Origin of the sequence: Halomonas sp. PR-M31 (genome assembly GCF_001039575.1) — a bacterium.
Taxonomy (GTDB): domain Bacteria; phylum Pseudomonadota; class Gammaproteobacteria; order Pseudomonadales; family Halomonadaceae; genus Modicisalibacter.
Map to the genome: position 1 here is coordinate 1 of NZ_JIBT01000031.1, position 43228 is coordinate 43228.

Genomic DNA, 43228 nt, shown 5'->3' on the forward strand with positions numbered 1-43228 from the left:
AGAGGTACGTAGGTCGTTCCGTCTTTCTGGTTGTGAATTACCGCGTGACGGTGAGAGAAGGTGCCACGTCCGGAATCCTGGCCGGTCAGACGTACCGGATGCCCTTGATCGAGCAGCGTCGCATAGGCCAGGGTTTCGGCAAATCCCCAGTTCAGTGACATTCCGCCGGCCTGCATCTTGCGTCGATCTTCATAAATCTTGGCGACCTGACGCTGGACCTGGATACCATCCGGAATCTCGCACATGCGTGCCGCCAGGCTCTGCATGCGCTTCATATCAATAGTGGTATCCGCATCTCCGGTCCATTCGTGACCAATGTACGGGCCCCAATCGACGAAAAGTTCCGTATTGGGCTTTTTGACCAACGCATCCGCCACGTGATTACCCGCTTGAAGATCGTCCCGATACTTCTCGACCATGGCCTTGATGGTCTCTTCATCGATTACGCCTTCGTCGATCAAGCGAGACGCATAAATTTCCCGGGCACTTTGATGCTTCTTGATCTTGCTATACATCATCGGCTGGGTGCCGGAAGGTTCATCGGCTTCGTTGTGGCCGCGTCGGCGGTAGCACACCATGTCGATGACCACATCCTTGTGAAACTGTTGCCGATAGTCGACCGCTACCTGGGTGGCATGCAGCACCGCGTCTGCATCATCGCCGTTTACGTGAAAGATCGGCGCCTGAACCATCTTGGCAATGTCGGTGCAGTACTCCGTAGAACGGGTGTCTTCCGGATGTGATGTGGTAAAGCCAACCTGATTGTTGATGACGATATGGATAGTACCGCCAGTACGATAGCCCCGGGTTTGGGACATCTGGAAGGTTTCCATGACTACGCCCTGACCGGCGAAGGCCGCGTCACCGTGGACGTTGATCGGCAACACCTTGTCGCCTTCGGTATCTTCACGCCGATCCTGACGCGCCCGAACGGACCCTTCGACTACCGGAGCAGAGATTTCCAGATGTGATGGGTTGAAGGCCAGTGCCAGGTGCACCTCGCCTCCTGGCGTCATCACGTTGGAACTGAAGCCTGGTGATATTTTACGTCCCCCGAGCCCTTTTCGAGGATCTTCTTACCATCGAATTCCTCGATCAGCTCAGAGGGGCTCTTGCCGAGAATATTGACCAGCAGATTGAGGCGACCGCGGTGAGCCATACCGATGACTATTTCCTTGGTCCCGTACCCGCCTGTACGCTGAATAATCTCATCCATCATCGGGATGAAATTTTCACCGCCCTCAAGGCCAAAGCGTTTGGTTCCAGGGTATTTGGAGGCCAGATAATTCTCCAAACCTTCCGCCGCGGTCAATCGCTCCATGGTGTGCTTGCGCACATCGTCGCTGAACTTGGGCTGAGAACGCACCGACTCAAAACGTTGCTGTAACCAGCGCTTTTCCTCGGTATCGACGATATGCATGAACTCACAGCCGATACTGCGGCAATAGGTCTGGTTCAGCGCATCATAAATTTCCTTGAGCGGCGCCTTGTCCTTGCCCAAGAAAAAAGAGCCTGTCTGGAATTCGGCATCCATGTCAGCCTGAGACAGCTGATGGAAGGAAAGATCAAGATCGGGTACGGGAGCCGGATTGCGTAGATCCAAGGGATCGATATCGGCTTTTTGATGCCCCCGGAACCGGTAGGCGTTGATCAGCTGTAGAACCTTGACCTGCTTGCGACCTTCACCACTCTCGTCGCTATCCGCGGCATGTCCATTGCGGCGATTGCGCGCCAATTGATAGAACTGCTCACGAATCGGACTCAAGGGTATGTCGTGGGAAGTACTTCCCTCGGGACGTGGCAATTTATCGAAATAATTGCGCCACTCGTCCGGAATCTCGTTGGGATCAGTCAGATACTGCTCGTAAAGTGCCTCTACGTAGTGGGCGTTGCCACCACTCATGTGGGAGGTACGCCACATCAACTCCATTATGCCTTCTTGCATCACTCGATCACCTGCACTGATGAGGCATTGTCGTCGCCCGGTACGAGCACGCATCGGCGACACCCTTGCCCTGCCGTTAAAACCTGGCCTCGACGACGGTATCACGGCAGTAATGGCTAAAAGCCGGTGCACCCGGGCACCGGCTCTTGGCACTTAGGCCTGTTCCTTGGCGATTCATCGCTAAAAAGGAAACTGGCATCATGATAGCAAGCTACGGGCCACGATTTAAGTGGCATTCTCCATCAGCAGCTCGCGAATCTTGCCTATTGCGCGAGTCGGGTTCAGCCCTTTAGGGCATACGGCTACGCAATTCATGATGCCGCGGCAGCGAAAGACGCTAAACGGGTCTTCGAGTTCAGCCAGCCTCTCCCGAGCTGCGGTATCACGACTATCCGCCAGGAAGCGATACGCCTGCAACAATCCGGCAGGACCTACAAACTTGTCCGGATTCCACCAGAATGACGGGCAAGACGTAGAACAGCAGGCGCATAGAATGCACTCGTATAGCCCATCAAGCTTATCGCGCTCCTCAGGTGATTGTAGTCGCTCAATCGCTGGTGGCGTCGTGTCATTTTGCAAATAGGGTTGAATGCGCTCGTATTGCTTGTAGAAAATGCCCATATCGACCACCAGATCGCGCACGACCGGCAGACCCGGCAAGGGACGCAGTGTCAGCTTGTTGTCCTTTACCACGGACGACAGCGGCGTAATACACGCCAGACCATTGGTGCCGTTGATGTTCATGCCATCGGAGCCGCAGACACCTTCACGACAGCTGCGTCGATAAGCCGTCGAGCTATCCTGCTGTTTGATGAGCTCGAGGACGTTCAGGACCATCATGTCACGGCCTTGAGTGTCCACTTGGAACTCTTGCATGTAGGGGGCGGAGTCGGTTTCCGGATTGTAGCGATATATAGATACTTGAAGCATGACAGCCTTCCTCAGTAGGTCCGGATTTTAGGCTCGAAGGTATCGACGGTCTTGGGGGAGAAGTTCACATCGCGCTTGCCCAACTTTTTCTCGGTCGGGAAGTAAACGGAATGCTTCAGCCAGTTTTCGTCGTCACGATCCGGGTAATCATAGCGTGAGTGTGCACCGCGGCTTTCCTTACGCTCGAATGCGGAGATGGCGGTGGCCTCGGCAACTTCGAGCAGATTATCGAGCTCGAGAGCCTCGATACGTGCGGTATTGAACGTATCGGACTTGTCACCCAGCTGAGCATTCGCGATTCGCTCACGCAGTTCAGCGAGCTTTTTGACGCCCTCTTGCATGTTTTCCTCTTTGCGGAAAACACCAAAGTCATTTTGCATGACCGCTTGCAGATCCGTCTTCAGGGTCGCTACCGCTTCCCCATCGTTCGACTCGTTCCAGCGATTCATGCGTGCCATGGAGGAATCGATATCGGACTGAGAAGCTGCCATATAATCGACACCTTCGTTAAGCGCGCTCTCGATGAACATGCCTGCCGCACGGCCGAACACCACCAGATCCAGCAGCGAATTGCCACCCAGGCGGTTGGCGCCATGCACGGAAACACAGGCAACTTCACCGCAGGCGAATAGCCCGTTGACGATATGATCGTTGCCTTTGCCGTCTGGCATGATGGCCTGACCGTGTACATTGGTCGGGATACCACCCATCATGTAATGACAAGTCGGTACCACCGGGATCGGATCCTGGGCCGGGTTGACGTGAGCAAAGGTCTTGGCCAGCTCGACGATACCCGGTAGACGCTTATGCAGCACCTCTTCGCCCAGATGATCGAGCTTGAGCATGACGTGATCACCGTCTTCACCGCAGCCACGCCCTTCGAGCATTTCCATGACCATTGAACGCGCCACCACGTCACGGCTGGCTAGATCCTTTGCGTTGGGCGCATAGCGCTCCATGAAGCGCTCACCATCCTTGTTGATCAGATAGCCGCCTTCACCGCGACACCCCTCGGTGACCAGGGTTCCCGCACCGTAGATACCGGTCGGATGGAACTGCCACATCTCCATGTCCTGCATGGGGAAGCCGGCGCGCAATGCCATGCCGATACCGTCACCGGTGTTGATCAAGGCGTTGGTCGTAGAGGCAAAGATGCGACCTGCACCACCGGTCGCAAGGACCGTTGCCTTGGATTCCACGTGGACGACTTCGCCGGTCTCGATACACAAGGCGATACAGCCGACCACATCACCCTTGGTATTCTTGACCAGATCGACCGCATACCACTCGTTGAGGAAGACGGTATTGTTCTTGAGGTTATTCTGATAGAGCGTGTGCAGTAGCGCGTGCCCGGTACGATCCGCCGCAGCGCAAGTACGCGCGGCCTGCCCGCCTTCGCCAAAATTCTTGGACTGTCCGCCAAAGGGACGCTGGTAGATACGTCCGTTATCGAAACGCGAAAATGGCAGCCCCATGTGCTCGAGTTCGAATACCGCCTTGGGGCCCTCGGTGCACATATACTCGCAGGCTGCCTGGTCAGCGATGTAGTCGCTGCCCTTGACCGTGTCGTACATGTGCCAACGCCAATCATCGTTCGGATCGGCGGAACCGATGGCACAGGTGATGCCGCCTTGGGCGGATACCGTATGAGACCGAGTAGGAAACACCTTGGATAGTACAGCGGTTTTCTTGCCGGATTTGGCCAGCTCGAGCGCAGCTCGTAAGCCGGAACCACCACCACCGATGATAATGGCATCAAAGGATAAATTACGCATAGCGGACATCGATCAGGCTCCCCAGAGGATTTGTATGGCCCATACCAGGAACACAAAGATGGCAACGATCAACACCACTTGCGCACCAAAGCGTATTCTAATGGGCTTTATGTAATCGGTGATGACGGTCCACAGGCCGACCCAGGCATGCGCCGACAGTGCAATGAAAGCCAGCAACGAGAAGATGCGCATCCAGGTTTGAGAAAAGAACCCGTGCCAGGTTACATAATCCAACTGCGGATGAAGTAAAAAATACCCCACCATGAAAAGCGCATAGAGCGCCAGAATGGCCGCCGACACCTGCTGGATCAGCCAATCAGACAGCCCGCTACGACTAAAGTTCGTTACATTGGTTACCATACCCAGACTCCTGCCAGAATCACCAGCACAGCAGCGGCGATAAAAGTGATCTTTGATGTTTGCACGCCACCTTCCAGATCGATACCGATATCAAAATCCATCAGTAGGTGCCGCACACCTGCCACGAAATGGAAGGACAACGCCGACAACAACCCCCAGGCAATGAGCTTTGCAAGGAAGTTATATTCCAGCGCCTCGCGCACCGTCTCGAACCCTTGCGGTGAAGAGAGCGATGTATCAAGTGCCCAGAAGGCAAAAATCAAACCGACAAACAGAATGACGCCGGTGACACGATGGGTGATGGAAGTCAGGGCAGGGAGAGGAAACTTTATGGTGGAGAGATCGAGGTTTACGGGTCTTTTACTATTCACGGCTCGTCGCACACCCTATTGGCCCACTTAATTAATCACGCTTGTTCAATCACGCTTGACTAGAGTGGGTAGTGATTTTGAGGAAGGTTTTCAGTACTACGCCAGATGGCGCGACCGATTTCCGTTTGTACGTCGGCCGCGTAACTTCGATTATAGGGGATGAGAGCGAAGTATGACAAATCGTTACCGCCCTAACTCGACCATGGTGTTACTCTGGGTAACACCGCTACAAGCGGCCGCCAAAGGGTTGCAAAAGGCTCCAAGGCAACAACTATTTTGCTATCAAGATCAAATTGATAACATTCAAATACCTGCCTCGAATTCTTTGATCACTATAGATGAATTGACAAAATCAGAGACACTTTTATAGTGAGAGGGACATTTGCTGCTTCGCAGCAAATTCGAGCTAGTATTTCAGAACCTGTTCATGACCCCGCCTATCAAGACGGATCAGGATGAAACCTGCAGAAAAGCGCGGTTCATAGGCGCGAATCAGCACAACCTGAACCAGACTCATAGACGAGCGTGGCTTCAACGCTTTCCAGTCGACACGTACAGAATCGTGAACACGTTCTTACCAGCAATCGAAACGTAGGAGACCTAGCATGGCGGACAAGAAAGCGCATTTGACCATTGACGGCGTAGATGAAGCCATCGAATTTCCGATCTACTCAGGGACGCTCGGCCCGGACGCATTGATGTACGCGAACTGACTGAAAAAGGTCACTTCACTTTTGATCCTGGTTTCGTGGCTACCGCGGCCTGTGAGTCTGGTATCACTTATATCGACGGTGCCGAAGGCGTGCTGTTGCATCGCGGCTATCCTATCGACCAGCTGGCGCAGAATTCCAATTTCATCGAGCTGTGCTATCTGTTGTTGTTTGGGGATCTACCCAATGACGAACAGTATGAGAAATTTGAAACCACCATCAGCAAGCACACGATGGTGCACGAACAGATCGTCAATTTCTTCAAGGGTTTCCGCCGCGACGCTCACCCAATGGCTATCGTATGCGGCGTAGTAGGCGGCCTGGCGGCTTTCTACCATGACAATCTCGACATCTCCGACGAGAAACAGCGTCGGGTGAGCGCCATCCGATTGATTGCCAAGATGCCGACCATCGCGACCATGAGCTACAAGTACAACATCGGGCAGCCCTTCAACTATCCTCGCAATGACCTGAACTATGCCGAGAACTTCCTCTACATGATGTTCAGCAACCCCTGTGAGGAGTTCAAGATCAACCCGGTCTACGCCAAGGCCATGGATCGTATCTTCATGCTCCATGCGGATCATGAGCAGAACGCATCGACTTCGACGGTACGCCTGGCTGGCTCCACTGGCGCCAATCCGTTCGCTTGTATCAGTGCTGGCATTGCTGCCTTGTGGGGCCCAGCTCATGGTGGCGCCAACGAAGCAGTCCTCAATATGCTGGATGAGATCGGCGATGAGTCCGAAGAGAACATTCAGCGCTTTGTCGACAAGGCCAAGGACAAGGATGATCCGTTCAAGCTTATGGGCTTTGGCCACCGGGTTTATAAGAATTTCGATCCTCGTGCCAAGGTCATGAAAGAGACCTGCGACGAAGTTCTCGAAGAGCTGGGTCGGGCAGACGATCCCAAATTGAAGATAGCCAAGCGCCTCGAGCAGATCGCGCTGGAGGACGACTACTTCATCGAACGCAAGCTCTACCCCAACGTGGACTTCTATTCCGGCATCATCCTCAACGCGATTGGCATTCCCACCAACATGTTCACGGTCATCTTCGCTGTGGCACGCACCATTGGCTGGATTTCCCATTGGAACGAGATGCTCAGCAACGAGTATCGCATCGGACGTCCGCGTCAGCTTTATGTAGGCCATACCAAGCGCGACTATCCAACCAAATAACCCCTGACCCGTCGAACTGCCAGGCCGCCTAAGGGCGGCCTTTCATTTAGTGTGGCTCTACCCTCTCCAAACTTCTTGTTCCTCTCCTTTGATCGCCGCCCCCAAAGGTCGAAAAGAGCATCTTTTTGGCTTCTTCACCGCCTGCACGCGCTTGCGAATAACGTAATACTCATACTCAATGGCGCTTTTTGGACCCTTGATCACCTTTTCCACACTTTCTGTGGATAAAGCTGTTCACAACCTTTAGAGAACGTCACATAATCGCCATGAACAGCGGCCTGGCAACAAATTGGCTAATTTTTAACCATAAATAAGATGTTGATTTCAAAGGAATTTTTTAAGAAGCCAGTAACCGCGGGGCTTTCGGGCGTTCTATGCACAAGGCGCTAATGAATGAAGCAAAGGTGGGGAAAAAAGTTGCCCGTTGTCAACCGGAACTAAGAAAAATAAAGCACTTATTGACTAATTCGCCATTGCCAACAGCATTAGATTTATAGCACGCACAAGAACAGGCCCAAAAATATATTATTGGGCTAACTGAACGAACGATGAGGGAATAGATTACATCTAAAAAAGGTGGCGTCCCATAGGGGGTTCGAACCCCTGTTACCGCCGTGAAAGGGCGGTGTCCTGGACCACTAGACGAATGGGACATTGCAGCATCATGGTGGAGCCTACCGGGATCGAACCGGTGACCTCGACGCTGCCAGCGTCGCGCTCTCCCAGCTGAGCTAAGGCCCCTTTCCAAAAAAGTTCTGTCCTGCTAGAACGGGGCATATGCTACTCATACACCCCTGATCGGTCAACGGTTTTTTATTTATTCAACCTGTTCAGCTTACTCAAGTTCGCGAAACGCTTTCTCGAATGCCTTGGTCTGCTTCTTGGAAATTCCGCCTAGCACCATAATGGCATGTCGTAGTCGTGCCCGGGTCATATCCGACCCCAGAATGACCATTGCATCCATCACCGATGTTGATGTCGTCGATCCTGTGATAGCGATGAACACTGGCGCCAGAAACGCCTTCATCTTGAGTTCGAAGTAGTCGCCCAGTTGCTTCACCTCTGGTAGTAGGCTGTCTTTATCCCAGGGCGATACTCGTTCCAGACGCCAAACCAGAAACTGCAACAGCTTGAGCAGCTTCTCTCGCTCAAGGGACACGGAATCGAAACTATGCTCATCGATGGTTGGCATGCCCGAAAAGAAATGTCCTGCCAGGGGCGCCACGTCAGACAGTGTCTCAATACGAGGGCGCACCTGGGGCAGTATTTGACTGACATACTCTTCATTGAACGCCCATTCCCGCAGGGCATGCAGCAGCCCCTTATCGTCCAGGTCTTCGCGGATGTAAAGACCGTTCAACCAGGTCAGCTTTTCCAGATCGAACACTGGTCCGCCTAACGATACCCGCTGAATGTCGAAGTGCGTCATCATCTCTTCGAGGCTAAATTTCTCGCGTTCGTCCGGCATCGACCAGCCCATACGGCCCAGGTAGTTGGTCAATGCCTGAGGCAGAAAGCCCATGCGCCGGTAGTAATTGATCGACGTGGGATTCTTGCGCTTGGAGAGCTTGGTCTTGTCCGGATTGCGCAGCAGCGGCAGATGACACAGCGCCGGCATCTGCCAATCAAAGTACTCATAGAGCAGCCGGTGCTTGGGCGCGGAGTTGATCCATTCCTCCCCTCTCAAGACATGGGTAATGCCCATCAAATGATCGTCGACCACATTGGCCATATGATAGGTAGGCATGCCATCGGACTTGAGCAGAATCTGCGCGTCCACCTGGGTCCAGTCGACTTCGATGCTACCGCGCAGCATGTCTTCAATGACACAGACGCCCTCCTCCGGCACCTTCATGCGTATTACATAGGGCCAGCCTTCGGTTTCTCGTCGTTCGATCTCTTCCTGGGGCAATACCAGGTCTTTCGGTTTGAGCGCCCCATGCACCCCTTCAGCCTTGCGGCTTTCACGTAATTCGTTCAGTTCCTCGCTGGTGCGATAGCATTTGAAGGCGTGCCCTGCGTCGAGCAGTTGCTGAGCGTGGCGCGCATAGATATCGCCCCGCTCGCTTTGACGATAAGGGCCATGAGGCCCGCCGACATCCGGCCCTTCATCCCACTCAAGCCCCAGCCAGCGCAACGAATCGAGGATCATGTGCTCGGATTCAGCAGTCGAGCGCTGACGATCCGTGTCCTCGATACGCAAAATGAACTGACCGCCATGCTGACGGGCAAAACAAAGATTGAACAAGGCGACATAGGCAGTGCCTACATGAGGATCCCCGGTAGGGGACGGCGCGATTCGGGTACGTACGGTAGTCATGGCATCCGTTCCGTTGGCTTGAAGGATGGCCGCATTATACGCACCTGACGCCTACTCGACAGTCTGCGTCAGCCGCTTGGATCGACTGCCTGGTGCAACAGGCGGATGCACAGTAGCGGCAATCGTCTATATTTGTTTTCTTTGATATCAATTAAGGAGTCGCCATGCTCGCGCAACTGCCCGATGATTTCAGCGCTCTGGTACTGGGTGCTTCCGGTGGAATCGGCCATGCGGTACTTGAAGCGCTGCTGGCCAGTCAAAAACCAGGGCGCATCATTGCAGTCAGTCGTCACGCCCTGAAACTGGAAGATCCGCGCCTGGAATGCCTGGCCCTGGATATCACGACTCAAGAAGGACAGGGCGCTCTCGCCGCGCACTTAGAAGACACCCCGCTTCATCTGGTCTTCAACGCCATTGGTATGCTCCATGACGACGACGCAGGCATTGCTCCGGAAAAGCGCTTTGAGGATCTGGAATTCGACGCGCTGGCGCATCTATTTCATGTCAACGCCGCTGCTCCTGTGATGCTGTTCAAGACACTCAAGGGATCTTTGCAGGGTCAGCACCCCGTTATCTTTGCCAGTCTTTCCGCCCGAGTGGGCTCCATCGAAGACAATGGTTTGGGCGGCTGGTATGCCTACCGCGCCAGTAAAGCGGCTCACAACATGTTGTTGAAGAACGCCGCCATTGAGCTCAAGCGTCTCAATCGACAAGCCATCGTTTTATGTTTGCATCCAGGCACCACTGATACAGGCCTGTCACAACCTTTTCAGGCCCGAGTACCCGAGGGAAAATTGTTCACTCCAGACTTCGTGGCAAAGCATCTGCTGGAGGTCATGGATCAGCGCAGACCAGAGGATAGCGGCAGTTTTTGGGATTGGGCCGGTGAACCCATTCCCTGGTAAATTCACGAGAGTTTGCTTTACTAGTAGATAATCTACGTTATGTCGAGACTGGCGATCAATTGTGTTTTCAACTCTTGAGAAATCTAGGAATTATCCATAGCATCCTGATAATCCTAAACAAACTTCGACTCGTTTTCTCTATGCTGGGACCGAATGGAATCGTGAGATATCTTGATGGAAGCCCTAGGTGCTCGAATAAAACAACTACGCCAACAGGCCAAGCTCAGCAAGGCGGGTTTGGCACGCAAGGTGGGCGTATCGGACGTGTCGATCTCCTATTGGGAGTCCGGTACCATTCGTCAGATCGGTCATGAGCGCCTTTTGGCGCTGGCTGAGGCACTAGGATGCAGCCTTGATGACTTACTCAAGACGCCCATCCCTCAACCTAAATCTCAGCGCGTACTCTATATTCAGGTTCATCAATCGCCCCCTGGTTTCAACAGGCTGCCCCAGTCACGATTCTGGGCGACATCCCCGTGCCCAATTTGAGCGGAGACTGCCATCTGGTTACCCCTGCATCTGGGGAGAAATTCGATTTCATCGAAACCGGGGATCTGGCCGCAGTATTACCGACCAATACGTTTCTACAAGATGGGCTATATATCCTCGAGCGCTTTGGACAATTGATCGTGCGCTATCTTTCTCGTACGGATAACGGCGACATCGATATCAGCGACGAATCCAAGCATATGGAGCAAGCTCCGGCGAGCGATTTACCCTATAAATTGCTTGGTCAGGTACGTGCTCTATGGCAGCTCACCGATATAGACAAGGAATCGTTTTACGATTAGGAAAACACCCTTGGAATGCATTGATAAAGCCACACAAAAGTAGGCCCGGCCATTACTGGCCGGGCCTTGCAGAGCAACGCACTCCGCTAACGAAGAGTCCTCGGGTTTCCCTGGCGTCAAGGGCGTACTGCCTGAATCGCCTCCTTCCCCACTATGATCGTCCTGATCACGCACTTCCTGTGCTTGCAGCCTTTCATTGGCTACTGCTCTTCGCTTGAATACTCCAATCGCCTTGATGATTTGCGAATCCGTGCAACGCCACTATCCAACGATAGTGCATACCCTTCCTGGTATATCTTGATGCGATTTGAAGTGAAGTCAGCATCTTGCTGTCTTCTAATGCCATGCATCCTGCTGGCAAATCGAACCACTCCTTGCTCGATGAAAGGCATTATGAGGTACTTGAACCGAATTTGACTTAACCTGGATTAATCAAAGGCGAGTGATGGTGTAAGTAAATAACGGCATATTTTGTAAGACATTTCTTACAAAATATGCACACAGACTAATACCATTTCCGTGTTTGGCTAACCCTATTTAAACCGACGAATTTGACAACTTATCTGCATACTCTACGACCTCGCACAGATCATGTTTCCGTGACTATGGCAGGAATGCCAGACAGGAAGCGAAAATTAGCCCAACAATGCTTCATTTTTCATGGCCCTTTTATATGGGTATGGCATGCGGATACAGCACATGTGTGAGAAAATGTTAACTTTTCAACGCCATTTTTCCTATGCACCTTGAAACGAATCGCCTCCCATTAGACAGAACCTTCTCCGTGGCGCCGATGATGGATTGGACGACCCGCGACTACCGGGCTTTCGCTCGTACGTTGACGCGTCATGCGCTGCTCTATACGGAGATGGTCACCACTGGTGCCATTTTGCACGGGCATCCACGCGAGCGCTTTCTCGGGCACGACGATGTGGAGCACCCCTTGGCATTACAGCTGGGGGGTAGCGATGCCAGTGAACTGGCAGAGTGTGCCGCCATTGCACAAGCCTGGGGTTATGATGAGGTCAATCTCAATGTAGGCTGCCCTAGTGATCGGGTGCAGAACAACCTGATCGGCGCTTGTCTCATGGCGTATCCGGATAAAGTAGCCGCCGCCGTCAAGGCAATGACTGCGGCGGTGAGCATTCCCGTGACGGTGAAATGTCGTATTGGTATCGACGCCCAGGATGAAGATGAAGATCTCGAGCGTTTTATCGGTACAGTCGCCGGCGCTGGTTGCAACACTTTCATCGTTCATGCCCGCAAGGCCTGGCTGGAAGGGTTGTCACCCAAGGAAAACCGCGACATACCGCCGCTGAACTATGCCCGGGTCCACCGTCTCAAGACAGCCCACCCTGACCTGCATATCGGCATCAATGGCGGCCTGAAAACCCTGACCGACTGCCAAGCCCAGCTCGAGCATGTGGATAGCATCATGGTGGGTCGTGAAGCCTATCAGAACCCCTGGCTGCTTGCGGCGGTGGATGAGACTTTCTATGGAGAGCCCGGGCCGGCGCACAGCCGACATCAGGCCGCGATGGCGTTGCGCCCCTATATTGCAAAGCGCTTGAGCGAAGGTGCCAAACTCAACCATGTGACCCGTCATCTGCTGGGGCTGTTCCAGGGCTGCCCCGGAGGCCGGCGATTCCGCCGCCATCTGTCCGAAAACGCGCATCGTGAAGGAGCCGGCCTGCAGGTCTTCGACGATGCGCTGGGCCTGGTTGACATGGGTGTCGGAAAGACCGAAAACAGCCCCGTCATGGTGTAATGTCGATACGCCAGTCAACATCTTGGAAAACAGTACTATATCGTCTCGAGAGCAGGCTCAAAATCTTGCTGGAAAGACTCCACGGCGTTTTCCGCTTCTTCGATGGCATCGAAGCGGGCCACGTGAAACAGCGCCTCCCCTTCGTTGACCAAGGGTAGATTGCTCATGCCGATAACAATCCCATCCGCATTGGCAATGACCTCCCCTTCGGCGTTGCCAAACGGGTCCGCGACCAGCCCCAACAGCTGCCCCTTGGCTACTCGAGCACCAAGTCTCACCCGAGGGCGCAGGATGCCATCCCCGGTTGCTCTCGCCCAGCTCGAACCGTTGGCGATCTCCGTAGGCCTTGATATTGCACGCTGGCGACTGGTTGCCAACATGCCCAACGTGCGCATCACCCGCAGAATGCCGCGAACACCGGGTGCAATCGACCATTCATCGAAACGCAGCGCCTCCCCTGCTTCGTAGGTCAAAACCGGCACGCCACGACTCTGGGCATAGGCACGCAGACTGCCTTCACGGAGCTCCGCATTGAGAATCACCGGTGCCCCGAAGGCATCCGCCATGCGTGCGGTCTCGCTGCTGGAGCCCAGCTGGGCGCGAATCTGAGGCAGGTTGGTGCGATGAATGGCACCGGTGTGTAGGTCAATGATGTGGGTGGCTAGATCGACGATCTGCTCACGAAAGAGTGCCGCCACCCGAGAACCCAGCGAGCCTGCTTCAGCCCCGGGGAAGCAGCGATTGAGATCGCGCCGATCCGGTAGATACCGAGTGTGCTGAACGAATCCAAAGACATTGACGACGGGTACCGCAATCAGCGTGCCACGCAAACGGCGCAGCGCAGATGAGCGCAACAGACGCCGCACGATCTCGACGCCGTTGATTTCGTCTCCATGAATGGCACTGCACACAAGCAACACCGGGCCGGGCTGGCGCCCATGCACGACCTCCACGGGTATATGCAGAGGTGCATGGGTATAGAGCTTGGCAATGGGGACATCGATTTGAGTACGAGTACCAGGAGCAACATGCACACCGGCGAGTTCGAAAGAGCTTCGGGCCATCATGGCTTCCCTTGAGAAAACAGCGTTTTCTTTATACGCCGTGATGGACGCGATGACGACCCTTTATCTTACTTTCATGCCAAATTCGAATGAAGCCATTGAATGGTCACTGTCGAATACCCTCGAACTCGAAAATCAACTCCACCTCGTCACCGACCATGCCGTTGTCGACGCCGTAGGTCATGCCCCATTCGCTGCGGTTCAAGGTCGTACGAGCCGACAACCCAAAGGTGTACTGCTTGTGGCCGAAAGGATATTTTTCCGCCTTGTTGAGCGTGACATCAAGGGTCACCGGATGCGTCTCTCCCAGCATGGTGAGATCCCCGGTCAGCGTTCCTTGCGTATCGCTGTCGGCGTTGAAATCCGTGGCTTCGAAAACGATGGCTGGATACTCTTCTGCATCCAGGAAATCGTCACTCAATACATGCCCATCGCGCTTTTCATGGTTGGTGAAAAGACTGGCAGCAGGTATTTCCACTCGAGCCGAGGAAAGCGTCTGGGCCTGCTCGTCGTAAACGAACTCCCCCTCTCCTTCCAAAAACATGCCCAGCTGCTTTTGATAGCCAATATGATCTATCAAAAAGCCAATGGAAAAATGCTCCGGATCAATGCGATAGGTTTGCGGCTCTGCCTGGGCCGTTGACGCTCCCAACAGAAGCCCGCCTGTCACTGCCACTATGGATACAGAACTGCGTAGTGCGGTCAACATGTCGAAATCTCCTGATGAGTCGTTAGAAATCGTTTGATAGCAATCCTTTCTTCTTGGCCGATAGCAACGTATGTCCACCAAGAACGACAAGGACAGCAACAACAGCGATAACGCGGCCATACCCGACGCCATGGCATTCGAGATCAATGGGAGTAATCCACATAATAGCGTCAGCGCCTGCCACACGCAGATGATTTTGCGGCGGCGACTTTCGGGTAGTGTCCGGTTGAGCCAGGGCCAGATTTGCCCGGCCAGAATGAAGCCGTATCGCATCAAACCGATCAGCAACACCCAGGCGCCCACCTTATCGAGCACGACAAGTGCCAGACACAGCACCAGAATGAAAAAGGCGTCCAGTTCCATGTCAAAACGAGCCCCGAAGGCCGTCGCAGAGCGTGTCAGCCGCGCAATCCAGCCATCTAACCCATCGAGAATCAAGGCGCCCAACGCCAGAACCGCCATGACGACAGCGTGCTCTGCCATGAAATCCGGAAACAGGATTGCGCCGGCCAGAATCGCAACGAGCATGCCGCGCAGCAGCGTGACACGATTGGCCCAGCCCAACCAGCGCCGCGTGGCGGGCCAGGACTTGAGCACCATCACGATCATGACCAGATAAACTGCACCCGCGCTCAAGCGAAGCCCCACCGGCGCGGCCAACCACAGCAACAGCCCTTCCAGCAATCCCACGAATAAAATCAAGGCGATGATGCACTCGACCAGAGTCAATGCACTCAACCGACTATCCTGTGGGGCATTCGCTACCGACTGTCGATTACCATGCTGCATGCGACACCTATGAGTGATCGTGCTGAATGGCGACTTCACTACATACAACTTTTGTACAATAATTGAACAACATGCTCACAAGCGAGTCGATACTTGTAGAACATTGTTCTACTCTACTGCTTTATTAGCGTGTTAAGAAGGAAAACGCCATGTCCTCCATCACTGCTCAATCCTTTTGGACGCTGGCCCCGGGGCATGGTGCCTTGCGCAATGAAACATTACCGCCTCCTGGCCCCGATGAGGTATTGATCCATACTCGCTACAGTGCAATCAGTCGCGGCACTGAACGCCTCGTCTTCAATGGACAGGTGCCGGCGAGCGAACGTTCACGCATGCGTGCTCCTTTTCAACAGGGCGAATTCCCCGGGCCTGTCAAATACGGCTACGCAAGCGTCGGCATCGTTGAACAGGGCCCAGAACATTTGCTGAACCGCGCCGTCTTTTGTCTGTACCCCCATCAGGATCGCTATGTGGTGCCTCAGGACGCAGTGCTAGTACTTCCACCCGGCTTACCTTTCGAGCGCGCTGTGCTGGCCGCCAATATGGAAACTGCCATCAACGGCCTGTGGGATGCAGGCCCCCGGGTGGGGGACCGTATCAGCGTCATCGGCGCTGGGGTCGTCGGTGCGCTGATCGCCTATTTGTGCACGCGGATTGCCGGTACGCGAGTACAACTGATCGATATTGTATCCCGGCGCCAGCCCCTTGCGGCCGCGCTGGAGGTTCCCTTTTGTCTTCCCCACCAGGCGGAAGGCGATAACGATCTGGTGATTCATGCCAGTGGTTCCTGCGAAGGGCTCCGCACCGGGCTTGAACTGGCCGGCAAGGAAGCCACCTTGATTGAAATGAGCTGGTTCGGCCAGAAGGAAGTGAGCCTGCCGTTGGGTGAAGCGTTTCACTCCCGCCGCCTGACGCTGCGTGCAAGCCAGGTGGGTACCGTGGCGCCGGCACGCAGCGCGCGCTGGAGTTATCAGCGCCGCCTGAGTCTTGCCCTCGATCTACTGCAGGACCCTTGCCTGGACGCACTCATCAGCGGTGAAAGCGATTTCAGGAACCTGCCGGAATCAATGCCGCGTCTGCTTGAAGATAACGACGTACTGTGTCATCGGGTGGCCTACCCGCAGATGGATCATTTTATATAAGGAAATCAGCTTCATGTTCAGCTTGACCGTTCGCGATCATTTCATGATTGCTCATAGCTTCAGTGGCGACGTTTTCGGCCCTGCCCAGCGCCAGCACGGAGCTACCTATGTAGTGGACGTCACCTTCAAGCGCCCAAGCCTGGACGATGACGATCTGGTCATCGACATTGGTTTAGCCAGCAGCACCCTTCACGCCGTTCTCGATGAGTTCAACCTGCGCAACCTGGATGAGACCGAAGAGTTCAAGGGCCGCAATACCACCACGGAATTCATGGCCAAGGTCGTTTTCGATCGGCTTGCCCGAGCCATCGAGGAGGGTCGCCTAGGGCCTGCCGCCAGTGAGCTAAGCGAGATGAATGTAACCCTGCATGAGTCTCATATTGCCTGGGCGAGCTACGAGGGGGCGCTTTGAGTCATCACCTGACGTTTATTCTGGCCGGAGACCCCAACCAGCTGACCGGCGGTTATCTTTATGACGCCCGCATGGTCGAAGCGCTGCGTGAGCAAGGTTGGAGTGTGGAGGTCATCGGTCTCGCGGGGCGATTCCCGGAGCCCGATGCCACCGCCGCCCAATCCATGGAAGATGCGCTTGCCAGGCAGCCCGAGGGCGCCAAGATAGTCATCGACGGTCTGGCCCTGGGAGGGTTGCCTGAGGTAATCGCCAAGCACTCTAAGCGTCTTGAGCTGACGGCGCTGGTGCATCACCCACTGGCGGATGAAACCGATCTCGACCAGGCTCAGCGAACCCGATTCACCCTGAGCGAGACCCGGTCGCTGACCGCAGTTAATCGCATCATCGCCACCAGCGCATTCACCGCTCGTCGCCTGGCGGATTTCAACGTCGAGGCAGCGCGCATCGCGGTCATCGAGCCCGGCGTCGAGCCGGCGCCGCTGGCGGAATACGAAAACGATAGCGCCGCGACAGGCCAGCACCTGCTGTGCGTGGCCACCCTCATTCCACGTAAAGGGCAGGACGTCCTGATCGATGCCCTAGCCCGACTCAACGAGTACGACTGGCGGTGCGATTTGATCGGCTCACCGGATCGCGATCCGCGTTTCGCCGAGAAGATCGCTCATCTTATTCGCGAGCATGGTCTTGAGGATCGCATTTGCTTGCACGGCGAACAGTCGGAAGAAGCGCTTGGGCAGGCCTATCACGAAGCGGATCTTTTTGTGTTGCCCTCTTTCTATGAGGGCTACGGCATGGTGATCAGCGAAGCGCTGGCCCGAGGCTTACCTGTCATCACCACGACCGGAGGCGCCTTGGCGCATACCCTGCCGGACGCCGCGGGACTGAGCGTGCCCCCCAGGGACAGCCAGGCGCTGACCCAGGCATTAAAGCGCTGGTTCGACGAGCCCGATCTACGCAAGTATCTGTACCTGGGCGCCGGCAAGCCCGGGAAAATCTTACCGACTGGCAAACCGCCGGCACCGCTTTCGCCAAGGCATTGTTAGGAGGCTCGAATTCATGACGCAACCGGCCCCGGGCAGTATTTTCGATACCGGCTGGCTGAGTCTTCGCGAGAGCGCAGACGCCGCTGCCCGGGACGAAACGTTGACCCACCAGGCGATAGAGTATCTGCAGCAACGAAAGCAGCCTGGGCGCGCCCTGTCGCTTATCGATCTGGGCAGCGGCGGCGGCAGCAATCTGCGTTTTCTCGCACCGCGACTGCCCGGACCGCAGTCCTGGAGGCTAATCGATCATGATGCGGATCTGCTCAAAGAGGCCATCGCGTCAGCAACCCCTCTTTGCGACGGCAGCGGTGAGTCCATCGATGTCCAGGCGGATTGCAGGAGTCTTGCCGATATCGAAGCCGACTGGTTTTCCGGCTGCGATCTAATCAGCGCCTCGGCGCTTTTCGATCTGGTGTCCCTTGACTGGTTGGAACGGCTAGCGGCAGCCTGTGCGGCGCAGCAAACCGCGGTGCTGTTCACCATGAGCGTGACCGGCGACTGGCGTTTTCTCGACGCCGACGGTCAAATTCAGGAAATACCCGAGGATCGCTGGGTGCGGGATCAGCTCATCGCCCATCAGCAGAGAGACAAGGGCCTGGGTATCGCCTTGGGCAGTCGCGCCCCTCAAGCCCTGGTGCAGGCGTTCGCTCGGCAGGGTTATCAGGTGAAAAGCGCTCCGAGCCCTTGGCGATTGTTTCCCGGTCAACCCGATACCCAGGCATTGGGTCACAGCTTGATCGAAGGCTGGGCCGGCGCCGTACACGAACAAACACCCAACAAGCGGCAACGACTGGAACGCTGGCTGGTCCATCGGCTTTCTCAATTGAATGCTGGTGCCTTGGGTCTTGAGGTGGGTCACAAGGACTTTTTTGCCTGCCCGCCGGCCCCGGGCTCAAAGGCCTCAGACTCAACGAGTGATGACCAATGAGACTGCCCCGCGCCCATCTATGGCTTCGCCTGCTGGCGAGCCTTGCGCTGCTGGGCGCACTCTCATTGTGGCTTGATACGTCCGCCATCGTGGCGGAAATCCAGGGGCTATCGCCTTACTGGGTTCTACTGGCGCTGATACTGACCCTGCCTCAGGTAGCGATCTCTGCCTGGCGCTGGCGCCTTACCGCCCGGCTGCTGAACATTCGCTTGCCCTGGCGAGTGGCTCTGGGCGACTACTACCTGGCGACCTTTCTCAATCAAGTACTTCCCGGCGGCGTCATGGGGGATGCCACTCGGGCCTGGCGCCATGCTCAGGCCAGTGGCCAACGCGCAGCAGCACTGCGGGCGGTCATCATTGAGCGCACCTCCGGACAGCTGGTACTAGCGGCCATGGCCTGCGCAACGCTGTTCTCGCCGATCTGGCATCAGCCTTTGGCCCGATTCTCGCATTCGCTGTTGAATAACGCTGCCAGTCACTCGCTGTCCGCCAGCGTCTGGCTTGGAGGACTTTTTTTACTGTTAATGCTCGGGCTGCTATTCAAGCGCATCATTCGCCGGCCTCCACGCCTGTTCAAGACACGCTACAGCGCACTGTTGACCGGGCTCTTCAAGGGGCTGGGCGGGGATCTGCATCGCACGCTGCTGAGTCATCGGGCCTGGCCTCGTCAGCTTTTGGGCTCGGCGCTGGTGGTATGCAGCTATGTAGCGGTGTTCGTCTGCGCGGCGCGGGCCATCGGCAGCGATCTTCCTCTGACAACGCTGCTGACGCTGATTCCGTTGGTGCTGCTGGCCATGGCCATTCCACTCTCCGTGGCGGGCTGGGGGCTGCGTGAAGGCGCGGCGGCGCTGGTATGGGCCGGCGCCGGCCTGGCGCCGGCTCAGGGCGTGGCGATATCCGTAGCCTACGGTCTGCTGGTGCTGATCTCGAGCCTGCCTGGGGCGCTGTTTCTAATCCGCCGTCGCTCGCGGCGGCTCGTCGGCGGTGAGCATCAGATCGAACAGGGTGTCCTCACCGCAGGGAAAGGTCCTGGACCGGGGTCGCAGCGCCTGATCGAGAGTCGCGATGGGTGTCAGATCGAGCCCCGGGCGTCCCGAGCCGATCAAAAGCGGTGCGATCAGCATATGCAGGCGGTGCAGTACGCCGGCTTCGAGAAAGCGCGAGATGGTCACCCCGCCGCCTTCGATCAATACCCGTTTGAGCCCGCGCCCGCGCAATGCATCGAGCACACCGCGCGGATCGAACCCTTGGGGCCCCAGGGGCAGCATGATGCGCTCCACGTGACTGCCAAAGACTCCCGCCACCGTGGCGCCCTCGCCGATAATATGCAGGGTCGGGGCCTCACCGGAGTAAAAGACATACCGAGCGCTATCGAGTCGTCCGCGCGGGTCGAGCACCACCCGCACCGGAGGGCGCCCCGAGACGTGGCGCACGTTGAGCTGGGGGTCGTCCGCCTCGACGGTACCGGCACCGACCAGGACCGCATCCATCAAGGCCCGCAGCCGATGCAGATGAATGCGGCTTTCAAGCCCGTTGATGTAGTGGGACGCGCCGGTCACGGTGGCGATTCGACCATCCAGGCTCTGACCGAGCTGAGCGATCGCCAAGGGTTCGGTTCGCGCCACCAATGGCAGCAGATTATCAAACAGACGCCGCACCTCGTCAGCAACCCCTGCCTGACAAGTCCAGGCGCCGCCTTCGATGACGTGAAACCGCGTTCCATGCGTCACATCAGGGATATCAGCAATGAAAGGAGTGGAAGATGACCAATCATGATCTCGAACAAGGCACAGCAGCTGCCAGGCGGAATCGATATTGAAACTAGCGGCGTTCATCAAGCCTCTCTCACTTGCCATTCAAGTCTTGCCATTCACATAAAGGCGAATAGCTATCATGAGTAGCACGGCGCGCCAGCACAAGCTTGTATTAAGGAGATGTCATGCATCAGGTTGAACGAGCCATTTTCGATCTTCGTCGCGGGCTTCCGGTGCTATTACGCGACAGCGAACAGGATATTCTTGTCCAGCCCATCGAAAGTCTTGACGATGGCGTTCTTGAGCACCTCATTGCAACGGCGGGTGAAGCTCCGGGGCTTATACTCAGTCGTCATCGCCTGGCACTGCTGGGCAAGTCGATCGAGAGTGAAACCGCCCGGCTGCCCTTGGTTCCGGAAATGCTGAAAACCGAACGGCTCAACGAACTTGCCTTCGGCGTCGATTCCAGCGCAATTGCGCAGGATATCCTGCCGGCCAGTCGCGCCGATCATGCAGCCTTGACGCTGATGCGTCGGGCGCTACTGATACCGGCAGCGCTCACCGCCCGGCTAGCCAAGGAGTCTCGTGAAACCATCGAGACGTTGATTGTCCAGGGAGAGCTGCTGGCGGTCGAAGCGGCAGATGCGGAGCGCTGTTTCGAGGCAGCCAACGGACTGCTCAAGCGCGTCAGCGAAGCGCAAATTCCACTGGCGGAAGCCCTCGAGAGCCGTTTCATCCTGTTTCGCGAACCCGACGGACTGCGGGAGCACGTCGCCATCCTCATCGGCGATCCCGCCGCCTGGCAGGAAGCAGTGCCCTTGCGCATGCACTCCGCTTGCCTGACCGGCGATCTGTTTGCCAGCCTGCGCTGCGACTGCGGCGAACAGCTGCGCAACGCGGTTGCGGATATCGATGACATGGGCGGCGGCGTATTGCTCTATCTGGCCCAGGAGGGGCGCGGCATCGGCCTTGCCAACAAGCTGCGTGCCTACGCCATGCAGGATGAAGGGCTCGATACCGTGGACGCGGATCAGCACCTGGGCTTTGGTGAGGATGAGCGGCGCTATAGTGTGGCGGTGGATATGCTGGCGGCCTTGGGTATCCAGCGCATACAGCTTTTGACCAACAATCCCGTCAAGATCGCGGCATTGACCGAAGGCGGCATCGAAGTTACCGAGCGCCAGGCGCTCTATGGCCGCCTGACGAAGCAGAACTATCGCTATTTGAACGCCAAGTCAAAACGTGCCGGCCATATGCTCGATGCGGTATTGGAAAACTACGATCGGCTCGGGGGCAAATGAGAAGAGGACAAACAAGAAGGAGGTACTTGAAAGTCCTTTATATCCATGGCGCGGGTTTCCTCGAAAAGCGCCGCTAAAAGCGCGGCATAATGCTCGACCAGTCGGGCGCCGAGTTTGGCGTCGGCGAGTCGGGCATTGCCGACCACCCCACCCGAATGCAGGTCTTCGGCAAGCCAGGCGAAGGCCGCCTCTCCTTCCGGCCCCAGCCACTGACCTTGGGCGGCCATTGTTTCCCCTCGAGAAGACGGATGATCGATCTGTGTGTGGCGCACCTTGTGGGGCGCCAGATACAGCATCATCGCGGTTTCAAGCGCCCCTCCATGCAGACCATGACGAAGCTCTTCCAAAGGGAGCGCTTCGGCAGGTATCGGAAAGCGCATGTAGTGGGCCTTGACCACCAGCATGCCCCAGCGCTTACGCAGCTTGAGAGCGGCGATATCCGCTACTGCCTTGTTGCCACCATGGCTATTGAGCAGCACCAGACGCCGCACGCCGGCCCGGGCAATGGAGTCGCCGTAAGCTTCGATCACCGCAATCGCGGTTTCCGGGGGCAGGCTCAGCGTACCCGCGTAGCTTGAGTGCTCCTGGCTTGCCCCCACCGCCAGGGCCGGCAATGCAAGCAAAGGAAAAGCATCAGGCAGCTTGTTCATGGCCGCCTGTAGAAGCCCCAGACCGATATCCAGGTCCGTGGATAGAGGAAGATGCGCACCATGTTGCTCGATGGCTGCCAAAGGCAGCACGGCTACGCTGTCTTGCTGCAGAGCCCGTTCCAGCTCCGGTGAGCTCAGCTCTTGCCAATAGCGAGAAGACGCGGCGGGATCGGACATGATGACTCCGGATAGTGAATAGACAATTTCAGGAAATCATACGCTGAGATATATTTTTCGTATCTGCATGTTTCCCAACATGCTTATCATCACCTTTATCGATATGAGATTCACTCATATCAGCGCTGGTAACCTATTTTGTAATCAAGTAAAAACAATGCGTCCGTAGAATGTTTTTCTTGCGTATTCTTTATTAGCGTTCTGCCTTGGCAGAATTGCCACGAAATTTCTGGAGTTCGATCGAATGCTGGAAGTCATTTGCCTGACCTTTGCCCTGGTATTGGGCTTGATTGCCCGTGGCTTTGGCCTGCCACCTCTGATCGGCTTTCTCGGCGCCGGTTTTGTCATCAACTCCCTAGGCGATGCCGTTGCACTGCCCCCCTCGACGCCAGAGGTGCTTCACTATATTGCCCATCTGGGTGTGCTGCTTCTGCTGTTCAGCGTCGGGCTCAAGCTCAAGCTCAAGAGCCTCGTACAACCCGAGGTCATTGGCGGTGGGCTGGCGCACTTCGCGGTGACGGTAAGCGTGTTCGCCATGGGCCTCCACTGGATGGCCGGTGTCGACTGGATGAACTCGTTGATTCTGGCCATCGCATTGGCCTTTTCCAGTACGGTGCTCGCCGCCAAGAGTCTTGAGGAGCGCCGTGAGCTGCGCTCCTTCCACGGGCGCGTGGCGATCGGCATTCTGGTCATTCAGGATTTAATCGCCCTGGGCGTGCTGGTATTTTCTATCGGCCAGGTGCCCTCGCCCTGGGCACTTTTATTGCTTGGTCTCCCCTTGCTGCGCCCAGTGCTTCATCGTCTGATCGATGCCAGCGGTCACGACGAACTGTTGATGATGATGGGACTGGTGCTGGCCCTGGTCATCGGCGGCGCCGGTTTCACGGCGCTTGGGCTGTCCAGTGAAGTGGGCGCTTTGGTACTGGGAACGCTGATTTCCCAGCACCCTCGCGCCCAGGAAATCGGCAAATCCCTATGGGCGCTCAAGGAGCTGTTCCTGGTCGGCTTCTTTCTCGAGATCGGCATGTCGGGATTACCGGACTGGCACTCCTTCGGCTTTGCTCTGGCCTTCGTCGTCTTGCTGCCTTTGAAAGCAGCGCTGTTCTTCTTTCTACTCATCCTGTTCCGCCTGCGGGCGCGCAATGCCTTTGAGGCATCGGTCAATCTCAGTAGCTACAGTGAATTCGGCCTGATCGTGGCCGCAGTCCTGGTGCCGGATTCGCTGGTAGGTCTGGCCATGGCGGTTGCCCTGTCGTTTCTGGTGGTATCGCCCCTGCAGCGTAAGGCCCACTCGCTGTTCGGTCGGATCGAACCCTGGCTTACCCGTTTCGAGACCCACAACTGGCACCCGGATGAACAGCCCGCTTCTCTCGGGAGCGCCCAGGTCATGGTCATCGGCATGGGGCGCACCGGCACGGCGACCTACGATCGCCTGCGTGAGGACGGCATCGATGTGATCGGGATCGATGCAGACCCCAGCCGCGTCGAAAGTCACACCGCCGACGGGCGACATGTCGTTTACGCGGATGGAGAGGACATCAGTTTCTGGAATGCGCTCAAGCTCCATGGCATCGAGGCGGTGGTTCTGACCCTACCGGATGCGCAATCCAAGATCTTTGCGACACAACAATTGCGCAGTCATGGCTTTACGGGGGCCATCGTTGCGCATAGCCTCTATCAGGACGAGGCGGAATCGATCCATCTTGCCGGTGCCGATCAGACCTATCTGACCATGCATGAGGCAGGCCTGGGTCTTGCAGAGCATGTGCGTCAGGATACGAACATCAGACGTCAGGTCTCCTGACGGCATCAAGCGTCTGCTAAGCCTCGTGGACCCCTTACCAGAATAGTGGCTTGAGGAGAGCAGCTTGAATCCCGAAGCGCCGCCAATTCCCCGTACCGACGAAAAGCATCTGCGCCGCGTGGGCGTCGAAATCGAATTTGCCGCCATTGCCCCGGTGCGAGCGGCGCAACTGGTGCAAGCGCATTTTGGCGGTAGCCTTGAACATCTTGATCCGCATCGCTTCAAGATCGTTGACAGCCGCTGGGGGAATTTCACCGTCGAACTCGATTCGAAATACGTCCATCCGGATCACAAGGTGCTCGAGGAAAATAGCGTCGAAGATAGTGAATGGCATCAGCTGCGCCGGGAGCTTCATCAGCGCTCGCGCCGACTGCTGGGTGACGCGGTGGCCGGCATCGTACCGACGGAGATCGTGTGTCCCCCCATTCCTTGGCTTGCGCTCAACGAGCTCGATGCCTTGTTCGATGCTTTGCGTTTGGAAGGCGCCCGGGATACCCGGGACAGCCTGCTGTACGGCTTCGGTCTGCACCTCAATCCTGAAGTGCCTTCTCTCGAGGCAGAGAGCCTGCTGGCGCATCTTCGCGCCTACATGATTCTAGCGGCCTGGCTGCGTGAAGAGATCGATATCGACATTACCCGGCAGATACTGCCCCATGCCAACCCTTTCACCAAGGAGTATGCGCTGAAGGTGCTGGATGACGCCTACGCCCCGGATCTGGACACATTGATCGAGGATTATCTTGTCGCCAACCCGTCGCGCAATCGGGAACTCGATCTATTGCCGCTGTTTGCCTATCTGCGTCCCGATCACCCCAATCCGCTGCTCTGCGATGAGCTGGTCAGCCCTCGTCCCACCTTTCATTATCGCCTGCCCAATGCCCAGCTATCCCAGCCGGACTGGAGCGCGGTGTGCGAATGGAATCGCTGGGTCGAGGTGGAACGCCTGGCAGCGGACACCGAACTTCTGGCCAAACGCAGTGCAACCTATATCGACCACTACCAGCGCTCCCCCACGTCTCACTGGCTGGATCGTCTAAAGGGGTGGATGAAGGAGTAGTCATGGTACGCCCAAGGATTGGCATTACCACCTCGGATCATAAAAGCCTGCTGGCCTGGTGGTGCGATTGGCTGGCGGTATGGCGTGCCGGCGGCAAGCCGGTGCGTTTGTCGCCTTCGCGCCCTGTACCCAAGGATCTCGACGGACTCGTGATCGGCGGTGGCGATGACATCGGCGCCCAGCTTTATGGCGGCGAAGTACAGCTCGACGTGCGAGTCGATCCCCAGCGGGACACCCTGGAGCTGTCGCTATTGAAGCGACTTCTACCCGATGACTGCCCGGTGCTGGGGATCTGTCGCGGTGCCCAGATCATCAACGTGCACCTGGGCGGCTCACTGGTCAGCGACATCTACACCTCCTACACCCACATCAAGAAGCAGCGCACGGTACTGCCCCGCAAGACCGTCGATATCACCGTCGGCAGCCGTCTGCACGATCTACTCAAGGTCAGCTGGTGCCAGGTGAATAGCCTGCATCATCAGGCGATCAATCGTCCCGGTCGTGGCATCGACATCGTGGCCAAGGATCGGGATGGGCTGGTTCAGGGGATCGAAAGTCGCGATCATCGCTTCTTGGTCGGCGTGCAGTGGCACCCGGAATTTCTAATCTTCAATCGCCCCCAGCAGCGCCTGATTCGCGGGCTGGTCGACGCTGCCGGCCACCATGCGGAGAGTCGTGAAACCCTCAGCGAAAGCTGACGCCAAAAACGACGACGCCGGCCCAGGGCCGGCGTCGCGTGTCATGATGCAGATACCGATCTTACCCTTCGAGCTTGGCATCCAGGGTTATCTTGGCATTGAACAGCTTGGAGACTGGGCAGCCCTCTTTCGCCTTGTTGGCCGCCTCGTCGAATTTGGACTGATCCGCGCCGGGAATCTTCGCCCGGGTTTCAAGATGGATCGCGGAGATGGTAAAACCGCTGTCGTCCTGCTCCAGAGTCACAGTGGCGTTGGTCTTGATGCTTTCCGGCTCGAGGTTGTCCTCGCCTAGAATCATCGACAGCGCCATGGAGTAACAGCTGGCATGGGCTGCCCCGATCAGCTCTTCGGGATTGGTGCCTGCTTCTCCCTCAAAGCGCGTGTTGAAGCCATAAGGGTTCTGCTTCAAGGCACCGCTTTCGGTGGATACCGTGCCTTTGCCCTGTTTCAGACTACCTTGCCACTCGGCGGATCCTTGCTTCTTGATACTCATGACATCTCCTTTCGCGAGGTAAAATGGGTAACCGTACGATCACCCCACTGACTAGATACTGTAGACGATAGTGCGCCTTTCAGCCTTGCAACCTTGGACAGCACGCCTTCGTGGTTACCTATTACTCTCTATGGCTCTTGATTCCCGAACTTCAAGGACTGCAGGTTATCAATCTGAGCGGCGAGGCGCTCGTTGCCCATCTCCCGCAACAGCGTGACATTGCGTTCAGGGATTCGCTCCGGGTGGGCAAAGCTTGCCAGCGCGCGCTCAATGCTCTCCTCTCGCAGTAAGTGCAGCATGGGATGCGGCGAACGGTTGGTGTAGTTGGCGGGGTCGTTCTCTCCCACGCCGTGAAAGCAGTAGTCCGGATGAAAGCTTGCCAGCTGATAGACGCCCTCATAGCTTTGGTCTTCCAGCAGCGCCTCCGCCAGCCCCAGCAGATCCAGATAGTCATCGAAGTCCTCGACCCCGTCGGTTAGCACTAATAAGGCGGTCTCAATGGACGAATCATCGTCGAGACGCCGACATTCCTCGATCAGCGCCAGCAGCGTTGCCTCGAAGGATCGAGCACTGGTTGCCACATAGCGAATGCTGTCGCGTCCCATCTCGCGTCGGGCAAAGGGACAGATATCCTGGGCCACCACGAAGCGCTCGACCCAGGCTCGGGTCTGATTCAGGTAAACGGCATCATCGGTCATGGCGTATCTCGTGACGGTGAAAGGGGCGCAGATGTGAAAGCACAGAGAGTATAGCGGAGGACGGCATTGAAAATTCGCCTTCCAGCAACCAGAGTCTACCGACATCGTTTTGATTGGAGCCGTTCATGTCACGCCAGGATGTTCCTACCGTCACTCTCGCCGCCTTGGGTGACCAACCCGCGATCGACCTTCCTGCCATTGGTCAGGGCACCTGGTACATGGGAGAAAACCGGGCAACCCCCGAGGAAGAGGTTCGCGCCCTGCAGCAGGGTCTCGAACTTGGCCTCACCTTGATTGATACCGCCGAGATGTACGCCGATGGTGGCGCCGAGAAAATCGTGGGCAAGGCGCTTCAGGATCGTCGCGACAAGGCGTTTTTGGTTTCCAAGGTGTATCCCTGGAATGCCGGACGCGATAGCGCCATCAGCGCCTGCGAGCAGAGTCTGAAACGGCTCAAGACCGATCATCTTGATCTGTATCTGCTGCATTGGCCCGGCAGCGTTCCCCTGGAAGAAACCCTGGAAGCGTTCGAGCGCTTGCAAGAACAGGGCAAGATCAAACGCTTTGGCGTCTCCAACTTTGATATCGACGACATGCAGGCGTTTACCGAGCTTTCCGGCGGCAAGCGCTGCGCCGTCAATCAAGTGCTCTATCACCTTGGTTCTCGCGGCATCGAGCATAGTCTGCTGCCCTGGCAGCGCCAGCACGACATTCCCACCATGGCCTACTGCCCCATCGCTCAGGGGGGAAACCTGCGCCGAGAGCTGCTTGGCGATCCCGAGGTCAATGCCATCGCTGAGGAGTTGAACGCCAGCCCAGCCCAGGTGCTGCTGGCCTGGGCAATTCGCCCGGTCGATGGGAAACGCGATGTCATCGCCATACCTAAGGCGGTGCAGCTGGATCACGTAAGACAAAACGCCGCCGCCCTATCACTCAAGCTGGACGACGAAGCCATTGCACGCCTTGATGCTGCATTCCCTGCCCCTGGGCGCAAGACACACTTGGATATCGTCTAACGCTAAATCGGCTCTTGCGCGCCATGGAAAAACAACTAGACGGCAATATGACTAGAAAACCCATACCTTTAGAGTGAGTTTTTAAAAATAAAGAAAAAGCCAAGCCGAATTATTGGACATACCCCCCTTATCATTACTATGCTGTGCTTATGATGCAGTGCATCAAAAAAAGCAGTTTTTCTATCAACAGGTTTATTCAATAGGCCTAAAAGGAGCTTTACATGGCTAACACAAATGTGAACGAGAACGTTGAACAAGCTCAGCAGCAGTTTGCTTCTGTCTTTGCAGGACCGGCTCGCTCTATTGCCGGTAAGATGCTCGACTATACGCAGAAATTGACCAACGTTCAGCGTGAATCATTCAGCGCTTATTCCGAGATTGGTTTCCGCCAGATGCGTTCTGCTCTTGAGATCAGAAACTCTGAAGATCTGCGTAACTACATGGAAGAGCAGCAAGATGCAGCTCGTAAGGTTGCTGAGCAAATGAAATCCGATATGGAAGAAATCAATTCCATCAATCAGGAATTCATGCAGAAGAGCCAGGAAGTGACTCAGGAAGCCATGCAGCGTGGCCAGGATGTCGCTCAGAAGAACATGGAGCGCGGTCAGCAGAGATTGCAGGAAGTCACTAAAGAAGGCGAAAAGGAAATCGACAAGGCTACTCAAGAAGCCAAGTCCACTTCCAAGAAGTAAATATCCCGAGCTGGCTAGGCTAGCCAACGCATCAGGGTAATTCGAGGGCCGCTGCTCATTTTGAGCAGCGGCCTTTTCTATGCTTTAGAACTTCTACTTACTCAAGACGCCCTGCCTCAACCAGGAGGCCAAGTGATTCCTACCCATATAAAGCAGTGCAGGTGCCAGCACCGTGTTGCTATTCAATGTCACCATTGTTATGCTGCATCGCATCAAACTAAGTAATTCTGTACCCTCTCAATATCTCTAAAGGCTACATAAGGAGCATCGCATGGCTAACGCTAATACAAACGATAACATCGATCACGTCCAGCAGCAGTTTGCTTCCGTCGTCGTTGGCCCGACTCGTTCTTTTGCCGGTAAGTTGCTTAATTATACTGAGAGGCTGACCAACGTTCAGCGCAACGCTTTTGATACCTACGCTGAAATTGGATTTCAGCAAATGCGCTCTGCTATCGAGATGAGAAGTATCGAAGATCTGCGCAACTATGTGGAAGAGCAGCAGAAAGCGGCAAAAAAAGTCAGTGATCAAATGAAGTCTGACATGAGAAAAGTTAGCTCGATCAACCAGAAGCTTCTGATGCAGAGTAAAGAACTGACTCAGGACACGATGCAGCGCGGGCAAGACGTCGCTCAGCAGAACATGGAGCGCGTCGAGCAGGAAATTAAAAAAAGAAAAAACGAAAGCGAAGAAAACGCTAAAAGCATTGTGAAGCAAGCGCAAGAAAACGCTGATAAAGCAGGAAAAGAAGCGCAAGAGAACGCTGATAAAGTCAGCAAGCAGGCTGAAGAGAATGCTAAAAAAGTAAAGAAGCAAGCAGAAGAGAGCGCCAAGAAATTCGAGCAGCAAGCTCAAGAAAATGCTAAGAAAGTAGAAAAGCAAGCGGAAGAAAACGCTAAAAAACTCGAGAAAGAAGCGCAGGACAACGCCAAGAAGATCGAGAAAGAGGCACAAGACAACGCCAAGAAAATCGAGAAAGAAGCACAGGATAACGCCAAGAGGATCGAAAAAGAAGCACAGGACAACGCCAAGAAGGCAGAGAAGCAGGCTGAAGCAAGCGCTAAACCCGCTTCCAAAAAGTAAATGTCCGTCTTGTTGGCTGGTCAGCTCGGCATGTTAACGTAGTTCAAAGATCGCGACTCATCTCGAGTGGCGATCTTTTTTTAGGGCCTTTAAGCGCGTTCAAACGTCGACCCCCAACTCGCCTTGACGCCGTTGATCGGCAAACGCCTTACCGCGCCGCGAGGCAAGGCGATCCGCCAGCCGCGTTGGCTCAGGCAATTTCGTCCGGCCCAGGCAGGCGATGGCCCATTGCAGAGCCGTGGCCTGACTCATGCGATGGCCCGGGGAGACGATCACCGGTTTGACGTTTTCCCGACTGCGCAGCATGGCACCTATGATGACCCACCCGTTCTCATCGACTGGCGCATCCTCCGGGTCCTCGGCGCGACGCCGATCCGTTAAAGGGGTCCAGTCGCCACGTGTTTCTGGCACTTCGCCATGCTTGCCGCAAAGACGCTTCTTGGCCACCCCAAGTGTCGGCAAGTCAAGCCACAGTCCCAGATGAGATGCCACCCCGAGGCGGCGTGGATGAGCGATGCCTTGTCCATCCACCATGACCAGATCCGGCTGCTGGCTCAGGCGGTTGAAGGCTTCCAAGGCCGCGGGAATTTCCCGAAACGACAGCAAGCCGGGAATATAAGGCATCCGAGTAGGCTCGCGATGGACGATCTCTTCGATGGGCTCAAGGCTCGGCCAGTCGAGTAACACCACGGCGGCCCGAGTCGTCTCTCCGTCATCCTCGAAGCCAATATCTACCCCTGCGATGCGCTTTGTGTCATCCGGCGATCCCAGCCGATCATGACGCTCTACTCGCGGCGCCAGACTGCGCTGTAACGCGATGGCCGCTTGCGGCTCAAGATTCCATTCGTGTAGTTCAGCCATATCGTTCCTTGCAGTGTGAATCGTGAATCAATCAGCTTTCAAATCGCTGCGCAATTGCTCTACCCGCTTTTGATTCTTGCCGAAATCACTCTTGCCCAGCCGCGATGCGCTACGCACATGGCACACCTGATCCTTTTCGCTCCAGAAACATTCAAGATCATCGACGAAGCCCATCATTTTAGAGCGGCATTCCGCATATAGATAATTCTCATGGCAAACGACGATCTCGGTACGCTCCCAAGAGCTCAATATCTCGGCTATCCGCTCGATCAGCGCCGCACCTTGCACACTTGGCAACACCAACGGCGCAATATGATGCTTATCGTCATCGGCTTGACTACATACGCAGTTGGGTGTTTTCGGGCAGGCTTTCAAGCGATCCTGCCGCACGCCAATATCCGTTGGCCGTTTGCCCGCAAAAAGACGTCCTGGCATGGGTTTTCCTTACTGGCTTTGATTGGCTTGTTCCACTGCAGATTAGCGCAGCCTCCTCTTCACCCTTTACACTAGCGCTTCGCTGCTGGAGTAAGTCGTGAAGTTTTTTCATACCGCCGACTGGCATCTAGGCCAGACTTTCCATGGCCAGGAGCGCCATGTCGAACACCGCGCATTTCTGGATTGGCTGCTCGAAACGCTAGCCATTCGTCAGCCGGATGCACTGCTGATCGCTGGCGATATCTTCGACGTCGTCAATCCCTCGCTACGCGCCCAAGAGCTGCTTTTCGAGTTCATCGTTGGCGCTCACGAGCGCCTGCCGCAGCTCGAGATCGTCATGATCGCCGGCAACCATGATAGCGGCAATCGTATCGAACTGCCGGCCCCGTTGATGAAGCGACTGAACACCCATGCCCGGGGCCGGGTACAGTGGCGTGACGATGGCGAGCTGGACAGCGAACGCCTGTTGATTCCATTGCACAATGAAAGCGGCGAGATTCGCGCCTGGTGCCTGGCGCTGCCCTTCTTGCGACCGGCGGAAGTCACTGGTCGAGGCAGCACCGAGACAAGCGCTCAGGGCAATGATCATCGCAACGACTATGTGACCGGCATCTCCCGGGTTCACGAACAACTCATCGAAGCGGCACGCAAGCGTCGCATTCAAGGCCAGGCCCTGATCGCCATGAGCCACGCCCATCTGCGTGGCGCAGCGGTCTCCGAGGACAGCGAGCGGCCCATCGTCATCGGCGGTGAGGAATCCATTTCGGCGACGCTGTTTTCTGAAGACATCGCCTACGTGGCCCTTGGCCATCTGCATCGGGCACAAAAAGTTGGCGAAGAGCGCATTCGCTACAGCGGAAGCCCCCTGCCCATGGACTTCAGCGAAGTGGCCTACCCCCATCAGATACTCGAGGTCTCTCTTGAAGACGAGCGGCTTGCCGGCATCAAGGCACTGCCCGTGCCCCGCCCCGTGGCCATGCATCGCCTGGGGCCGGCGCCTTTGGAGGCCATCGAAGCCAAGCTCGTGGCCCTGGATGATGACTCGGCGCTATCCCAGGAGCGCTGGCCTTGGCTCGAGATCAGCGTGATCTTAAAAGAGCCGCTACCGGATCTACGCACCCGCATCGAAACCGCTCTAAAGGGCAAGGCGCTGCGTCTTTTGTGTCTCAAACGTCGGCTTCCCGACGCTGACATCCAGCGGCCCGGCACCAGTGAACGCCTGGAGGATATCGGCCCTCGTGCGCTCTTTGCACGCACCTGGGAAGCGCGCTGGGGATCATCCCCAGACGATGCGGTGCTGGCGGATTTCGATCGGCTGCGCCAGGAGGTTCTGGATGAAGAGGCCGATGCCGGGGAGGCCCGCCCATGAAAATTCTCGCCTTGCGTCTGGCCAACCTGGCCTCGATTCCCGGCCCCGTCGAGTTCGATTTCAGCGTGGCCCCGCTGCAGGACGCGGGGCTCTTTGCCATTACCGGTCCTACCGCGCCGGCAAGAGCACCCTGCTTGATGCCTTGTGTCTGGCGCTCTATGGCAGCACGCCACGGCTGCGCCAGGCACCGGTACGAGACGCTCAGCTTCCGGACGTGGGTCAAGAAAAGTTGACCACTGCCGACCCCCGCACCCTGCTGCGCCGGGGTAGTGCCAGCGGCCATGCGGAAGTCGATTTTCTCGGTCGCGACGGGCATCGTTATCGAGCCCGCTGGTCCGTGCGTCGTGCCCGCAACAAGGCCGAGGGCAAGCTGCAGGCGGTGGAACAATCTCTTCATGACCTGGAAACGGACCGTTTGCTGACCGCTCAGAAGCGTGAATTCGATCGACTGCTGCCCGAGCGACTGGGTCTTTCCTTCGATCAGTTCACTCGGGCGGTGCTGCTGGCCCAAAGCGAGTTCGCCGCTTTTCTCAAGGCCGACGACAACGAACGCAGCGAACTGCTGGAAAAACTCACCGACACCGCGGAATACTCCGCAATCTCCAAGGCCGCCTATCGTCGTGCCAGCGAAGCAAAGAAACGCGTCGATGCCTTGGAAACCCGGCTCGCGGACGACCTGCCCGCTGAGCCCGAGGCCCGAGCCGAACTGGAACGCAGCGCCGAGGCCGCCCAGGGCGAGCTTGACGCCGTTCAGCAAAACGCCAAGCGCCTGGAAGCCCGCCAGCAGTGGCACGCCACGGATGACACCCTTCGCCGCGCCTACATTGACGGGCGTCAGCAGCAACAGGATGCCGAAGCCCGCTGGCAAGGGCTTGCGGATGCCCGGGCGGATCGCGAATGGCGGCGCCTGCTTGCGCCCCAGCGCCATCGTTTGATTCGGCAGGCCGAGCTGCCTGACGAGATTGCGCGTCTCGAGAAGACCCAGGATGCAACGCGACAGGCGCAGCAAGACGCCGAGACGAACCAGCAGATTGCGGCTCAACAGCAGGACAAAACCGAGCAGTCGCTCACCGGAGCCACCAAGGCACGTCAGGAGACAGAGCCTAAACTGCGCAAGGCCCGGGAACAGGCGCAACGCGTCGCTACTCTGGAACATCAACTGAGAGATCTCGAGACCCGGCATCAGCAGCATCAACGCCAGGCCAGCCAGCTTGCCGAGCAGTGCCGAACGCTCAAAGAAAAACAGCGCGAGCTGACGCATCAGCGCGACGAGTGGCAAGCCACCTTGAAACAGTACATGGGGCATCACGTTCAGCTGGATGGTGCGCGCCAGGCCGCTCAAACCGATCATGATCACGCCGCGCAGCGGCATCTCGCCCTTGGCGAGTTGACAAGCCGCTGGCAGGAAGCTCAGCGGGCCCACCAGGCCCATCAAACGCTTACCCGCCGCCTGAAAGACGATGAGACTCGCAGGGTAGCGCTTGTCGAGCAAGGCAAGATCGCCCGGGGTCAGATGGACGACCAAGAGCGCCACTACCGCACGGTGCGGGATGTCATCGAACGTAGCCGGGCCGTGCGCAGCGAGAGCATGGTGAGGCTACGCGAGGGCCTTCAGGAAGGCCAGTCCTGCCCGGTATGCGGGGGTATTGATCACCCGTGGCGCAAGAATCCCCCCGAGACGCCTGAAGCCGCTCAGCTCAGGGTCCAGCAGGCGGAAGAGGAGCGTCAACTGGCCCAGGCCCAGGCCGGTTGGGAGCAAGCCCAGCAGGAACGCCAGGAACTCGTCAGCCAATATCAGGCCGTTGAGGCATCGCTGATCCAGCAGCGTCGAGATCTTGAGGACGCCGATCGGCGTCTGGCCACTGCCCGTCAAGGCCTTGCCAAGCATCCGCTGCATGCAGAGCTGGACGCGATCGATAGCGCCGAACGGGATGCCTGGCTGGATCATCAGCGTCAGCAAAGCGATACGAACCGCGCACATCAGGCACAGACCTTGCAGACGTTGACTCGGGCCGAAACCGAGCTGGCACCCTTGGAAAAGGCACTGCGCGAGAATGAGCTGGAACTGACTAAGCGCGAGACCCAGCATGCGAGCGTCGAGAAGGAACTGGCAACGCTGGCAGAGTCACTCCCCCCCTTTCGTCAGGAGCGCGATAACACCGCCGCTCAGCTCAAGACCCTGCTTGGCGAGCACTCCTCCCCGGACGCTTGGCAGCAACGACTAGACGCCCACCAGGAAACCGCTCGTAAGGAACGCGACGCTGCACTGAAACACCTTCATGACGCCAACCGCCAGCGGGAACGGTTCGCTCAGCAGGCAGACCACGAAGAACAGCAGATACGCCGACTACAGCTGGAACGAGACGCCTTGGATCGGGAGTTGGCGCAGTGGCGTCAAGATCATATAGCGCTTGATGATGCCACTCTCGACAGGCTGCTGGCAGAGCCCGAGGACGAAGCCAGCCGCCGGGAACAACAGATGATCGATGCCGAAGAAGCACGCCAGCGCACTAGTGCCAGCCTAACGGAGCGTCGTCAGGCGTTGATTGCCCACCGTCGCGTCCAGGACCTGGCCGCAGGTGAAGAAGATGAGGAAGGTGAGAAAGAAAAAGACGACGACACGCTGCTGAGTGAAGATAGGACGAACGAGATCCAACGCCGACGGGAAGGGCTAGCCGACGAGCAAGACGCCCTCGCCCCACTGCTATATGCCGCTCAGCAGAGCCGGGATGACGCTGTTCACGCCCTACGAGATGACGATTGTCGCCGAGACCGTCAGCAAAAAGGTCAGGCCGAACGCGAAGCCGCCAGAGCCGAACACCGCCGCTGGGGGCGAATCAGCGAGCTGATCGGTGCCGCAGACGGCAAGACCTTCCGCCGCATTGCCCAGGCCTGGAACCTGGAGCGCCTGCTTGAGGAAGCCAATGCCCACCTTGCCGGCCTAAGCCGCCGCTATCGCCTCGAGCGCGGCGGCAGCGAACTCGGCCTGCTGGTAATGGACCAAGACATGGGCGACGAGCGACGCTCCGTGCATTCGCTTTCCGGCGGTGAGACCTTCCTGGTCTCATTGGCCTTGGCCCTGGGGCTCGCCTCCATGGCCTCCGGTCAACTCGCCATCGAATCGCTATTCATCGACGAAGGCTTTGGCAGCCTCGACCCGCAATCCCTGGCGCTGGCCATGGAAGCCCTCGACGGCCTGCAGGCCCAGGGCCGCCGCGTCGGGGTGATCTCCCACGTGCAGGAAATGCACGAGCGGATACCGGTGCAGATTCAGGTGGAGCCGATGGGGAATGGGACCAGTCGGGCGAGGTTGGTGAGTGTTTGATGCCCTTTACTGGAAGACTACGAAGCCCTGTAGGAAACCACCTACCTGCGGCCCCACCAAGAAGCACTCGCCCTTCGAAGGCGCCGACAAGCCGGAACCGCTCAAGCACGTCTTGGCAGGCTACTGGTCCCAGCGCATCAACGATGAGCATCGCATCATCTACACGATCACGGATGACTCACTTCTGATTGCCGAGCTTCGGCATCACTACTGATTTTGTATCCCAGCGCTTGGGCTATAGAAAAAGGTCGGCGGATTTCTGACAACGTCTTTTTGATCTAATCCTAAGCTACAAAATAGAGCTCTCTCGAAAAATACAACACTCTCACCATCAAGATTTTCTTTCAGTTTCACGTACACAACCCTTCATCAAAGTACCGGGAGTTTTTTGACAGTTTGAACGCTTGGCTCACCAAAAAATTAGAAGCAGAGCGAGTAATTTTTCCGAGTGAAGCAATTTGTTAGCATTCCCTATGCGACAGCTCTATTGAGAAGACCTCCGATGATCTCGCCTCGCAAAATTCGACTGCCCCTATCATTGCTGGCCTGTAGCGCCGCTTTGTAATACTTAAAGGCATCTGAATTCTCTTCCTCTTTCCCATCTGAGGCGGCCTGAACTCTCTGATAGAAATTTGGGAGATCCTCTGAAAGTTTTTCTTCAGATAAAGCCTTGGATTGCTTTAAGATAGCCCTGTGAGTTTCAACAAAAAGCGTAAAAAAATCTGCTTTCTTCCAAGCTCTTGAATCAGCACCTAGATTAAGCTTCCTTAGAAAGGAAAAAACAATTTCCGCCTCATGTAAAAGTTGCTCTTTCTCATCAAAATATTCATTAAATCTTTCTAGGTACTCTTCAAGCTCACTGTCTCTATTAAAATATGTGCTCATCATTGTTATTGCCAAAACAAGACAATATCGGACATCATTCATTCTTCTAATGTCATTGGCAGTAAAAAGCTTAACCTCTTCGAAGAACGCATTTTCTGCAAGTGAGTCGCCAAACTTCTTAAACTCGCCACCATACCTTGCATTATGAACCTCCATTGCATTCAACCCGTAGCTTGTCGAGTTAATCCTCTGAAAAACTTCCTTAATTACAGGAAGCGCATGACTACCGAGATCTCTGACGACTACTTGGTATTCTAGGAAGTCTAATTTCTCTTTCTCACCGAGCTCTTTATAGGGCTTAGTAAACTTGTCCAGCCGGAGCTCTTCGGAACCTTTAAAATACTGATAAAGGGTAGTAATTCTTTGCTGACCGTCCACCAACCACTCAGTTCCTTCACCAGTTTCTGAATCTACACTTCCAGCCGCAATATAAATCTCAGGGAAAGGGTAGCCTTCAAGAACAGTTCTAATAAAAGCAATTTTATCTTTATTAGACCAAACAAGTCGCCTTTGAAATTCAGGCTGCGGTATCAAATACTCGCTTCCTATGGCAGTTAGCAAAACCCTAAGTCTTCTATTAGTTGCTGATGTTTGCATCGTTAACCTCACTTGCGCACTGGTCAATACACTGATATTGGTATTGAAAGAAAAAGAACCAAGAGTGATAAAGTCCACCTCTTATTTTGTAAGGGCCAAACTCCTGGCCTGATGTGAGCCCGTTATAATGACTCCACCACCTTTCAGTAAACCCAAAAGAATTTCCCTTTGGCAGTTTATCAGGACGAATCCACCCAGACGCCAAGTATCTAAAGAATTCACCGCATTTTGGCCAATAAGCACCGGACTTACGATACAAGTAAGCTTCCATCCAGACCTTGTTAAATAGTTTTTCGGACACAACAGCGACATCAATGTCGGACTCGTCATTGAACACACGATATCTCTTTTGCGGGGCAATGGAAAAGCCAAGCTTTCCAGATCCCACCACAACGACTTCACTATATTCAACGTTGAAGTAGTCTGCTGTTCTATCTTTAAGCTCGAACTCTTTTTCTTCAGACAGAGCGCAGGATGGCCCCGACAAAATGTGGCGCCTAACTACTTGCTTAGGATCAAGGGCAGCTAAGGAATTTTTAAAGGCGTCAATTCGATCCACATGTTTCCAAAAATGCTAACTGTTTAGCATTTATAGGGTATTGTATAGGCCAGAGTACGACCTGAACCATCAGGTCGCTTAGGCACGGCTCTATTGTGACGCGTTCGGACAGCGATTTTGGCCATAATTCCAATCTCTTCCGAACCCAATTTGATCTAACGTAACGCGCTTGCTGATCAAAATCCATCATCGAGATGATCGCAGCGCGGCCCGCCTGCGGCCCGGATATCCGAGTCCGTTTTTTGTATGGCGTTACATAATGCTCGATAGCGTTGCGCCCTGTCGCTTGATGGTCAGCCGCGTGTAGGTAGCCGGGGTGTGAGGATCCTGATCACCCGCACCCTCGGTTGAAAGCTTACTATTGATGATCGCCACATCGATAGGTCCTAATATGGATCTAGCCACCCTTTTGGACGCGGAACCAGTCGATCCGGTCGCAATCATCCATCAGACGTTCCATACTAAAAGATATCAGTCCGCCCGGTAGGGAGTGATTTCATTGCCGTCCTCGGTCATCAGCTTGATCAGTTTCGGATGCATGAAGAGCTTCTCGCGACCGGCGTGAATCTCCTTGAGGACGCCGATCTCGCACAGCTGTTGTAGGTAGTTCGAGGCCGTCTGGCGCTTGGCGATATCGCGCTCTACCAAGTTGCTGATGCGGCAGTAAGGCTGCTCGAAGATCACCTGTACCAGTTCGTGGCTATAGATTCGGGGTAGCGCCTGCTGGATATAGGTCGTGGTCTCCTCGATCAGCTCACGTGTCGCCGCAATCTTATTGGTGGTCCAACGAGCGGTGTACTCCACGGCCTTGAGCATGTAGAGCAGCCATGCTTGCCATTGCCCCTCACTGGTGACATTCAATAATAAGCGGTAGTAGTCAGGCTTGTTGAGCATGATATAGCGACTGAGGTAGAGAATCGGTAGTGTCAGCAGCTGCTGTTCGATCAGGTAAAGAATGTTTAATACCCTGCCCGTGCGCCCGTTACCATCGGTGAAGGGTGAATCGCCTCGAATTGATAGTGAGCTACGGCCATCTTGATCAAGGGGTCGATGCCATCTTCCTCGTGCAGGTAGCGTTCCCAGTTAGCTAGCAGATCCCGCAAGGTGCTCTCGCCCATTGGCGGAGTGTAGATCACGTCGCCGGTGGCTTGATTGGCCAAGGTAGTACCAGGCACTCGACGGATTTCCATGTCCACGCCCTTGATGGTGCTGCAAATCTCCACCGCGGTATTAGTGCACAGTGGCCGACTGGCAAGCTCCCTATAGCCATGACTCAGCGCGGTACGATAACGCAGCGCTTCTTTGGTCGCCGGATCGGCATGGGTCGCTTCTTGGGCGAACTGAAAGAGTCGATCGGTCGTGGTGACGATGTTCTCGATCTCGGAACTATCGCGTGCCTCCAACAGCGGCAGCAGGTTGATCAGCAGCCCCTGATTGGGCAGCAACTCCCCCGCCTGCTTCAGCTCCGACAAGGCCGCCCGGGCCGGTATGCAGGCCTTCAACACTATCGGAGTCTCGAGCTCTACGGCTGGAGGCAACGGCGGCAAGGTATTATAAGGTTGGTCGGGGCGCCAGCTCATGTTCATTTTTCGCTCAAAAATCGACACGTCACCAGCATATGTCGATAGCATCGACATATCTAGAAAGCGTGTCGAAAAAACGTCTTTTGTTAAACATGTCCAACCAATATGTTGATGCTATCAGCACATCTTGATGACTTGTCGAAGAGCCACCCATCTAGGCCACTTCGAAGTCCAAGGGGTGAACATCATCCAGGTTGACCGTTTTACGAGCCATCCAAAGATCGTACATGTCCTGCATCGTCAGCCAGCTTTCCGGCGAGCGTCCGAGTACCTTTGAAAGCCGCAGGGACATTTCAGGACTTATGCCGCTATCCCCTTTAAGCAGCCGAGACAAAGTGGAGGGCGAAACCCCTAGACTTGAAGCAAGTTGACGAGAACTAATGCCGAAAGGCTCCAGATAAACGTCCCGAATGAACTCGCCAGGATGAGGTGGATTATGCATAGCCATCAGTGGTAATCCTCGTAATCAAGCACATAGGCGTTTCCTTCCCGAAATTCGAACGTCATGCGCCAGTTGCCGTTAACCCAAATTGACCAACGTCCACTGTCTTTTCCTTTCAGGGAATGGAGGCGAAAACCCGGAATATCCATGTCATCTACTGACGTAGCAGTATCGAGAGCCGCGAGTTGCATGCGCAATTTCTTGGCATGGTCAGCCCGTATCCCTGCCGTACTGCCAGTCGAGTAGAACCGTTTCAATCCCTTGTGCCGGAATGATTTAATCATTGGGAAATTTTAGCGTGTTGCGCATCGCGCATCAATAGCTACTTTGGCACGCCCACCGAACGCCAACATGCTAGGCTTGAGCCATAACGCCTCTCGAATGGAGCCTCCATGCCCTCCGCACAGCAATTGCTCGAAACGCTAGTCAGCCATGCCACCGTCTCTAGAGACTCCAACCTCAAGCTGATCGAGTTCATCGAGGGCTATCTCGACGACTACGGCGTGCCCTACACGCGCATCGAGAACGACGATGGCAGCAAGGCCAACCTGCTGGCGCGCATCGGCCCGGATGTTGCCGGTGGCGTGGTGCTGTCCGGGCACACCGACGTGGTGCCGGTGGATGGCCAGCCTTGGACGAGCGATCCCTTCACGTTGACTAACAAGGGTGATGGCCGCCTCTATGGTCGCGGCACTTGCGATATGAAGGGCTTCATCGCCTGCGCCCTCGCCCAGGTGCCGCACTGGGTCGAGCAGAACCTCGATCGGCCGATCATCCTGGCTTTTTCTTATGATGAGGAAGTCGGTTGCCTGGGGGCGCCGCGCCTGATCGAACGCCTGATGGCGGATTATCCGCGCCCAGCAGCAGTCATTATTGGCGAACCCACGCTGATGGCGCCGGTGGTCGCGCAAAAGGGCATCACCACCCTGCGCACCACGGTCACCGGCCGCGAGGCGCATTCGAGTCAGGTCAACCAGGGGGTTTCGGCGATCCATGTCGCCGCGCGTCTGGTGATGAAGATCGAGGACATCATGGCGGAGCTGCGCGACGCCGGTCGTGTTGATGAGTCCTTCAACGTCGCCCATTCCAGCCTGCACGTGGGCAAGATTCAAGGCGGCACGGCGATCAACATCATGGCCCGGGAGTGCCGGTTCGATTGGGAGATTCGCCATCTGCCCCAGGACGGTTTCGATGAGGTCATCGCAAGCTTCAATGATTTCGCCGAGGGCCTGGAACGCGAACTCAAGCAGCGCGCGCCCCAGGTCAGCATCCGTACCGAGAAGCTGATCGAGACCGTGCCGGCGCTGGCGGATCGCGACAACCGCGAGGCATTGAGCCTGTACCATGCGCTACTCGGCGAGCGTGACAGCGAAGCGGTGGCCTACGCCACCGAAGGCGGCCAGTTCCAGCGCGCCGGGCTTTCCACGGTGATCTGCGGGCCCGGCAGCATCGCTCAGGCGCACCAACCGGACGAATACATCGAGGTCAGCCAGCTCGAAGCTGGAGGCGACTTCATGCGCCGCCTGGGCGATTACCTGTCGGCCGGATGAATCTTACCCGTGTAATGTCCCGATTCCGGGTTCTTCTCGCCCATTTGTCTGCCCGAATCTGCTCTTCTTCCAGCGTCTTGTCGATTGCAGCTCGAGGGTCTGGCGCGCCGGCCGCCACCTTGCGCCGTTGGCGATGCAGATCCCGGGCAGTGCTGCCGAGCATGGCAGCAAGAATGATGCCGCCGCCCACAAAGGCAAGCGTCGCCGGCACTTCACCGACCCACCACCATACAAGTAGCGTACCTACCAATGTTTCGAGCAGCATGACCAGGCTGACTTCGGCGCCAGGAATATAGCGGGCACCGGTCTGGATAAGAAAATAAGCGCCTGGCAGGAACACCACGCCCATCAATAACAAACGCAGGAGATCATCTGTCGGGGGCAGCTGCATGCCCCCCATCAGGATGGCGGGAACGATCATCACAATGCAGCCCAAAGGTAGAATGACCGTGGTATCCGCACCGCGCCGAGACTGGCCTTGCTGGGCACTGGCCACGGTAGTGTTGACGGCAATCGCCAAGGGAATCGCCAGAGCCACGACCAGCCCGAGCACGCTGCCCTTCCCAACTTCACCGGCGGCCATCAGACTGGCGCCGCCGACACAAAGGCAAATGACTACCCAGGTTTGAACCCGCAAACGCTGGCTGAAGAAGATCATTCCGATGAGTCCGGCCACCAAGGGTGCCAGATTCTGCATGACCAGCACGTTGCCCGCAGCGGTCAAGCGTGCGGCAACGACGAAGGCCCAAGCACTGGTGGCAAACGCCAGCGGGCACCACAAGGCGGCTTGCCCACAGCCACGAACGACGCTCGGCAAACGGCGGCCATAGCGTAAATAGGCCACCAGCGACAATATCAGCCCGAGCAGCAACGCTCGCCAGAACATGAAGGTTTCCACGTTCACATCGGTAGCCTTGACGAACAGTGCGTCCGGTGAAAGCAGTAATACCCCTGCTCCGGTAATCAAATAGCCGCGCAAACGCCACGGCAAGGACCGCCACATAGCTTCTTTTACTCCTGGTGAATATCTTGATGAATAATAAGAAACGACACAG

Annotated in this window: 39 protein-coding genes, 2 tRNA genes and 3 pseudogenes; 21 read left to right on the forward strand and 23 right to left on the reverse strand. The window is 56.2% G+C overall.

The annotated features are described in order from the left end of the window. The 5 genes and pseudogenes from CH74_RS09265 to sdhC all read right to left on the reverse strand — a co-directional run. Positions 1-1945: pseudogene (locus tag CH74_RS09265) on the reverse strand (2-oxoglutarate dehydrogenase E1 component); the annotation flags it as partial. Positions 1946-2170: 225 nt separating this feature from the next. Further along, complete coding sequence (locus tag CH74_RS09270) at positions 2171-2875, reverse strand: succinate dehydrogenase iron-sulfur subunit (protein ID WP_048307178.1); 705 nt, start codon at positions 2873-2875, stop codon at positions 2171-2173. Positions 2876-2886: 11 nt separating this feature from the next. Then, entirely contained in the window at positions 2887-4659 is a 1773-nt protein-coding gene (gene sdhA, locus CH74_RS09275; protein ID WP_048307179.1) for a succinate dehydrogenase flavoprotein subunit, read from the reverse strand. A gap of 3 nt (positions 4660-4662) precedes the next feature. Next, complete coding sequence (sdhD, locus tag CH74_RS09280) at positions 4663-5010, reverse strand: succinate dehydrogenase, hydrophobic membrane anchor protein (protein ID WP_048307180.1); 348 nt, start codon at positions 5008-5010, stop codon at positions 4663-4665. After that, entirely contained in the window at positions 5004-5381 is a 378-nt protein-coding gene (gene sdhC, locus CH74_RS09285; RefSeq protein ID WP_048307181.1) for a succinate dehydrogenase, cytochrome b556 subunit, read from the reverse strand. The genes sdhD and sdhC overlap by 7 nt, the downstream gene beginning before the upstream one ends. 605 nt (positions 5382-5986) lie before the next feature. Between sdhC and gltA the strand changes: the two are divergent. Then, positions 5987-7272, forward strand: a pseudogene (gltA, locus tag CH74_RS09295) (citrate synthase). A gap of 577 nt (positions 7273-7849) precedes the next feature. On the opposite strand, the gene CH74_RS09300 reads toward gltA, so the two are convergent. The 3 genes from CH74_RS09300 to gltX form a co-directional block, all read right to left on the reverse strand. Next, positions 7850-7925 (reverse strand) — tRNA-Glu (locus CH74_RS09300). Positions 7926-7937: 12 nt separating this feature from the next. Beyond that, positions 7938-8013, reverse strand: a tRNA-Ala gene (locus CH74_RS09305). 94 nt (positions 8014-8107) lie between these two features. Next, positions 8108-9592: a glutamate--tRNA ligase gene (gene gltX / locus CH74_RS09310; protein WP_048307183.1), complete on the reverse strand. Its 1485-nt coding sequence runs from the start codon at positions 9590-9592 to the stop codon at positions 8108-8110. Between the two features lie 164 nt (positions 9593-9756). On the opposite strand from gltX, the gene CH74_RS09315 reads away from it, so the two are divergent. The 4 genes from CH74_RS09315 (at position 9757) to dusA (ending at position 13056) form a co-directional block, all read left to right on the forward strand. Next, complete coding sequence (locus CH74_RS09315; RefSeq protein WP_048307184.1) at positions 9757-10497, forward strand: SDR family NAD(P)-dependent oxidoreductase; 741 nt, start codon at positions 9757-9759, stop codon at positions 10495-10497. A gap of 174 nt (positions 10498-10671) precedes the next feature. After that, positions 10672-10986 (forward strand): helix-turn-helix domain-containing protein, encoded by a 315-nt coding sequence (locus tag CH74_RS19525; protein ID WP_082140362.1) that lies wholly within the window; start codon positions 10672-10674, stop codon positions 10984-10986. Then, positions 10974-11288, forward strand: coding sequence for a hypothetical protein (locus CH74_RS09320; protein ID WP_048307185.1), 315 nt, complete (start codon positions 10974-10976; stop codon positions 11286-11288). The genes CH74_RS19525 and CH74_RS09320 overlap by 13 nt, the downstream gene beginning before the upstream one ends. 739 nt (positions 11289-12027) lie before the next feature. After that, entirely contained in the window at positions 12028-13056 is a 1029-nt protein-coding gene (gene dusA / locus CH74_RS09325) for a tRNA dihydrouridine(20/20a) synthase DusA (protein WP_048307186.1), read from the forward strand. Positions 13057-13091: 35 nt separating this feature from the next. Here the strand turns inward: dusA and CH74_RS09330 are convergent, their stop codons facing one another. Together CH74_RS09330 and CH74_RS18975 are read right to left on the reverse strand one after the other, a co-directional pair. Then, complete coding sequence (locus CH74_RS09330) at positions 13092-14120, reverse strand: succinylglutamate desuccinylase/aspartoacylase family protein (protein WP_048307187.1); 1029 nt, start codon at positions 14118-14120, stop codon at positions 13092-13094. Positions 14121-14226: 106 nt separating this feature from the next. After that, the gene (locus CH74_RS18975) at positions 14227-15567 is read right to left on the reverse strand and encodes a YceI family protein (protein ID WP_253273021.1); all 1341 of its coding nucleotides are present in this window, start codon (positions 15565-15567) and stop codon (positions 14227-14229) included. Positions 15568-15767: 200 nt separating this feature from the next. On the opposite strand from CH74_RS18975, the gene CH74_RS09340 reads away from it, so the two are divergent. From CH74_RS09340 to CH74_RS19530, 5 genes and pseudogenes are all read left to right on the forward strand, one after another. Continuing rightward, positions 15768-16760: a zinc-binding alcohol dehydrogenase gene (locus CH74_RS09340; RefSeq protein ID WP_048307188.1), complete on the forward strand. Its 993-nt coding sequence runs from the start codon at positions 15768-15770 to the stop codon at positions 16758-16760. A gap of 13 nt (positions 16761-16773) precedes the next feature. Further along, positions 16774-17172, forward strand: a complete 399-nt coding sequence (locus CH74_RS09345) for a 6-carboxytetrahydropterin synthase (RefSeq protein WP_048307189.1) — start codon at positions 16774-16776, stop codon at positions 17170-17172. Then, positions 17169-18215 carry a glycosyltransferase family 4 protein gene (locus tag CH74_RS09350; RefSeq protein WP_253273022.1) on the forward strand — a complete coding sequence of 349 codons (1047 nt, stop codon included), beginning with the start codon at positions 17169-17171 and terminating at the stop codon, positions 18213-18215. The genes CH74_RS09345 and CH74_RS09350 overlap by 4 nt, the downstream gene beginning before the upstream one ends. 13 nt (positions 18216-18228) lie before the next feature. Continuing rightward, positions 18229-19143 (forward strand): class I SAM-dependent methyltransferase, encoded by a 915-nt coding sequence (locus CH74_RS09355; RefSeq protein ID WP_048307190.1) that lies wholly within the window; start codon positions 18229-18231, stop codon positions 19141-19143. Next, positions 19140-20060 (forward strand): annotated as a pseudogene (locus tag CH74_RS19530) (lysylphosphatidylglycerol synthase transmembrane domain-containing protein); the annotation flags it as partial. The gene CH74_RS09355 and the pseudogene CH74_RS19530, both read left to right, overlap by 4 nt. Before the next feature lie 33 nt (positions 20061-20093). On the opposite strand, the gene CH74_RS18250 reads toward CH74_RS19530, so the two are convergent. Further along, complete coding sequence (locus CH74_RS18250) at positions 20094-20999, reverse strand: RibD family protein (RefSeq protein ID WP_367379108.1); 906 nt, start codon at positions 20997-20999, stop codon at positions 20094-20096. Between the two features lie 83 nt (positions 21000-21082). Here CH74_RS18250 and ribA point away from each other — a divergent pair, with 83 nt between their 5' ends. After that, positions 21083-22198, forward strand: a complete 1116-nt coding sequence (gene ribA / locus CH74_RS09365; RefSeq protein ID WP_048307191.1) for a GTP cyclohydrolase II RibA — start codon at positions 21083-21085, stop codon at positions 22196-22198. On the opposite strand, the gene CH74_RS09370 is transcribed toward ribA, so the two are convergent. Beyond that, the gene (locus tag CH74_RS09370) at positions 22174-23025 is read right to left on the reverse strand and encodes a creatininase family protein (protein WP_048307192.1); all 852 of its coding nucleotides are present in this window, start codon (positions 23023-23025) and stop codon (positions 22174-22176) included. The two genes, ribA and CH74_RS09370, sit on opposite strands and share 25 nt — an antisense overlap. A gap of 244 nt (positions 23026-23269) precedes the next feature. On the opposite strand from CH74_RS09370, the gene CH74_RS09375 reads away from it, so the two are divergent. From CH74_RS09375 to CH74_RS09385, 3 genes are all read left to right on the forward strand, one after another. After that, positions 23270-24829 (forward strand): cation:proton antiporter family protein, encoded by a 1560-nt coding sequence (locus CH74_RS09375; RefSeq protein WP_048307193.1) that lies wholly within the window; start codon positions 23270-23272, stop codon positions 24827-24829. Positions 24830-24893: 64 nt separating this feature from the next. After that, positions 24894-25886, forward strand: coding sequence for an amidoligase family protein (locus CH74_RS09380; protein WP_048307194.1), 993 nt, complete (start codon positions 24894-24896; stop codon positions 25884-25886). A 2-nt stretch (positions 25887-25888) separates the two neighbouring features. Further along, positions 25889-26584, forward strand: coding sequence for a gamma-glutamyl-gamma-aminobutyrate hydrolase family protein (locus CH74_RS09385; RefSeq protein ID WP_048307195.1), 696 nt, complete (start codon positions 25889-25891; stop codon positions 26582-26584). A 61-nt stretch (positions 26585-26645) separates the two neighbouring features. Here the strand turns inward: CH74_RS09385 and CH74_RS09390 are convergent, their stop codons facing one another. Together CH74_RS09390 and CH74_RS09395 are read right to left on the reverse strand one after the other, a co-directional pair. Further along, positions 26646-27077: an OsmC family protein gene (locus CH74_RS09390; protein WP_156181457.1), complete on the reverse strand. Its 432-nt coding sequence runs from the start codon at positions 27075-27077 to the stop codon at positions 26646-26648. 128 nt (positions 27078-27205) lie between these two features. Further along, positions 27206-27775 (reverse strand): DUF1415 domain-containing protein, encoded by a 570-nt coding sequence (locus CH74_RS09395; protein ID WP_048307196.1) that lies wholly within the window; start codon positions 27773-27775, stop codon positions 27206-27208. A gap of 125 nt (positions 27776-27900) precedes the next feature. Between CH74_RS09395 and CH74_RS09400 the strand changes: the two genes are divergently transcribed. The 3 genes from CH74_RS09400 (at position 27901) to CH74_RS17760 (ending at position 30567) form a co-directional block, all read left to right on the forward strand. Next, positions 27901-28791: an aldo/keto reductase gene (locus CH74_RS09400; RefSeq protein ID WP_048307197.1), complete on the forward strand. Its 891-nt coding sequence runs from the start codon at positions 27901-27903 to the stop codon at positions 28789-28791. A 221-nt stretch (positions 28792-29012) separates the two neighbouring features. Continuing rightward, the gene (locus CH74_RS09405; RefSeq protein ID WP_053070698.1) at positions 29013-29483 is read left to right on the forward strand and encodes a phasin family protein; all 471 of its coding nucleotides are present in this window, start codon (positions 29013-29015) and stop codon (positions 29481-29483) included. A gap of 271 nt (positions 29484-29754) precedes the next feature. Next, positions 29755-30567 (forward strand): phasin family protein, encoded by an 813-nt coding sequence (locus tag CH74_RS17760; RefSeq protein ID WP_053070699.1) that lies wholly within the window; start codon positions 29755-29757, stop codon positions 30565-30567. Positions 30568-30666: 99 nt separating this feature from the next. Here CH74_RS17760 and nfi read toward each other — a convergent pair whose 3' ends face one another. Beyond that, positions 30667-31428, reverse strand: coding sequence for a deoxyribonuclease V (nfi, locus tag CH74_RS09415; protein WP_048307198.1), 762 nt, complete (start codon positions 31426-31428; stop codon positions 30667-30669). A gap of 27 nt (positions 31429-31455) precedes the next feature. Beyond that, positions 31456-31863, reverse strand: coding sequence for a DUF1499 domain-containing protein (locus CH74_RS09420; RefSeq protein WP_048307199.1), 408 nt, complete (start codon positions 31861-31863; stop codon positions 31456-31458). A 97-nt stretch (positions 31864-31960) separates the two neighbouring features. Here CH74_RS09420 and CH74_RS09425 point away from each other — a divergent pair, with 97 nt between their 5' ends. From CH74_RS09425 to CH74_RS09435, 3 genes are read left to right on the forward strand one after another with little or no spacing between them, the layout of a single operon-like run. Then, on the forward strand, positions 31961-33232 hold the full coding sequence (locus CH74_RS09425) for an exonuclease SbcCD subunit D C-terminal domain-containing protein (RefSeq protein ID WP_048307200.1): 1272 nt from the start codon (positions 31961-31963) through the stop codon (positions 33230-33232). Continuing rightward, positions 33198-36557 (forward strand): AAA family ATPase, encoded by a 3360-nt coding sequence (locus tag CH74_RS09430; protein ID WP_253273023.1) that lies wholly within the window; start codon positions 33198-33200, stop codon positions 36555-36557. Before CH74_RS09425 ends, CH74_RS09430 begins: the two co-directional genes overlap by 35 nt. Continuing rightward, positions 36550-36771, forward strand: coding sequence for a Txe/YoeB family addiction module toxin (locus CH74_RS09435; protein WP_048307201.1), 222 nt, complete (start codon positions 36550-36552; stop codon positions 36769-36771). Before CH74_RS09430 ends, CH74_RS09435 begins: the two co-directional genes overlap by 8 nt. 257 nt (positions 36772-37028) lie before the next feature. Here CH74_RS09435 and CH74_RS09440 read toward each other — a convergent pair whose 3' ends face one another. The 6 genes from CH74_RS09440 to CH74_RS09460 all read right to left on the reverse strand — a co-directional run bounded on the left by CH74_RS09440 (position 37029) and on the right by CH74_RS09460 (position 40907). Beyond that, positions 37029-38039, reverse strand: coding sequence for a DUF262 domain-containing protein (locus CH74_RS09440; protein ID WP_048307202.1), 1011 nt, complete (start codon positions 38037-38039; stop codon positions 37029-37031). Further along, positions 38020-38598, reverse strand: coding sequence for a hypothetical protein (locus CH74_RS09445; protein ID WP_048307203.1), 579 nt, complete (start codon positions 38596-38598; stop codon positions 38020-38022). The genes CH74_RS09440 and CH74_RS09445 overlap by 20 nt, the downstream gene beginning before the upstream one ends. A 471-nt stretch (positions 38599-39069) precedes the next feature. Next, positions 39070-39492 (reverse strand): Fic family protein, encoded by a 423-nt coding sequence (locus CH74_RS19815; RefSeq protein ID WP_301280852.1) that lies wholly within the window; start codon positions 39490-39492, stop codon positions 39070-39072. Between the two features lie 65 nt (positions 39493-39557). Next, positions 39558-40178 carry a Fic family protein gene (locus CH74_RS19820; RefSeq protein ID WP_301280853.1) on the reverse strand — a complete coding sequence of 207 codons (621 nt, stop codon included), beginning with the start codon at positions 40176-40178 and terminating at the stop codon, positions 39558-39560. 157 nt (positions 40179-40335) lie between these two features. Further along, a complete protein-coding gene (locus CH74_RS09455; RefSeq protein WP_048307204.1) occupies positions 40336-40629 on the reverse strand; it encodes a HigA family addiction module antitoxin in 294 nt (97 codons plus the stop codon). Next, complete coding sequence (locus CH74_RS09460) at positions 40629-40907, reverse strand: type II toxin-antitoxin system RelE/ParE family toxin (protein ID WP_048307205.1); 279 nt, start codon at positions 40905-40907, stop codon at positions 40629-40631. The genes CH74_RS09455 and CH74_RS09460 overlap by 1 nt, the downstream gene beginning before the upstream one ends. A gap of 108 nt (positions 40908-41015) precedes the next feature. Between CH74_RS09460 and argE the strand changes: the two genes are divergently transcribed. Continuing rightward, positions 41016-42173 (forward strand): acetylornithine deacetylase, encoded by a 1158-nt coding sequence (gene argE / locus CH74_RS09465; RefSeq protein WP_048307206.1) that lies wholly within the window; start codon positions 41016-41018, stop codon positions 42171-42173. On the opposite strand, the gene CH74_RS09470 is transcribed toward argE, so the two are convergent. Next, on the reverse strand, positions 42136-43176 hold the full coding sequence (locus CH74_RS09470) for a DMT family transporter (protein WP_082140364.1): 1041 nt from the start codon (positions 43174-43176) through the stop codon (positions 42136-42138). The genes argE and CH74_RS09470 overlap by 38 nt on opposite strands. Positions 43177-43228: the final 52 nt, after the last annotated feature.

Bases quoted from the DNA above. Each gene is read 5' to 3' on its own strand.
- CH74_RS09270 (WP_048307178.1), bottom strand. From the start codon at position 2,875: ATGCTTCAAGTATCTATATATCGCTACAATCCGGAAACCGACTCCGCC.
- sdhA (WP_048307179.1), bottom strand. From the start codon at position 4,659: ATGTCCGCTATGCGTAATTTATCCTTTGATGCCATTATCATCGGTGGT.
- sdhD (WP_048307180.1), bottom strand. From the start codon at position 5,010: ATGGTAACCAATGTAACGAACTTTAGTCGTAGCGGGCTGTCTGATTGG.
- gltX (WP_048307183.1), bottom strand. From the start codon at position 9,592: ATGACTACCGTACGTACCCGAATCGCGCCGTCCCCTACCGGGGATCCT.
- CH74_RS09315 (WP_048307184.1), top strand. From the start codon at position 9,757: ATGCTCGCGCAACTGCCCGATGATTTCAGCGCTCTGGTACTGGGTGCT.
- CH74_RS19525 (WP_082140362.1), top strand. From the start codon at position 10,672: ATGGAAGCCCTAGGTGCTCGAATAAAACAACTACGCCAACAGGCCAAG.
- dusA (WP_048307186.1), top strand. From the start codon at position 12,028: ATGCACCTTGAAACGAATCGCCTCCCATTAGACAGAACCTTCTCCGTG.
- CH74_RS09330 (WP_048307187.1), bottom strand. From the start codon at position 14,120: ATGGCCCGAAGCTCTTTCGAACTCGCCGGTGTGCATGTTGCTCCTGGT.
- CH74_RS09340 (WP_048307188.1), top strand. From the start codon at position 15,768: ATGTCCTCCATCACTGCTCAATCCTTTTGGACGCTGGCCCCGGGGCAT.
- CH74_RS09345 (WP_048307189.1), top strand. From the start codon at position 16,774: ATGTTCAGCTTGACCGTTCGCGATCATTTCATGATTGCTCATAGCTTC.
- CH74_RS09355 (WP_048307190.1), top strand. From the start codon at position 18,229: ATGACGCAACCGGCCCCGGGCAGTATTTTCGATACCGGCTGGCTGAGT.
- CH74_RS18250 (WP_367379108.1), bottom strand. From the start codon at position 20,999: ATGGCAAGTGAGAGAGGCTTGATGAACGCCGCTAGTTTCAATATCGAT.
- ribA (WP_048307191.1), top strand. From the start codon at position 21,083: ATGCATCAGGTTGAACGAGCCATTTTCGATCTTCGTCGCGGGCTTCCG.
- CH74_RS09370 (WP_048307192.1), bottom strand. From the start codon at position 23,025: ATGTCCGATCCCGCCGCGTCTTCTCGCTATTGGCAAGAGCTGAGCTCA.
- CH74_RS09375 (WP_048307193.1), top strand. From the start codon at position 23,270: ATGCTGGAAGTCATTTGCCTGACCTTTGCCCTGGTATTGGGCTTGATT.
- CH74_RS09385 (WP_048307195.1), top strand. From the start codon at position 25,889: ATGGTACGCCCAAGGATTGGCATTACCACCTCGGATCATAAAAGCCTG.
- CH74_RS09390 (WP_156181457.1), bottom strand. From the start codon at position 27,077: ATGAGTATCAAGAAGCAAGGATCCGCCGAGTGGCAAGGTAGTCTGAAA.
- CH74_RS09395 (WP_048307196.1), bottom strand. From the start codon at position 27,775: ATGACCGATGATGCCGTTTACCTGAATCAGACCCGAGCCTGGGTCGAG.
- CH74_RS09400 (WP_048307197.1), top strand. From the start codon at position 27,901: ATGTCACGCCAGGATGTTCCTACCGTCACTCTCGCCGCCTTGGGTGAC.
- CH74_RS09405 (WP_053070698.1), top strand. From the start codon at position 29,013: ATGGCTAACACAAATGTGAACGAGAACGTTGAACAAGCTCAGCAGCAG.
- CH74_RS17760 (WP_053070699.1), top strand. From the start codon at position 29,755: ATGGCTAACGCTAATACAAACGATAACATCGATCACGTCCAGCAGCAG.
- nfi (WP_048307198.1), bottom strand. From the start codon at position 31,428: ATGGCTGAACTACACGAATGGAATCTTGAGCCGCAAGCGGCCATCGCG.
- CH74_RS09420 (WP_048307199.1), bottom strand. From the start codon at position 31,863: ATGCCAGGACGTCTTTTTGCGGGCAAACGGCCAACGGATATTGGCGTG.
- CH74_RS09430 (WP_253273023.1), top strand. From the start codon at position 33,198: ATGAAGAGGCCGATGCCGGGGAGGCCCGCCCATGAAAATTCTCGCCTT.
- CH74_RS09440 (WP_048307202.1), bottom strand. From the start codon at position 38,039: ATGCAAACATCAGCAACTAATAGAAGACTTAGGGTTTTGCTAACTGCC.
- CH74_RS19815 (WP_301280852.1), bottom strand. From the start codon at position 39,492: ATGCTCAACAAGCCTGACTACTACCGCTTATTATTGAATGTCACCAGT.
- CH74_RS19820 (WP_301280853.1), bottom strand. From the start codon at position 40,178: ATGAGCTGGCGCCCCGACCAACCTTATAATACCTTGCCGCCGTTGCCT.
- CH74_RS09455 (WP_048307204.1), bottom strand. From the start codon at position 40,629: ATGGCTATGCATAATCCACCTCATCCTGGCGAGTTCATTCGGGACGTT.
- CH74_RS09460 (WP_048307205.1), bottom strand. From the start codon at position 40,907: ATGATTAAATCATTCCGGCACAAGGGATTGAAACGGTTCTACTCGACT.
- argE (WP_048307206.1), top strand. From the start codon at position 41,016: ATGCCCTCCGCACAGCAATTGCTCGAAACGCTAGTCAGCCATGCCACC.
- CH74_RS09470 (WP_082140364.1), bottom strand. From the start codon at position 43,176: ATGTGGCGGTCCTTGCCGTGGCGTTTGCGCGGCTATTTGATTACCGGA.